This is a genomic window from Agrilactobacillus fermenti, assembly GCF_021030645.1.
In the GTDB taxonomy this organism is placed as follows: domain Bacteria; phylum Bacillota; class Bacilli; order Lactobacillales; family Lactobacillaceae; genus Agrilactobacillus; species Agrilactobacillus fermenti.
In genome coordinates, this window is sequence record NZ_JACGCJ010000021.1 from 1 (window position 1) to 54,167 (window position 54,167).

52 protein-coding genes are annotated in these 54,167 nt (G+C 40.2%); 46 read left to right on the forward strand and 6 right to left on the reverse strand.

Translation table 11 applies throughout. The features are described from left to right. Positions 1 to 172: 172 nt before the first annotated feature. Entirely contained in the window at positions 173 to 2,104 is a 1,932-nt protein-coding gene (locus FHQ08_RS08440; RefSeq protein ID WP_269073916.1) for an ABC-F family ATP-binding cassette domain-containing protein, read from the reverse strand. Between the two features lie 213 nt (positions 2,105 to 2,317). Between FHQ08_RS08440 and FHQ08_RS08445 the strand changes: the two genes are divergently transcribed. Further along, a complete protein-coding gene (locus FHQ08_RS08445) occupies positions 2,318 to 2,995 on the forward strand; it encodes a redox-sensing transcriptional repressor Rex (protein ID WP_230913971.1) in 678 nt (225 codons plus the stop codon). A gap of 152 nt (positions 2,996 to 3,147) precedes the next feature. Here the strand turns inward: FHQ08_RS08445 and FHQ08_RS08450 are convergent, their stop codons facing one another. Further along, positions 3,148 to 3,795 carry a CPBP family intramembrane glutamic endopeptidase gene (locus FHQ08_RS08450; RefSeq protein WP_230913972.1) on the reverse strand — a complete coding sequence of 216 codons (648 nt, stop codon included), beginning with the start codon at positions 3,793 to 3,795 and terminating at the stop codon, positions 3,148 to 3,150. A gap of 145 nt (positions 3,796 to 3,940) precedes the next feature. Here FHQ08_RS08450 and groES point away from each other — a divergent pair, with 145 nt between their 5' ends. The 35 genes from groES (at position 3,941) to dltD (ending at position 43,423) form a co-directional block, all read left to right on the forward strand. Beyond that, positions 3,941 to 4,225 carry a co-chaperone GroES gene (groES, locus tag FHQ08_RS08455; RefSeq protein ID WP_230913973.1) on the forward strand — a complete coding sequence of 95 codons (285 nt, stop codon included), beginning with the start codon at positions 3,941 to 3,943 and terminating at the stop codon, positions 4,223 to 4,225. Between the two features lie 34 nt (positions 4,226 to 4,259). Continuing rightward, positions 4,260 to 5,888: a chaperonin GroEL gene (gene groL, locus FHQ08_RS08460; protein ID WP_230913974.1), complete on the forward strand. Its 1,629-nt coding sequence runs from the start codon at positions 4,260 to 4,262 to the stop codon at positions 5,886 to 5,888. A 138-nt stretch (positions 5,889 to 6,026) separates the two neighbouring features. After that, complete coding sequence (locus FHQ08_RS08465; RefSeq protein ID WP_230913975.1) at positions 6,027 to 6,377, forward strand: DUF1827 family protein; 351 nt, start codon at positions 6,027 to 6,029, stop codon at positions 6,375 to 6,377. Between the two features lie 93 nt (positions 6,378 to 6,470). Further along, the gene (locus tag FHQ08_RS08470; protein WP_230913976.1) at positions 6,471 to 8,300 is read left to right on the forward strand and encodes an amino acid permease; all 1,830 of its coding nucleotides are present in this window, start codon (positions 6,471 to 6,473) and stop codon (positions 8,298 to 8,300) included. Between the two features lie 222 nt (positions 8,301 to 8,522). Continuing rightward, positions 8,523 to 9,323 (forward strand): TIGR00282 family metallophosphoesterase, encoded by an 801-nt coding sequence (locus FHQ08_RS08475; protein ID WP_230913977.1) that lies wholly within the window; start codon positions 8,523 to 8,525, stop codon positions 9,321 to 9,323. 3 nt (positions 9,324 to 9,326) lie between these two features. After that, entirely contained in the window at positions 9,327 to 9,719 is a 393-nt protein-coding gene (locus tag FHQ08_RS08480; RefSeq protein WP_230913978.1) for a YlbF family regulator, read from the forward strand. 14 nt (positions 9,720 to 9,733) lie between these two features. Next, positions 9,734 to 12,397: a DNA mismatch repair protein MutS gene (gene mutS, locus FHQ08_RS08485; RefSeq protein ID WP_230913979.1), complete on the forward strand. Its 2,664-nt coding sequence runs from the start codon at positions 9,734 to 9,736 to the stop codon at positions 12,395 to 12,397. A 19-nt stretch (positions 12,398 to 12,416) separates the two neighbouring features. Next, entirely contained in the window at positions 12,417 to 14,435 is a 2,019-nt protein-coding gene (gene mutL / locus FHQ08_RS08490; protein WP_230913980.1) for a DNA mismatch repair endonuclease MutL, read from the forward strand. A 120-nt stretch (positions 14,436 to 14,555) separates the two neighbouring features. Further along, positions 14,556 to 14,900, forward strand: coding sequence for a DMT family transporter (locus FHQ08_RS08495; RefSeq protein ID WP_230913981.1), 345 nt, complete (start codon positions 14,556 to 14,558; stop codon positions 14,898 to 14,900). Beyond that, positions 14,900 to 15,220, forward strand: coding sequence for a DMT family transporter (locus FHQ08_RS08500; RefSeq protein WP_230913982.1), 321 nt, complete (start codon positions 14,900 to 14,902; stop codon positions 15,218 to 15,220). The genes FHQ08_RS08495 and FHQ08_RS08500 overlap by 1 nt, the downstream gene beginning before the upstream one ends. Positions 15,221 to 15,382: 162 nt before the next feature. Further along, on the forward strand, positions 15,383 to 15,988 hold the full coding sequence (gene ruvA / locus FHQ08_RS08505) for a Holliday junction branch migration protein RuvA (protein WP_230913983.1): 606 nt from the start codon (positions 15,383 to 15,385) through the stop codon (positions 15,986 to 15,988). A gap of 13 nt (positions 15,989 to 16,001) precedes the next feature. Then, positions 16,002 to 17,024, forward strand: a complete 1,023-nt coding sequence (ruvB, locus tag FHQ08_RS08510) for a Holliday junction branch migration DNA helicase RuvB (RefSeq protein ID WP_230913984.1) — start codon at positions 16,002 to 16,004, stop codon at positions 17,022 to 17,024. A 26-nt stretch (positions 17,025 to 17,050) separates the two neighbouring features. Continuing rightward, complete coding sequence (gene queA / locus FHQ08_RS08515) at positions 17,051 to 18,082, forward strand: tRNA preQ1(34) S-adenosylmethionine ribosyltransferase-isomerase QueA (RefSeq protein ID WP_230913985.1); 1,032 nt, start codon at positions 17,051 to 17,053, stop codon at positions 18,080 to 18,082. A gap of 108 nt (positions 18,083 to 18,190) precedes the next feature. After that, positions 18,191 to 19,333: a tRNA guanosine(34) transglycosylase Tgt gene (tgt, locus tag FHQ08_RS08520; RefSeq protein ID WP_230913986.1), complete on the forward strand. Its 1,143-nt coding sequence runs from the start codon at positions 18,191 to 18,193 to the stop codon at positions 19,331 to 19,333. Positions 19,334 to 19,398: 65 nt separating this feature from the next. After that, positions 19,399 to 19,827: a preprotein translocase subunit YajC gene (gene yajC / locus FHQ08_RS08525; protein WP_269073918.1), complete on the forward strand. Its 429-nt coding sequence runs from the start codon at positions 19,399 to 19,401 to the stop codon at positions 19,825 to 19,827. Between the two features lie 402 nt (positions 19,828 to 20,229). Further along, entirely contained in the window at positions 20,230 to 22,848 is a 2,619-nt protein-coding gene (gene adhE, locus FHQ08_RS08530) for a bifunctional acetaldehyde-CoA/alcohol dehydrogenase (RefSeq protein WP_230913987.1), read from the forward strand. 287 nt (positions 22,849 to 23,135) lie between these two features. Further along, the gene (gene zwf / locus FHQ08_RS08535) at positions 23,136 to 24,623 is read left to right on the forward strand and encodes a glucose-6-phosphate dehydrogenase (protein WP_230913988.1); all 1,488 of its coding nucleotides are present in this window, start codon (positions 23,136 to 23,138) and stop codon (positions 24,621 to 24,623) included. 136 nt (positions 24,624 to 24,759) lie between these two features. After that, on the forward strand, positions 24,760 to 25,884 hold the full coding sequence (gene dinB, locus FHQ08_RS08540) for a DNA polymerase IV (RefSeq protein ID WP_230913989.1): 1,125 nt from the start codon (positions 24,760 to 24,762) through the stop codon (positions 25,882 to 25,884). Between the two features lie 38 nt (positions 25,885 to 25,922). Continuing rightward, on the forward strand, positions 25,923 to 27,263 hold the full coding sequence (locus FHQ08_RS08545; protein WP_230913990.1) for a DRTGG domain-containing protein: 1,341 nt from the start codon (positions 25,923 to 25,925) through the stop codon (positions 27,261 to 27,263). Position 27,264: 1 nt separating this feature from the next. Next, complete coding sequence (locus tag FHQ08_RS08550; protein ID WP_230913991.1) at positions 27,265 to 28,233, forward strand: DHH family phosphoesterase; 969 nt, start codon at positions 27,265 to 27,267, stop codon at positions 28,231 to 28,233. Further along, the gene (locus tag FHQ08_RS08555; protein ID WP_230913992.1) at positions 28,233 to 29,567 is read left to right on the forward strand and encodes a DEAD/DEAH box helicase; all 1,335 of its coding nucleotides are present in this window, start codon (positions 28,233 to 28,235) and stop codon (positions 29,565 to 29,567) included. Before FHQ08_RS08550 ends, FHQ08_RS08555 begins: the two co-directional genes overlap by 1 nt. Positions 29,568 to 29,569: 2 nt before the next feature. Further along, the gene (locus tag FHQ08_RS08560) at positions 29,570 to 30,490 is read left to right on the forward strand and encodes a hypothetical protein (protein ID WP_230913993.1); all 921 of its coding nucleotides are present in this window, start codon (positions 29,570 to 29,572) and stop codon (positions 30,488 to 30,490) included. A gap of 256 nt (positions 30,491 to 30,746) precedes the next feature. Then, positions 30,747 to 33,392, forward strand: coding sequence for an alanine--tRNA ligase (gene alaS, locus FHQ08_RS08565; RefSeq protein ID WP_230913994.1), 2,646 nt, complete (start codon positions 30,747 to 30,749; stop codon positions 33,390 to 33,392). Positions 33,393 to 33,485: 93 nt separating this feature from the next. Next, positions 33,486 to 33,743, forward strand: coding sequence for an IreB family regulatory phosphoprotein (locus FHQ08_RS08570; RefSeq protein WP_230913995.1), 258 nt, complete (start codon positions 33,486 to 33,488; stop codon positions 33,741 to 33,743). After that, the gene (gene ruvX / locus FHQ08_RS08575) at positions 33,740 to 34,177 is read left to right on the forward strand and encodes a Holliday junction resolvase RuvX (protein ID WP_230913996.1); all 438 of its coding nucleotides are present in this window, start codon (positions 33,740 to 33,742) and stop codon (positions 34,175 to 34,177) included. Before FHQ08_RS08570 ends, ruvX begins: the two co-directional genes overlap by 4 nt. 43 nt (positions 34,178 to 34,220) lie before the next feature. Continuing rightward, positions 34,221 to 34,544, forward strand: coding sequence for a DUF1292 domain-containing protein (locus FHQ08_RS08580; RefSeq protein WP_269073919.1), 324 nt, complete (start codon positions 34,221 to 34,223; stop codon positions 34,542 to 34,544). A 107-nt stretch (positions 34,545 to 34,651) separates the two neighbouring features. Beyond that, a complete protein-coding gene (locus tag FHQ08_RS08585) occupies positions 34,652 to 34,897 on the forward strand; it encodes a cell division protein ZapA (RefSeq protein WP_230913997.1) in 246 nt (81 codons plus the stop codon). A 28-nt stretch (positions 34,898 to 34,925) separates the two neighbouring features. Further along, a complete protein-coding gene (locus tag FHQ08_RS08590; RefSeq protein WP_230913998.1) occupies positions 34,926 to 35,468 on the forward strand; it encodes a CvpA family protein in 543 nt (180 codons plus the stop codon). Between the two features lie 277 nt (positions 35,469 to 35,745). Beyond that, positions 35,746 to 38,106 (forward strand): endonuclease MutS2, encoded by a 2,361-nt coding sequence (locus FHQ08_RS08595; RefSeq protein ID WP_230913999.1) that lies wholly within the window; start codon positions 35,746 to 35,748, stop codon positions 38,104 to 38,106. Between the two features lie 83 nt (positions 38,107 to 38,189). Then, positions 38,190 to 38,501: a thioredoxin gene (gene trxA / locus FHQ08_RS08600; protein ID WP_230914000.1), complete on the forward strand. Its 312-nt coding sequence runs from the start codon at positions 38,190 to 38,192 to the stop codon at positions 38,499 to 38,501. Positions 38,502 to 38,918: 417 nt separating this feature from the next. Continuing rightward, complete coding sequence (locus tag FHQ08_RS08605; RefSeq protein WP_230914001.1) at positions 38,919 to 39,068, forward strand: teichoic acid D-Ala incorporation-associated protein DltX; 150 nt, start codon at positions 38,919 to 38,921, stop codon at positions 39,066 to 39,068. 17 nt (positions 39,069 to 39,085) lie between these two features. Further along, the gene (dltA, locus tag FHQ08_RS08610) at positions 39,086 to 40,618 is read left to right on the forward strand and encodes a D-alanine--poly(phosphoribitol) ligase subunit DltA (protein ID WP_230914002.1); all 1,533 of its coding nucleotides are present in this window, start codon (positions 39,086 to 39,088) and stop codon (positions 40,616 to 40,618) included. After that, complete coding sequence (gene dltB / locus FHQ08_RS08615) at positions 40,615 to 41,838, forward strand: D-alanyl-lipoteichoic acid biosynthesis protein DltB (RefSeq protein WP_230914003.1); 1,224 nt, start codon at positions 40,615 to 40,617, stop codon at positions 41,836 to 41,838. Before dltA ends, dltB begins: the two co-directional genes overlap by 4 nt. A 44-nt stretch (positions 41,839 to 41,882) precedes the next feature. Further along, complete coding sequence (gene dltC, locus FHQ08_RS08620) at positions 41,883 to 42,122, forward strand: D-alanine--poly(phosphoribitol) ligase subunit 2 (RefSeq protein ID WP_269073920.1); 240 nt, start codon at positions 41,883 to 41,885, stop codon at positions 42,120 to 42,122. Next, positions 42,119 to 43,423, forward strand: coding sequence for a D-alanyl-lipoteichoic acid biosynthesis protein DltD (gene dltD / locus FHQ08_RS08625; protein WP_230914004.1), 1,305 nt, complete (start codon positions 42,119 to 42,121; stop codon positions 43,421 to 43,423). The genes dltC and dltD overlap by 4 nt, the downstream gene beginning before the upstream one ends. 157 nt (positions 43,424 to 43,580) lie before the next feature. Here the strand turns inward: dltD and FHQ08_RS08630 are convergent, their stop codons facing one another. Continuing rightward, a complete protein-coding gene (locus FHQ08_RS08630; protein WP_230914005.1) occupies positions 43,581 to 44,066 on the reverse strand; it encodes a DUF2507 domain-containing protein in 486 nt (161 codons plus the stop codon). Positions 44,067 to 44,212: 146 nt separating this feature from the next. Here FHQ08_RS08630 and racE point away from each other — a divergent pair, with 146 nt between their 5' ends. From racE to FHQ08_RS08645, 3 genes are read left to right on the forward strand one after another with little or no spacing between them, the layout of a single operon-like run. After that, positions 44,213 to 45,049, forward strand: coding sequence for a glutamate racemase (gene racE / locus FHQ08_RS08635; RefSeq protein WP_269073921.1), 837 nt, complete (start codon positions 44,213 to 44,215; stop codon positions 45,047 to 45,049). A 1-nt stretch (position 45,050) separates the two neighbouring features. Then, a complete protein-coding gene (locus FHQ08_RS08640; protein ID WP_230914006.1) occupies positions 45,051 to 45,668 on the forward strand; it encodes an XTP/dITP diphosphatase in 618 nt (205 codons plus the stop codon). Between the two features lie 28 nt (positions 45,669 to 45,696). Continuing rightward, on the forward strand, positions 45,697 to 46,215 hold the full coding sequence (locus FHQ08_RS08645) for a YfcE family phosphodiesterase (protein ID WP_230914007.1): 519 nt from the start codon (positions 45,697 to 45,699) through the stop codon (positions 46,213 to 46,215). Here the strand turns inward: FHQ08_RS08645 and FHQ08_RS08650 are convergent, their stop codons facing one another. Continuing rightward, positions 46,216 to 46,947, reverse strand: coding sequence for an MIP/aquaporin family protein (locus tag FHQ08_RS08650; protein WP_230914008.1), 732 nt, complete (start codon positions 46,945 to 46,947; stop codon positions 46,216 to 46,218). A 210-nt stretch (positions 46,948 to 47,157) separates the two neighbouring features. Here FHQ08_RS08650 and cbpB point away from each other — a divergent pair, with 210 nt between their 5' ends. The 4 genes from cbpB to FHQ08_RS08670 are packed head-to-tail and all read left to right on the forward strand — an operon-like array spanning position 47,158 to position 49,954. Continuing rightward, positions 47,158 to 47,628, forward strand: coding sequence for a cyclic-di-AMP-binding protein CbpB (gene cbpB / locus FHQ08_RS08655; RefSeq protein ID WP_230914009.1), 471 nt, complete (start codon positions 47,158 to 47,160; stop codon positions 47,626 to 47,628). Between the two features lie 24 nt (positions 47,629 to 47,652). After that, a complete protein-coding gene (gene dapD, locus FHQ08_RS08660; RefSeq protein WP_230914010.1) occupies positions 47,653 to 48,360 on the forward strand; it encodes a 2,3,4,5-tetrahydropyridine-2,6-dicarboxylate N-acetyltransferase in 708 nt (235 codons plus the stop codon). Between the two features lie 18 nt (positions 48,361 to 48,378). Further along, positions 48,379 to 49,527, forward strand: coding sequence for an N-acetyldiaminopimelate deacetylase (locus FHQ08_RS08665; protein ID WP_407929198.1), 1,149 nt, complete (start codon positions 48,379 to 48,381; stop codon positions 49,525 to 49,527). Position 49,528: 1 nt separating this feature from the next. Continuing rightward, a complete protein-coding gene (locus FHQ08_RS08670) occupies positions 49,529 to 49,954 on the forward strand; it encodes a bis(5'-nucleosyl)-tetraphosphatase (protein ID WP_230914012.1) in 426 nt (141 codons plus the stop codon). Positions 49,955 to 50,038: 84 nt separating this feature from the next. On the opposite strand, the gene FHQ08_RS08675 is transcribed toward FHQ08_RS08670, so the two are convergent. Together FHQ08_RS08675 and FHQ08_RS08680 are read right to left on the reverse strand one after the other, a co-directional pair. Continuing rightward, entirely contained in the window at positions 50,039 to 50,935 is an 897-nt protein-coding gene (locus tag FHQ08_RS08675; RefSeq protein ID WP_230914013.1) for a DUF368 domain-containing protein, read from the reverse strand. Positions 50,936 to 50,951: 16 nt separating this feature from the next. Further along, on the reverse strand, positions 50,952 to 51,875 hold the full coding sequence (locus FHQ08_RS08680; RefSeq protein ID WP_230914014.1) for a mechanosensitive ion channel family protein: 924 nt from the start codon (positions 51,873 to 51,875) through the stop codon (positions 50,952 to 50,954). A 148-nt stretch (positions 51,876 to 52,023) separates the two neighbouring features. Between FHQ08_RS08680 and FHQ08_RS08685 the strand changes: the two genes are divergently transcribed. From FHQ08_RS08685 to FHQ08_RS08695, 3 genes are all read left to right on the forward strand, one after another. Further along, positions 52,024 to 52,446 (forward strand): DUF948 domain-containing protein, encoded by a 423-nt coding sequence (locus FHQ08_RS08685; protein WP_230914015.1) that lies wholly within the window; start codon positions 52,024 to 52,026, stop codon positions 52,444 to 52,446. 19 nt (positions 52,447 to 52,465) lie between these two features. After that, complete coding sequence (locus FHQ08_RS08690; protein WP_230914016.1) at positions 52,466 to 53,014, forward strand: YtxH domain-containing protein; 549 nt, start codon at positions 52,466 to 52,468, stop codon at positions 53,012 to 53,014. Positions 53,015 to 53,352: 338 nt separating this feature from the next. After that, the gene (locus FHQ08_RS08695; protein WP_230914017.1) at positions 53,353 to 53,748 is read left to right on the forward strand and encodes a hypothetical protein; all 396 of its coding nucleotides are present in this window, start codon (positions 53,353 to 53,355) and stop codon (positions 53,746 to 53,748) included. Positions 53,749 to 54,167: the final 419 nt, after the last annotated feature.

Sequence of the window (54,167 nt, forward strand, 5' to 3'; positions counted from 1 at the left end):
TTTACCAAAAGAATAGGACGGGCTCGAAGCCCCAATGAGTGAACGGTATTTTTATAATTGATCAAAAAAGATCTGTTGACCGAAGTAAGAATATACTTCATCAACAGATCTAATCTTAGTATGTTTTTGCTTGCGAACAATTAATTTTAACCGTGTTCCAAAAGTGGATCAGTTAGTCTTGACCACCATCTTCCAGAAGCATGCTTTTTTCAGTCCAAGCTTCTTCTAAAGGGGCTAGTTTCTGTTCAATGGCATCCAGTTGTTCTTGAAGTGCCTGCATTTTAGAATAGCTGGTTGCGATTTCTGGAGCTGCCATCTGCGTTTGAATATCTTGACTTTGAGCAGTTAAATCATCAATTTGGGTTTCAAGTGTGGCCACTTCGCGTTCTAATTTGCGGCGCGCGCGTTGTTCAGTTTTGCTTTCCTTGTAAGCCGTTTGCGCTTGAGTGTTTCCTGAGGTGTCGGTTGGGGTTGTTGGGTTATCCTCGGCTTTCATGGCTTCAATTTCGGCTTTTTTCTCTAGGTAGTAATCATAGTTGCCTAAATAAAGGGTGCTGCCTTCGGGTGTGATCTCGGTGATTTCGGTAGCTAAGCGGTTGATAAAGTAGCGATCATGTGAAACAAATAGCACGGTCCCATTAAAGTTTTCTAGTGCTTGTTGCAGAACTTCTTTGCTATCGATATCTAAGTGGTTTGTCGGTTCGTCCATGATCAGGAAGTTATCATGTTCTAGCGCTAATTTTGTTAATAATAGCCGGGCTTTTTCACCACCGGATAGCTGGGCTACAACTTTAGCCACATCATCGCCGGTAAATAAAAAACTGCCGAGTATTGTACGAATGTCTTTTTCTGGCATTGTTGGGTGTTCATCCCAGATTTCATCAAGGACGGTTTTACTAGGATGCAGATTGCGCTGTTCCTGGTCGTAATAGCCAATAGAGACGCCGGTACCTAATTGGATCTCACCTTTGATCAAAGGAATTTGGCCAATAATACTCCGTAGTAAAGTAGATTTACCAACACCATTGGTACCAATGATGGCGTGAATGTGACGCCGATCCACTGATAAATTAACAGGTTCAGCCATGATTTTGTCTGGCTCATAGCCAATCGCTGCATTTTTGACGCGCAGAACGTCGTTACCGCTCTTAGTCTCAGCCTCAAAGCGAAAATGAATCGTTTGATCGTCGTTAGTTGGTTTTTGAATACGATCTAATTTTTCTAATTGTTTGCGGCGGCTTTGGGCTTGTTTAGTTGTAGACGCACGGACAATATTCTTATCCACAAAATCTTGCATTTTCTTAATTTCAGCTTGTTGCTTTTCATAGGCTTTCCATTCTAATTCTAGATGCTTTTGCTTTTCCACTAAAAATTTGGAGTAATTACCTTTGTAATGGTCCAAACGATCACTATGTATTTCATAAACATCGTGTACCACGTGGTCTAAAAAGTAACGGTCGTGAGAAACTACCAAAAGAGCACCGGGATAGCCAGATAAATAATTTTCCAGCCAAGTCAAGGTTTCAATATCTAGGTGGTTGGTAGGCTCGTCAAGAATTAATAAGTCGCGTTTCTCCAATAACAATTTGGCCAGCGCTAAACGTGATTTTTCACCACCAGATAATGTATTGATTGGCTTGGATTGTACTGATTCAGGAAACTGAAACCCGTGCAGGACACCACGAATTTCAGCTTGATAACCGTACCCATTTTGTTCAGTAAACCGGTGTTGTAAGTTATCATATTGTTTTAGCAATTCTGTATTATGGGCATCATTGGCCATTTGTGTTTCTAGGTCATGCATTTGTTGTTCCATCTTTTGTAAGGGTGCAAAGACGGTTAACATTTCTTCATAAATTGTTTTGTCTGAATCTAAACCCGTATCTTGTGCTAAATAGCCCATAGTCATATCTTTGGGCGTTGTTACTTGACCCTCGTCGGGGGCATTTATACCTGCAAGAATTTTAAGTAGAGTTGATTTACCGGCACCATTAGGTCCAACTAAAGCGGTCCGATCACCAGTTTGAATTTCTAAAGAGAGATTTTTAAAGATATAATCGCCGGAAAATTCCCGGGCAACTTTTTGTGCTTGTAATAATATCAAAATGAGGCACCTTTCTATAAAAAATGGACTTAAAAAAAATAAGTATGAAAACGGATAGGCATAGGCGTTAGCCTTGACTTTTCACAATTAAATAGTTTGTTCGGCGGATAATTTGTTTGATTTTTACTATTAAATCAAGTAATATACATACGAGTTGATTACTTGTTCAGGATGTAATTTCACAATCTATGAAAACTTGAAAGGGGACACATAATGGCAGAAATTAAAATTCCCAAGGCAACTGCCAAAAGATTGCCACTTTACTATCGCTATCTGAACTTTTTAAACGATGCTGACAAGAAAAAAGTTTCATCTACCGAATTATCTGAGGCCGTAAAAGTTGATTCTGCGACAATCAGACGTGACTTCTCATATTTCGGGGCATTAGGCAAACGCGGTTACGGGTACGACGTTAATGACTTATTGAATTTTTTCAAAAAGATTTTAAACCAAGATCGGCTAACAAACGTCGCGCTGGTCGGAGTCGGCAATTTAGGCCATGCCTTATTAAACTATAACTTTAGACAAACGAATAGCATCCGTATTAGTGCAGCTTTTGACAATAATGAAGCAATTACAGGTACCATTCAAAGTGGTGTCCCAATTTATCCAATGGTTGAATTGGTTGAACAATTAAAGGATCAGCAGATCGATATTGCTATTTTAACTGTCCCTAATCCAGCTGCTCAAGATGTGACAAACCAACTAGTTGAAGCCGGTGTTCGCGGTATTTTGAATTTTACGCCGTTACGACTTTCGGTGCCTGATCATGTCCGTGTACAAAACGTGGATCTGGCTAATGAACTGCAAACCTTGATTTACTTCTTAGATCACTACGAAAAAGGTGACAAGCCCGGTGGTGAAGATGTTACTTTAAAATTTGATAATTAGCCAATACAGAACATGAGAAGTCTGAAACAAAAGCAACATTTTGTTTTTGGACTTTTTTTGTACCCAAAATTTTAGCGCTCGCAAATGATTGACCGGCTTTTATACAGCCTAAGAATCTATCGTTAATTAACTTTTACGGCTGATATCAACGATCAATGCCAGCTTTGAACACTAAAGATGAATACAAGACTATTCATCAACATATGAGCCAACATTGTTGTCCAGATCCTACCCGTATAATTATATAAGAAGCAGAAGAAAAGACCAATAGTACTATAAAGTAAAATGTGACCATCTTGGTGGGCAAAGGCAAAAACCAATGATGATATAATTGCGGCACCAATTTTACCGGTGAAAGGTACCAAACGGCCAAAAATTGTTTTGCGGTAAACAAGCTCCTCAATGATTGGTAAAAATAAAAGCACGCTGATGACGTAGTAAGGATACGTTGTCATCGTTGCTAATAAAGTCGCGGTATTTTGTGAAGCAGTGGGGATGTGAAAAAGTAGTCTTTCCAAAGTGCTAGCGCCTAGTTGTAAAAAGATGGCTAGTACGCCGCCTATCAGGCCCCAGATAATGACTTTAGGTTTGGTGGTAAAGGGGTTTGCATTTTCAATCACATTGTTAGGTGCAATTTTGGTATTGAGCCATAGTAACAACAACATGCCTAGTAGGTACCATAATGTCATTACTAGAAAATACCCATTTTTAGCTGGGAGGAACTTTAGAAAAAAAGAGGGCATGATCATTAAGATCAAATAAAGTAATAAGGTTAAAGCAGTGGTATTTCGAGCTTTCAAAATAAATACTCCTTTGTTTTTTCAAAAATATGTTTAAAAAACTTGCAATAAGCAGCGAACATGTATATTATATTTCTTGTGGTTAGCACTTGTCCATCGAGAGTGCTAAATCTTAAATATAACTGATTTATTGGAGGGATTTTTTGTGTTAAAACCATTAGGTGACCGTGTGATCGTTAAAGTTCAAGAACAAGAAGAAGAAACTGTCGGTGGCATCGTTTTAGCGAATAATGCCAAAGAAAAACCACAAACTGGTGAAATTGTTGCCGTCAGTGAAGGTACTTTAGCAGAAGACGGAAAACGTGTCCCTTTGTCTGTTAAAAATGGACAAGTTGTCATGTTCGACAAATATGCCGGATCTGAAGTTAAATATGAAGGCGAAGATTATCTTGTATTACATGAAAAAGATATCATGGCCGTTGTTGAATAACTAAAAAAATAAAATAACTGAGGTGGTAGTAAAAATGGCAAAAGATATTAAGTTTTCTGAAGACGCACGTTCTGCAATGCTACGTGGTGTTGATAAATTAGCTGATACCGTTAAAACAACATTAGGCCCTAAAGGTCGCAATGTCGTTCTTGAAAAATCTTATGGTGCTCCTGAAATTACCAATGATGGGGTTACAATTGCAAAAGATATTGAATTAGAAGATCATTATGAAAACATGGGTGCTAAATTAGTTTCTGAAGTTGCTTCCAAGACTAACGATATCGCAGGTGATGGTACAACAACAGCAACGGTTTTAACACAAGCAATCGTTCGTGAAGGTTTGAAGAATGTCACTGCCGGTGCTAACCCAGTTGGTATCCGTTCTGGGATTGAAAAAGCAACTAAAGCTGCCGTTGAAGCTTTACGTAAAAACTCGCATAAAGTTGAAACTAAAGATCAGATTGCCCAAGTTGCTTCTGTTTCTTCCAGCAATGAAGAAGTCGGTAAATTAATTGCTGATGCTATGGAAAAAGTTGGTCATGATGGCGTCATCACGATTGAAGAATCTAAAGGTATTGATACCGAATTAAACGTTGTTGAAGGTATGCAATTCGATCGTGGTTACTTGTCACAATATATGGTTACTGATAATGACAAGATGGAAGCTGATTTAGATAATCCTTACATTTTGATCACAGATAAAAAGATTTCTAACATCCAAGAAATTTTACCATTATTGCAAGAAATCGTTCAACAAGGTAAGTCATTATTGATCATTGCCGATGATGTTGAAGGGGAAGCTTTACCAACTTTAGTTTTGAACAAGATCCGTGGGACATTCAATGTTGTTGCAGTTAAGGCACCTGGTTTTGGTGACCGCCGTAAAGCTCAACTTGAAGATATCGCTATTTTAACTGGTGGGACTGTGATCACTTCAGATCTTGGTTTAGATTTGAAAGATACAACGATTGATCAATTAGGGACTGCTGGTAAGGTAACAGTTACTAAAGATGATACCACAATTGTTGAAGGTGCTGGTTCTAAGAACGACATCCAAGAACGTGTGGACATGATCAAGAAACAAATTGCTGAAACAACTTCTGATTTTGATCGTGAAAAATTACAAGAACGCTTGGCTAAGTTAGCTGGCGGTGTTGCTGTCATCAATGTTGGTGCTGCAACTGAAACTGAATTAAAAGAACGTAAATATCGGATCGAAGATGCCTTAAATGCCACACGCGCAGCCGTTGAAGAAGGTTACGTCGCTGGTGGTGGTACAGCATTGATGAACGCTATTCCAGCTGTTGCTGCATTGTCTGATGAAGGTGACGTTCAAACCGGGATCAATATTGTTTTACGGGCATTAGAAGAACCAGTACGTCAAATCGCCTACAATGCTGGTAAAGAAGGCTCTGTCATTGTTGAACATCTTAAAGATGAAAAACCAGAAATTGGTTATAATGCGGCCACTGACAAGTGGGACAATATGATCGATGCTGGGATCATTGACCCAACTAAAGTGACACGTTCAGCCTTACAAAACGCTGCTTCCGTTGCTTCATTGATCTTGACAACCGAAGCTGTTGTTAGTGATATTCCTGAAAAGAACCCTGCACCAGCTGCACCAGCTGATCCAACTGGCGGCATGGGCGGCATGATGTAAGCTAATTAAATCTTAGTGGTTTTAAAAAAATTGAATTTTTAATTAAATGAGCAGTATCAAACCAGACAAATTATTTGGTTTGATACTGTTTTTTATATATAATTATTATATAAACTATTAGAAAATGGAGTGATGACCATGCATTTGATTGAAACCCCAGTCCGTTTAAACGCCAGCTTGCATAAAATGATTCCACGCACGATCAATTATCTTTACGGCAAAACAGCGATTAAATTTTTCAAGACTTATACGTTAGATGCTGTTCATATTTATTATATTGATGCTTTTAGTGAAGTCGACGTGATCATGATGGCTGATAAACGTAAAATCAAATCTGAAGAAATTGATTTTACAATTGATAAGCTTTTTCCAGAAGTTTCTCGAACTGAATTAACGGTCGATCCAGCAGCCAAAGCCAAGGTTGAAGCTCGAGCAAAACGTAAATTACAGTATCATGATGTCGTGATCATTCAGCAAAAACGTAAATAATCCGAATTTTGCATAGCTTTTCTTTTTTGAATGTTGTAGACTACAATAGATTCGTATAATGAAAAAAATTGAAACAACTTAAGGGGAAAGAATATGCAACAACTTAAGCGGATATTCATTGGACGTCCGTTAAAGTCCTCAGAAGAAGGCGGACAAAAACTCGGAAAATTAAAAGCACTAGCCATGCTCAGTTCAGATGCACTGTCCTCAGTCGCATATGGGACTGAGCAAATTGTTTTAGTGCTAGCACAGTTGTCTATTGCTGCGATTTGGTACTCCATTCCAATCGCTATTTTTGTGCTGGTATTATTACTGTCACTGACTTTATCCTATCGGCAGATCATTCACGCTTATCCTGGCGGTGGCGGTGCCTATAAAGTTTCGAGTGATAATTTAGGGCGTAATGCTGGCTTAGCTGCTGGCGGGTCCTTATTGATCGATTACATGCTGACGGTTTCTGTTAGTGTGTCTGCCGGTGCGGAGGCAATCACATCGGCAATTCCAGGGTTATATGGTCATCAAGTCGCAATTTCTTTAGTGATCATTATTATATTGATGCTTATGAATCTACGGGGCATGCGCGAATCGGCTTCATTTTTGATGGTGCCCGTTTATTTATTCGTTGCTGTCATCACATTAATGATCATTGTGGGGCTCTATAAGATTTTTACAGGCGCAATTCCGTTTAAAGCCGCACAACATATTGGTGGCGTGGTACCAGGTATTTCAATGGCCTTGATTTTCCGCGCCTTTAGTTCCGGATCTTCGTCGCTGACTGGTGTTGAGGCTATTAGTAATGCAGTGCCGTTCTTCAAAAAACCGCGGGCAAAACATGCAGCTGAGACATTGGCAATTATGGCTTTGATTTTAGGGGCTTTCTTTGCTGGAATCACTTACTTGAACTATTATTATGGGATCGTGCCGCAGGAGAAAGTAACCGTGCTTTCTCAGGTCGCTAGTACTACATTTGGTCATGGATTCCTATTTTATATTGTCCAGTTTGCAACAGCATTCATTTTGGCAGTTGCTGCTAACACTGGTTTTTCAGCCTTCCCAGTCCTAGCTTACAATTTAGCAAAAGATAAGTTTTTACCGCATAACTATATGGATCGTGGCGATCGGTTAGGCTATTCTAATGGTATTTTGACATTAGCAATCGGGTCTGGTGTGTTGATCGTTCTCTTCAATGGTGTCACGGCTAACCTGATTCCATTATATGCCGTGGGCGTGTTCATTCCGTTCACACTTTCCCAGACAGGGATGATCGTAAAATGGTGGCGGCAACGGCCTAAAGGGTGGCTTGGCAAATCTGCTGCTAATTTCACTGGAGCCTTGATTTCATTTGCAATCCTGCTGATTTTATTCATCTATCGAATTCGTGATATTTGGCTGTTTTTCGTGATCATGCCTTTATTAGTCGCACTCTTTTACAAAATTCATGGGCATTATGCCCAAGTTGCTGAGCAGTTGCGGCTAGAGGCGACTGATGCTGAGCTACACCATTATGATGGTGCCACGATTATCGTTTTGATCAGTAATGTCACCCAAGTAACGAAAGCAGCTTTAAGTTATGCAGAGTCATTAGGTGATTACGTGATCGCTGTCCACGTTTCCATGGATGAAAATCCTGAGAAGGAAAAAGAGATTCAAGCACAATTCAAGAAAGATTTTCCTGAGGTACGTTTCGTGGACGTACACTCTAACTATCGTTCCATTGCTAAGCCATTAGTGCGCTTTACCTCAGTGATTAGTCGTAATGCTTTACGGCGAAACTATTCTACGACTGTACTGATCCCTCAATTTGTGCCTAAAAAGCACTGGCAGCAAGCTTTGCATAATCAAACAGCCTTACGTTTGCGCCAAGCTTTTGCAAATAAGGAAAACATTGTGGTTGCCAACTATACGTACCATTTAGCTAAATAAGCGTATGAGACACGTTACAACCAAATACGTTCGTCATTAACCTGTAATTGTATAGTTAATTTAAAACCAGAAGCCCCTAGAGATTAGCCTAATGTGTTAATTTCTGGGGGTCTTTAAGTGGCGGCGATATTGTTTTAAGATAGTTCAAAATTACTAGTATGCTGTTATTTTGACGTAAATATTGGTAAAATGACACTAAGTTTAAAAAGGGAGCGTTGTTGATTGCGTATTTTATTTGTTGGGGACGTGGTTGGGCAATTAGGATTAACGTTAGTTCAAAAGTATATGCCTGCATTAAAGCATCAGTTAAAACCCCAAGTTACGATTATCAATGGTGAAAATATTGCTGATGGCAAAGGTATCACTGAAAGGTTATACAAAGCTTTATTACTGGCTGGGGCTGATGTGGTTACTTTGGGCAACCATGCATTTCGTAAGCGCGAGACTGTCGATTTTATCGGCGGTACTTCCAAGTTGATTCGCCCAGCAAACTTTCCACCACAAGTACCTGGTGCCGGCTATACCATGATCAATGTGAATGGTGTTAAGTTAGCGGTAGTTAATTTGCAGGGCCGCGTTTTTTTAGATAATATTGATGATCCCTTTCAAAAAATAGATGCTTTATTAACAAAAATTAAAACCGAAACGAATCTTTGTTTTGTAGATTTTCATGGTGAAGCCACTAGTGAAAAATTGGCTTTTACCCATTATGTAGATGGCCGTGTGACCGCGGTGGTCGGAACTCACACACATGTTCAAACCAATGATGCCCGTATTTTGGCAAAGGGGACGGCTTATTTGTCGGATGTAGGTATGGTTGGCAGTTACAATGGTATTTTAGGCGTTAAGCCAGAACCAGTCTTACATTCTTTTTTGACCAACTTGCCATCACGGTTTGAACCAATTGAAAGTGGTCCTGGTCAATTAGGTGCTTGTTATATAGATTTAGATGCGACTAGTGGTAAAGCTAAGAAAATCCAGGCGATTCGGATCGACCCAGATCATCCTTTAGTGGAGATGTAAGCTGTGGCAGATCAACAACTCGATCAACAATTAGCAGCGTTGCCAGCTGATATTCGGCAAGCATTGACGGCTGTTACTGAAGCGATAGCAGCTGTCCCAACGATTCAAACGTACCAACAGATCGAAGCGCAAGTTAAACACAATCGGCCGCTACAAAAGCAGCAGCAGCAATTAGAACGGGCACAAAAAGAAATCGTGGCCTATCAGCGCATTCAAAAAAACAAGGCTGCTTTGGCGGCTAAAACCAAAGCCGATCATTTAGAAAAAGCAATTGAAACTGATCCGCTGACCATTGCATACCGCCAGAGTTTATATGAAGCCAATGAGCTTTTAGAATATATGACGCATTATTTTCAAGCACAATTAGACAAAATTTTGGCAGATAAAGATCAATAGATAAGGAGATTTTTATGCCACAGAAGACACAAGATACGCCAATGATGAAGCAATACCAGGCCATCAAGGATCAATATCCTGATGCCTTTTTATTCTACCGAATCGGTGATTTTTATGAATTGTTTTATGATGACGCCATCAAAGGCTCGCAATTATTAGAATTAACACTCACTGCTAGAAATAAGAGCGCAGATGATCCAATTCCAATGTGTGGTGTGCCACATCATGCCGCGCAGAACTATGTGGATATTTTGGTGGATAAAGGCTATAAAGTTGCGATTTGTGAACAAATGGAAGATCCGCGTAAAGCAGTTGGTATGGTTAAACGGGCGGTGATTCAACTGGTCACACCAGGTACTGTCATGGAGGATAAGCCTGGACAAGCAAAGGAAAATAATTATTTAACTGCCCTTTATGTGGATCAACAGCAGTTTGGTTTTGCCTATGCCGATTTAGCGACTGGTGAAATTTTTGTCACTCAATTTAGTGAGTTTGAAGCCGTTACCAGTGAAATGTTAAGTTTGCAGACCAAAGAAGTTGTGGTACCCGAGGATTTACCGCAGCAGTACCGCCAGCAATTGGATCGGCTGGATATTTTAGTTTCTGTCCAAGCTGATCAAAAACCGACGGCAGAAGTTAGCTTTGTCAGCCAAGGCATTGATGAACCGATTACCCGAGCGGTGCTCAAGACTTTGGTGCTTTATTTAGTATCGACGCAAAAGCGTGCCCTAGCACACTTACAGATCGCAGTCCAATATGAAGCCGATCAATTTTTACGGATGGATCATCAAGTTAAAGAAACTTTAGAATTAACCCGATCAATGCGAACAGGTGAACGTCAAGGAACTTTATTATGGCTATTAGATAAAACTAAGACTGCGATGGGTGGCCGTTTATTAAAGCAGTGGCTGGATCGGCCATTGATTACGCGTCGAGAAATCGAAGCCAGACAGACCCGGGTGGCCGATTTTATGGCTCATTTTTTTGAACGCAGCACCTTACAAGAAGCTTTGACGAAAGTTTATGATTTGGAGCGGTTAGCCGGGCGGGTTGCTTTTGGCAGTGTTAATGGTCGTGACTTGCTGCAACTGAAAGGCTCTTTAGCACAAGTGCCAGTTATTAAAAATGTTTTACAGCAGATGGATACGAAAAGCTTACGCGCACTATTGCCAAAATTGGATGAAGTCCCTGAAGTTTATGATTTGATTGATCGAGCAATCATGGACGATGCACCAATCTCTGTAACAGATGGTGGCGTCATCAAAGCCGGCTATAATGAACAGTTAGATCAATATCGGGATGCGATGAATAACAGCAAACAATGGATTTTGAATCTAGAAGCTCAGGAACGTAAAACAACGGGCATTCATAATCTGAAAATTGGATTCAACAAGGTTTTTGGCTACTATATTGAAGTAACTAACAGCAACCTTAAATTGGTACCTAAAGATCGCTTTGAACGCAAACAAACCTTGACCAATGCTGAGCGCTACATTACGCCGGAGTTAAAAGAAAAAGAGCAATTGATCTTAGAGGCTCAAGAAAAATCAACTGCTTTGGAATATGAACTGTTTACGGAAATCCGCGAGAAAATCAAGCAGCAGATTCAAAGGCTGCAGCACTTGGCAGCAATTATCTCTGAAATTGATGTTTTGCAGGGCTTTTCGGTAATTGCCGAAGAGCAGCACTATATCCAGCCGAAATTTGTCAGCCATCAAAAGGGCATTCATATTGAAAATGGCCGTCACCCCGTGGTCGAAAAAGTGTTGGGGCCCCAACAGTATATTGCCAATGACGTAACCATGGATCAAACGACAGATGTGTTATTGATCACGGGTCCCAACATGTCAGGTAAAAGCACTTATATGCGTCAATTGGCTTTAACCGTGGTCATGGCTCAAATTGGTTCTTTTGTACCGGCCGATACTTGTGAGTTACCGATATTTGATCAAATCTTTACCCGTATAGGTGCTGGTGATGATTTAATTTCAGGTAAAAGTACGTTTATGGTGGAAATGATCGAAGCCAATTATGCCCTGGCTCATGCCAGCAATCGCAGTTTAGTTTTATTTGATGAACTGGGCCGAGGAACTGCAACTTATGATGGTATGGCTTTAGCCCAGGCCATTATTGAGTATATCCATGATCATATCCACGCTAAAACACTTTTTTCCACTCATTATCATGAACTAACACAGCTCAGTGATACATTAGCCAAACTAAAAAACATCCATGTTGGCGCGACTGAGGAAAATGGCAAGTTGATTTTTATGCATAAAGTTTTGCCTGGCCCAGCCGATAAATCTTACGGAATTCATGTCGCTAAGTTAGCCGGTCTACCGGATAGCTTATTGAAACGTGCCGATGGCATTTTACAGCACTTGGAAGCTGGTTCTAAGGCAAATACACCTAGTAAGCCAGCTGCTACGCCAAAGATCAAAACACCAAACTCAACGAGTCAAACACCACGGGAACAACCGGCAGCAATTCAAGAAACACAGCAGCCATTACCTGAAGTTGAGCCAGATGGGCAATTATCTTTATTTAAAGAACCAGAGGTTGTAGACTCTAAAGCAGAGAAAGTACTGCGCGCTATTCATGAATTGGATCTTATGAGCCAGACGCCGATGGATACAATGAACTTGATTTATAAATGGCAGCGACAATTAAAAAAATAATAACTAAGGAGGGTGTTAGATGCCAGATATTCATGAATTACCGGAGCAGCTTAGCAATCAAATTGCTGCTGGGGAAGTGGTGGAGCGCCCTGCCTCAGTTGTCAAAGAGCTCGTTGAGAATGCCATCGATGCGGGTGCCGATCAGATCGATATTAGTGTTACAGATGCTGGTTTAAGTCGTATTTTTATTAGTGACAATGGTGGGGGTATCAAAAAAGATCAAGTTGAATTGGCTTTTTTACCACATACGACTAGTAAAATTTCAAGTCGAGATGATTTATTTCGGGTTCACTCCTTAGGGTTTCGTGGGGAAGCTTTAGCGAGCATTGCGGCCGTTTCACGGACGACCATGTTGACGGCAACGCAACCAGGATTGGGCACCTTGATTAAGCTCGAAGGTGGTAAGATTCTGTCGGAAATAACGCAGACCTCTCGTCAAGGCACTTCTGTTGAAGTGCGTGATCTATTCTTCAATACGCCGGCACGTTTAAAATATGTCAAGTCAGTCAACACAGAACTATCACATATTGCTGACATTTTAAATCGGCTCGCATTGGCAAATCCAGCAATTGCTTTTACATTTTCCAGTAATCAAAATATTTTATTGAAAACCAGCGGGTCCGGCCAGCTCCTGCGCACGATCACTGAGATTTATAGTGTTGGTGTCGGTCGGCAAATGTTGGCGATTGAAAATCATGATTTGGATTTTAAAATAACTGGCTTTGTATCTCTACCCAAGCTAACACGAGCCAGCCGTAATTATGTTTCTTTATTCATCAATGGCCGTTATGTGAAAAATTATGCGTTAAATAAGGCAATTATTGCTGGCTACGGCAGTAAATTAATGGTTGGTCGTTACCCATTAGCAATTTTGAATTTGCAAATGGATCCTTTTTTGGTAGATGTGAATGTGCATCCCACGAAACAAGAAGTTCGTTTAAGCAAAGAAGATGAACTCGGAACATTGATCACGCAGAGTATTGCTGATAAAATGCGGGCACAAAATTTGATTCCTGATGCCATTAGTAATTTGCAAGGTCAACAACAGACGCATAAACAGAAATCAGAACAACTGGCCGTTGATTTGGATGCGACTTCGGCCGCTTATTTGAAACCGCAAGGACATGCTCAGACAAGTGCGAATGCGCCTTCAGCTGTCCAGTCTGCTAAAGCTGATACAATTCAGGAACAGCCCGCTCAATTGGCAATGCAATCAGATACCCAGCCAGTCCAGTCGCAAAATGCGGCCTCAGCTAGTTCGGCTTACTCAGTATCAACAGGTGTCATATTTAAAGAGCCACAACGCTTAGCCGCTTGGGATCAGCGTTATCAAACAGAAACACCACCGGCAATTTTTGATACATCAAGTACAGCAGATTCCGGTACTGCCGCTGAGGACCAGTTACAAACAGCAGGTACGCCCACCGAACCGCGGTTTCCTGATCTGGCTTATATCGGTCAAATCCATGGGACTTATTTAATTGCTGAGAGTGAAGATGGATTTTATTTAGTAGATCAGCATGCGGCTCAAGAACGGGTCAATTATGAAAAGTATCGGCAAGCGATTGGTGAGGTGAGTCAGGACCAACAAAATTTATTAGTACCGATCGTGCTGAACTATCCTAGTGCCGATTATTTGGCTATTAGTAATCGGCTCGACTTATTGGCCAAGGTCGGTATACATTTGGAGCCATTTGGTCAGAATAGCTTTGTGGTGCATACACATCCCACTTGGTTTAAAAAAGGTCAAGAGGAAGAGACACTCAAAGAAATGATCGACTATGTTTTGGCTGATAAGCATATGACGGTAGCTAAGTTTCGGGAAAAGACGGCTATTATGATGAGCTGTAAGCGCGCCATCAAGGCCAATCATCATCTCGATACATTACAAGCTAAAGCACTACTACAGCATTTACGCCAGGCTGAGAATCCATTTAATTGTCCCCATGGTCGACCGGTGTTAGTCCATTTTACGGACAAGGATATGGCCAAAATGTTTAAACGAATTCAAGATGCACATACAAGTTTTGGTTTATAACAGAAATGTGCTAAACTTAAAACAATTAGATATTGTTAAGTGGAGAATTTCGGCTCTTAGGATGTAGCCATGCATTCTAAGGGCTTTTTGTTTGGATTTTAATAATGGAGGTTGAGTTAATTGAGTTATTTTAAGTTGATATTGGCTGGCTTGCTTGAAATCGGCTGGGCTTATACAATGACCCTTTCACACGGTTTCACGCGCTTGTGGCCGACATTAATCACCATTGTGATTCTGTTTGTCAGTTTTTACCTGTTAGAGTCAGTGATCAATGAATTTGGGGTTGGTGTGTCTTATGCTGTTTTTACGGGAATTGGTACAGCTGGAACTTCAATTGTTGGAATGTTGTTTTTACATGAATCGCACCAACCCTTGAAAATTGTCGCTCTGGTGATTTTATTGATTGGTATTATTGGCTTGAAACTAGCTGATGATCTTCCAACTAAAAAGGCTGGTGATCAATAATGGACTGGTTTTTATTAATTATTGCTGGATTTTGTGAATTGGGTTTTATTGCCTTTGTTAGTAAAGCACAAAGCAGCGGGAAACGTTGGTATAGTTTGATTGCCATGGCTTTTGTACTTGTGAGTATCACGATTTTAAGTATTGTGACCAAGACGGTACCCTTGGGGATCGCCTATGCCGTGTGGACAGGGATCGGCGCAATTAGTTCGGTAGCTTATGGCGTTCTCGTTTTGAAAGAATCTTTTAACTGGCTAAAGGGGCTGTTCGTTTTGATGATCATTGCTGGTGTTGTCGGGCTGCGCTTATTCGGTGAAGGCTGAAGCATAAAATCAGGTATCATGGCCAAGCCGCTATTTGTTTGGCTCTGATTCGTGTGCAGTCGCTGCCTGTTTTTTAGCTTGTTTTCTATTTTCGAAAAATACTAAAAAATATGATACAATCAAGAACGCAAACATTTGTACCCCACCAAGGAGTTTAAAATCATGTTTGAATATTTAAAGGGTTTGCTCGTGCAAATCGAAGCAAGTTATGTTGTCCTTGATGTCAATGGGATTGGCTACAAAATATTAGTAGCAAATCCTTTTGCCTATACAGAGGCCCAAACAACTAAAATTTATATCCATCAAACCATTACTGAAAGTGCACAAATCTTATATGGTTTTGTCGATCAAGCTGAGAAACAGCTTTTTGAGTTATTGATTGCTGTTACTGGTATTGGCCCCAAAAGTGCCTTGGCGATTTTAGCTGCCAGTAATCACGATGGTTTGATCAAAGCGATCCGTACAGAAGATATTAAGTTTTTGACTAAGTTTCCTGGGGTCGGTAAAAAAACAGCCCAACAAATCGTGATCGATTTAAAAGATAAAGTAACAAAACTTGGTCAAAGGGATATTTTTGCAACCGAAAGTTCTGTGGTTACGAAGACCAAACCTCAAGAAGCATCTTCCTTACAAGATGCTTTAGCGGCTTTAAGTGCTTTAGGTTTTTCAAATCGTGAAGTTCAAAAGATCGTACCAACATTAGAACAATTTTCAGCAGATTCAACAGATGCATACCTGAGAGAGGGTTTGCGATTGTTAACGAAGTAAAGGAGCGTTTAAGATGTCAGAAGCATTTGATCAAGATCGTCTGGTCGCTCAAACCGCCGATGATGATCAAGAAACGATTATCGAAAAATCGCTCAGGCCTAGAACCATTCAAGAGTATATTGGTCAAGAAAAAATTAAAAATGAGCTGCGCGTTTATATCGAAGCTGCAAAAAAACGCGAAGAAGCTTTGGACCATGTCCTCCTATATGGCCCTCCTGGTCTGGGTAAAACGACCTTGGCTTTTGTGATTGGTCACGAAATGGGGGTCCATGTGCGGACAACTAGTGGGCCAGCAATTGAAAAATCTGGTGATTTGGTCGCTTTATTAGCTGAACTAAAAGCAGGGGATATTCTTTTCATTGATGAGATTCATCGCCTGCCTAAAGCTGTTGAAGAAGTGCTTTATTCGGCTATGGAAGATTTTTACATCGATATTGTGGTTGGTGAAGGTCCGGCGGCGCACCCGGTCCATTTTCCATTGCCGCCTTTTACTTTGATTGGTGCAACCACCAGAGCAGGTTTACTGTCGGCACCTTTGCGCGATCGGTTTGGCATCGTCGCCCATATGAGTTATTATACAGTGGCTGAACTTAAGACAATCGTCCAGCGGACAGCAGATATTTTTAATATAAAAATCACAGCTGATGGTGCTATTGAAGTCGGCCGTCGCTCTCGCGGCACACCGCGAGTCGCCAATCGCTTATTAAAGCGAATCCGTGATTTTGCTCAGGTAGCGGGACAACATTGCGTTGATGCCAGTACGGCTGATGATGCCTTGAATCAATTGGAAGTCGATAATGACGGCTTAGACCAAGTGGATCGTAAAATTTTGACAATGATCATCAAATTTTATAACGGTGGCCCGGTTGGTTTAAAGACTATAGCGGCCAATGTTGGCGAAGAGGTTCAAACAATTGAAGAGATGTACGAACCTTATTTGATGCAAAGTGGCTTTTTAAAACGGACACCTCGGGGACGAATGGCAACTGCTAAGAGTTACCAACATCTAGGACTTCAACAGCCTGAAGCTAAATAATTAATTAGAAAGCGGCGTATTATTATATGTTAACAACTGAAGATTTTGATTATGATTTACCTCAAGAATTAATTGCTCAAACACCTTTAAAGGAACGGGATGCTTCAAGGATGCTCGTTTTGGATCACCAAACTGGAAAAATGGAAGATAAGCATTTCTACGATATTTTGGATGAATTAAATCCTGGTGATGCGGTGGTAATGAACGATACTCGTGTGATGCCTGCCCGCTTGTATGGTATTAAGCCAGATACAAAGGGGCATATGGAAGTATTACTGCTACATAATACCGAGGGCGACAACTGGGAAACTTTGATGAAACCAGCGCGCCATGCCAAAGTTGGGACTGTTATTGAATTTGGTGATGGTTTATTGAAGGCAACCGTTACAAAAGAATTAGAACATGGTGGTCGAATGGTTAAATTTGACTACGATGGGATTTTTATGGAGATTTTGGATAAGCTAGGGGAAACACCACTACCGCCGTATATTAAAGCTAAGCTGGATGATCCAGAAATGTATCAAACCGTTTATGCCAAAGAGAGCGGTTCTGCTGCAGCGCCAACCGCTGGCTTACATTGGACAAAAGAGTTGCTAAAAAAGACCCAAGATAAAGGTATCAAGCTGGTTTACTTAACATTACACGTTGGTCTGGGGACATTTAGACCGGTTTCGGTTGATAATATTGAAGATCATAAAATGCATTCAGAATTTTACCGTTTGAGTGAAGCAGCTGCTAAAACTTTGAATGATGTTCGCGCTAATGGCGGCCGTATCATTGCTACCGGTACAACATCAATTCGGACACTAGAAACAATTGGTACAAAATTTGATGGTCAAATCAAAGCAGATAGTGGCTGGACAGATATTTTCATTAAGCCAGGGTATCAATGGAAAGTTGTGGATGCGTTTATTACAAATTTCCATTTACCTAAATCGACTTTGGTGATGTTAGTTGCTTCATTTACAGGTCGAGAATTAATTTTAAAAGCCTATCAGCATGCAATCGATGAACGTTATCGTTTCTTCAGTTTTGGCGATGCGATGTTTATTAAATAAAGCTTGTTTGAGACAGATGAGTTAAATTTATGTTAGTTTTATGCTAGACTCAAACTATTGTCGTTTAAAGCCGCAAAGGCGATCGTTTAGATTTTAGGAGTTGTTGATATGACCGCAGCGATCCAATATCGCTTGATCAAACAAGAAAAACATACTGGTGCTCGTTTGGGTGAGATCATTACCCCACACGGTACTTTTCCTACCCCTATGTTTATGCCGGTAGGGACATTAGCTTCTGTGAAAAGCATGGCCCCAGAAGAATTGAAAGAGATGGGTGCCAACATCATTCTCTCAAATACGTATCATTTATGGTTGCGTCCGGGTGAAGAAATCGTCAAAAAAGCGGGCGGTTTACATCAATTCATGAATTGGGATCGCGGCGTTTTAACTGATTCTGGGGGTTTTCAAGTTTTTTCTTTAGCTGAAAATCGTAATATCACTGAAAAGGGTGTTACCTTTAAGAACCATTTAAATGGGGCGAAGATGTTTTTATCACCCGAAAAAGCCCTGCAAATCGAAAATGATTTGGGTGCTGATATTATCATGAGTTTGGATGAGTGTCCGCCATTCTTTGAAAGTTACGAATATGTCCGTGACTCAGTAGCGCGAACTAGTCGTTGGGCTGAACGTGGGTTGAAAGCACATCGTGATCCTGAAAAGCAAGGTCTTTTTGGTATTGTTCAAGGTGCCGGTTTTCAGGATCTTCGAACTCAAAGTGCCAAAGATCTCGTAAGTCTGGATTTTCCGGGTTATGCGATTGGTGGCTTATCAGTCGGCGAATCTAAGTCAGAAATGAATCGTGTTTTAGATTTTACAACGCCATTATTACCCGAACAAAAACCACGCTACTTAATGGGTGTGGGTTCAGCGGATGCACTAATTGATGGCGTGATTCGGGGGATTGATATGTTTGATTGTGTCTTACCAACTCGGATTGGGCGTAATGGTACGGCAATGACCTCTCAAGGACGGGTTGTTGTTAAAAACGCTAAGTATGCTGAAGATTTTACACCGTTAGATCCAAATTGTGATTGTTATACTTGTCGTAACTATACCCGTGCCTATATTCGGCACTTGATCAAATCTGATGAGATTTTTGGATTACATTTAACAAGTTATCATAACTTGTATTTCTTGTTACATTTGATGCAACAAGTTCGGCAGGCAATTATGGATGATAATCTATTAGAGTTTCGCCAAGATTTCTTTGAAGCCTATGGTTTTAATAAAGAAAAAGCAAAGAATTTCTAGGTTAGTGGTCATTAAGTTCATTTTTTGCTAGAATTGATATATTAAATAAAACGAGGTGTCTTTAATTGAATTTATTTGCAGCCGCAGGTGGCGGTAACTGGTCCTTCATTCTGATCATTATTGTGATGGGGGTTGTCATGTACTTTAGTATGATTCGACCACAAAAGAAACAACAACAAAAACGTCAAGAAATGTTTAGTCAGATGAAAAAGGGCGATCGAATCGTAACGATTGGTGGTCTACATGGTGTGATCGATTCAGTTGATACCGCCGCAAAAACCGTCGTGATCGATAGTGATGGTATTTATTTAACTTTTAATATTTCGGCAATCCGTGATGTACAGGCAAATACAGCTGTTCCGACAGGTACAACGAGTGCACCTGCAGCCACTGCAGAGACAAAAAATGCTGCACCGGCATCAACAGCTACTGAAACAAAAACGACTACCGATACCACTGATACAAATACGACAGAAGACAAAAAGTCAGAATAATCTTTTTGTAGTTGTGGGCCAAAGTAATAAAGTGTGGGTAGAACTTTTTAAAAGAAGTATAAACTGAAGAGAGAGTGAGACAAAAGGCGCCCAGCGCCTGAGTACCAACAAGAATTACGAAAAATAGTGGACTTGCCATTTGAGTCATTCGTCGTTGGGTGAGGGCGTTGCCTTTTGTAACGCGTTTAAGATATAATTGTTCGTGAAATAAGAGGGGCCGTAGACAAAACATTAATTTTGTCCCGGCCCCTCTATTTTTTTGCCGAAAATTAGCGAAAAATTGATATATTTTAAAAAGTGTGAAAAAAATCACAAAAAACACTTTACAAGTTTAACGTGAACCTGTATGATAATAATTGTGAAAATGATAACAAATAACCGATAACTTGGAGGTATAATCGAATGCTAAACGTAACAGATACAAAAAAGAAAAACGTTAAAAAGGCTGTTAACGTCGATGAAATGGTCAATAAATTGGTGGCGGATGCACAAGAAGCTTTGCAAGTGATGCACGGATTTGACCAAGAAAAAGTTGATGCAATTGTTCACGAAATGGCGATTGCTGGTTTAAATAAACATATGTATCTGGCAAAACTTGCTGTTGAAGAAACCGGCCGTGGCATTTATGAAGATAAAGCCATTAAAAATATGTATGCAACCGAAGAAATTTGGCATTCGATCAAAGCTGACAAAACGGTTGGTGTTATTGAAAATGATGAAGATAAACAAATTATGAAAATTGCTGAACCTATTGGAGTGATTGCTGGTGTGACACCAGTTACAAATCCAACCTCCACAACCATGTTTAAAGCAATGATTGCTATCAAGACTAGAAACCCAATTATTTTCGCATTTCATCCTAGTGCGCAAAAATGTTCAGCAGCTGCATTAGATATTATTAAAGCAGCTGCGGTCAAAGCTGGTTTACCTGCTGGAGCTTTAAGCTACATTCCAACGCCAAGTATTGATGCAACGAAAACATTAATGAATCATCCTGGTGTTGCAACGGTGTTAGCAACTGGTGGCCCAGGTATGGTTAAATCGGCCTATAGCACTGGCAAGCCAGCTTTAGGTGTTGGTGCTGGTAATGTGCCGGCATTCATTGAAAAAACTGCTAATCTGAAACAAGCTGTTAATGATATCTTATTATCGAAGTCATTTGATAATGGTATGATTTGTGCTTCCGAACAGGCAGCAATCGTTGAAGCACCGATCTATGATCAAGTAAAACAAGAATTTATCAAACAAGGCGCTTACTTAGTCAAACCTAAAGAATTGAAGCAACTTTCTGATACGGTCATTGATCCAGAGAAACACGCCGTGAATCCAAATGTTGTTGGTCATTCTGCTATCGAGATCGCTAAATGGGCCGGTATCAAAGTGCCTAAGGGGACACAAGTACTAGTTGCTGAAATTGACGGCGTTGGTGATGAATATCCACTTTCACGTGAAAAATTATCACCAGTTTTGGCACTGTTAAAGGCAAAAGATGAGCAAGATGGTTTCAGACTAGCTGAAGAAATGCTTGAATTAGGTGGTTTGGGCCATTCAGCTGTGATCCATACGAACGATGATGACTTGATCGTTCAGTTTGGGATTCAAATGAAGGCGTGCCGGATTTTAGTGAATTCACCTTCAAGTGTCGGTGGCATTGGTGATCTTTATAACAATATGATTCCATCGTTGACGTTAGGCTGTGGTTCATATGGACATAATTCTATTTCACACAATGTGGGGACGATCGACTTGTTGAACATTAAGACAGTAGCAAAACGCCGGAATAACTTGCAGTGGGTCAAACTACCACCTAAAATCTATTTTGAAAAAAATGCCATCAATTATTTAGAAAAAATGCAAGATATCAGTCGGGTATTTATTGTAGCTGATCATGATATGGAAAGATTAGGCTATGTCAAAATCGTTGAAGATGCTTTGAAATTACGTAAAAATGAAGTTGAATTTGTATCTTTCTTAGATGTTGAACCGGACCCATCTACCGACACGGTTTATAAAGGCCGTGATATGATGAACGACTTTAAACCAGACACAGTCATTGCACTCGGCGGTGGTTCGGTGATGGATGCGGCTAAAGGTATGTGGATGTTCTATCAAGCGCCTGATTCTTCCTTCTTCAAAGCAAAACAAAAATTCTTGGATATTCGGAAACGGACTTACAAATTTCCTAAATTGGATAATGTAAAATTGATTTGCGTGCCGACGACTTCTGGAACTGGTTCTGAAGTGACACCATTTGCGGTTATCACGGATAGTCAGACGGGCGTCAAATATCCATTAGCTGATTATGCTTTGACACCAGATGTTGCGATCGTAGACAGTCAATTCATTCAAAGTGTGCCAAAAACAGTTGTCGCTGATAGCGGTTTGGACGTTTTATGCCATGCAATTGAAAGTTACGTGTCAGTAATGGCTAGTAACTATACCCGTGGTCTAAGCTTACAAGCCATTAAAATTGTTTTTGAAAACTTAAAAGCAAGTTATAACGGCGATGCTCATGCTCGGGAAAATATGCATGATGCTTCAACTATGGCGGGTATGGCCTTTGCCAATGCACTGTTGGGTATCAATCACTCGATTGCACATAAATTGGGTGGTGCCTTCCACTTACCACATGGACGGATGATTGCAATTACGATGCCACACGTGATTCAATACAATGCTAAGGTGCCTGAGAAACGTGCATTATGGGCAAAATATAGTTACTTCCGTGCTGACAGCGACTATGCGGATATTGCCCGTTATGTTGGTTTGGAAGGTAAAACTAACGCAGAGTTAGTAGACGCCCTTTGTCAAGCAATCGTTGATCTGGCTGAGAGTATTGGCGTTAAGATGTCTTTGAAAGATCAAGGCATCACGAAAGCACAAATTGATAAACAAGCTGATCAATTAGCTGAATTAGCTTATGAGGATAATTGTACGATCACCAATCCAAAAGAACCAATGATTGCTGATATGGCACAAATTATTCGAGATGAATGGGCTGGACCAAAATCTTCTCTCTAGACGTATAAATAGTTAGTTGTAAAATAACTGAATATAAAACTACAAGGTAGCTGGGACAAAACTAACATTTTGTTTTCAGCTACTATTTATTTGCGACCAATTAAATTTTAAACGTGTGCTGAACGCCATTGTTTCATTATCCTTGTTATTTTTATATAACGATAAGAAACTTTATGCAGCAACGACTTGATTTTCCTTTAAAATCAAAGTAATATTTGTGCTTGAATCTAATTATGTACGACTTTAAAATAAATGATAGCTTGTTAGAAATAAGAGGAGGGCTACACTTGGAAAATAACAGTGAAAATCAAGCACTGATTTATATTTTTGGTGGTTCTGGTGATTTAGCACACCGTAAACTTTATCCGGCATTATTTAATTTGTACCGCAAGGATCATATTAAGCACAATTTTGCAGTTATTGGTACAGCACGGCGGGATTGGAGCGATGATTATTACCGTGATACGATTTTAAAATCTCTCACTGAACTACCAGGTTCTTACAATCAAAAGATAGCCTTCACCAAACATTTTTATTATCAATCCCATGATGTGACTGACTCGAACCATTATGTAACTCTACGTCAATTGGGTGATGAACTGGATCAAAAGTATCATACTCAAGGTAATCGAGTTTTTTATATGGCCATGGCGCCCAAGTTTTTTGCGACCATAGCCGATCACATTAAATCAGAGGATTTATTGTCTGACCAAGGTTTCAATCGATTAGTGATCGAAAAACCATTTGGCCGTGATTACGAAAGTGCCAAAAATTTAAATGATGCAATCAGTAAAGCTTTTAAGGAAGAACAAATTTATCGCATTGATCATTATTTAGGTAAAGAAATGGTCTTAGGCTTGTTGCCGATGCGTTTTACCAACCCGATGTTTGAGCAAGTTTGGAATAAACAATTTATCGATAATATTCAAATTACCTTATTTGAAGCTTTAGGCGTCGAAGATCGTGCCGGCTATTATGAAACGGCTGGGGCACTGAGGGATATGGTCCAAAATCATGTGATGCAAATTCTTGCTTTGACGACATTAGAGCGCCCAGATGCCCTAAATGCCGCTGATATCAGAGATAAAAAGCGGTTACTTTTCCAAGCTTTGAAACCCTACACCCCTGAACAAGTTGATGCCAAATTTGTGCGCGGTCAATACGGTGCCAGCGATATTCCAGAGCATGAACCTGCTTATCGGCAAGAGAATAATGTTGATCCTAAATCACCAATTGAAACCTTTGTCGCTGGTGAGATCGATATTGATAATGATCAGTGGTCTGGTGTACCTATTTATATTCGCACAGGTAAACGCACACCAGAAAAGCGCACTCGAATCGATATTGTATTTAAGCCAAGTGCCAACCAAATCTTTGATCAACCTGCGGCAGCTAATATTTTGACTATTGATGTGGAACCTAGTGAAGGGGTAACATTACAATATAACGGTAAAAAAGTTGGTCAAACAACAACACCAGAAAGTTATTTAATGAGTTATCATCATTCTAAAGAGATGCTCAATGAAGTTTTAGATGCTTATGAACGTTTGATTTTAGATGTATTGGTTGGTGACAATACTAACTTCAGCCATTGGCACGAATTAGAGGCTACATGGCAATTTGTAGATGCGATTCGCCAACGCTGGGACAGCCAGGCACCAACTGACTTTCCGAATTATAAGAGTGGGACTGCCGGCCCTCAAGCTGCTGATGAACTATTGGCGAAGACTGGCCGTCACTGGATCTATCAGCCAACAGATAATACAAAGCGCTAAAACAAAACGCTAAAACAAAACACAAAAACTGTATTACAACAAGTTTAAGAGAGTCGATATAATGCCTATTATATCGGCTTTTTATTTGTTATAATAAAATTACCGTCTGTTAGGGTACAACAAATCGGGTGATTGAATGACGAAAGAAATGCTATTCGAATTACCGAATATTAATCATACAAATCGTAAAATTATTCATGTTGATATGGACGCTTTTTATGCATCTATCGAAATGAAACGGCATCCAAAATTGCGTCGGCGGGCACTGATTATTGCCCGAGATCCGCGGCAAACGCATGGTAAAGGCGTCGTGACGACAGCTAATTATGTGGCACGCCAATTTGGGGTTCATTCAGCCATGCCAGCGCAAAAGGCCTGGGAATTAACTAAAGACCAACGGCCCGTTTTTTTGCCACCGGATTTTGCCACTTATCGGGAAGTTTCTGGGCAGGTTCATGATATTTTTCGGGAAGTTACCGATGTGGTCGAACCAGTTGCCCTAGATGAAGCTTATTTGGATGTTACAGAAAATAAGTTAGGCTTTAAACAAGCCATTGAGGCAGCCATTTATATTCAAAGTAAAATCTATAAGCGTTTAGCGTTAACCTGTTCAACGGGTATTTCTTATAATAAATACATTGCTAAGCTCGCTTCGGATTATCGCAAACCGTTTGGCCGTACGGTGGTTTTACCAGAACAAGCAGAGTCTTTTTTAATGCAGTTAAAGATTGAGAAATTTCAAGGCGTTGGGCGTAAGACTTTGCCTAAAATGCAGGCACTGCAAATTTATACCGGTGCTGACTTGCACGCTCAAAGTGAACGTTTTTTGATCGATCGGTTTGGAAAAATGGGTTATATGCTCTATCGCCGTGTGCGTGGTATCGATAATCGACCGGTGCAGGCGGACCGTGCCCGCAAGTCCGTTGGTAAAGAGCGCACCTATAATCCGCCAATATACGATGAATTAAAGATTCAGGCACAATTAAAGTATTTTAGCGGTTTGGTTGCTACAGCTTTAGCTCATAAAAATCTTCAGGGTAAGACCGTTGTTTTAAAAATGCGGGATAAGGACTTTAATACCATCACCAAGCGACAGACGTTAGCGGAATATATTTATCAATCTGCTGATATTTTGACAGCGGCCCAAGAATTATGGGCTACTTACGGTAGTTTGAAACACGGTGTGCGTTTATTGGGGATTACAATGACGAGTTTACTGTCGAAACAGTACGAAAATATCACGTTGCCGTTAATATATTAAAATAATCATTACTATTTTGTGGGATCGAGGTTATCAGTTTGGCCACCAAACATGAGCAAATTTTAGATTATATTGAGTCTGTACCGATCGGGAATAAAATTTCAGTGCGTTCAATTGCCAAAGCCCTGAACGTTAGTGAAGGCACAGCTTACCGGGCAATTAAAACTGCTGAAACCCAAGGATTGGTAACGACCATTGAACGGGTCGGCACGATGCGGATCGAGCAACGTTTGAAGGGTAAAATCGAAAATTTAACTTTCCGTGAGATTCTGAAAGCCATTGATGGTGAAATCTATGGTGGCACGAATGGATTAGATAAATTGTTAGATAAATTCGTTATTGGTGCCATGACGCTTGAAGCAATGGTACGTTATATTACGCCGAAATCATTGATGATTATTGGGAACCGGGAAGATGCTCAGGAATTAGCCCTGCGTAGTGGGGCGGCTGTTTTAATCACTGGTGGTTTTTCGGCAACACAGGCAATTACTAAGCTTGCGGATGAACTTGCTTTGCCAGTGTTAGGGACCACCTATGACACGTTCACGGTTGCAGCAATGATCAATCGAGTGCTGACAGATCAATTGATCAAAAAAGAGATCATTGTGGTGGGTGATATTTTTCAACCACTAGCCAAGACGGATTATTTGTTAAATACACAAACAGTACATGATTACATTGCGCTTACCAAGCATAGCGATCATTCGCGTTTCCCGGTCGTTAATAAACAAATGCGATTATTAGGTGTTGTCTCTGGCAAAGATGTTCTCAACCGTTCAGATAAAACCCCCATCGAAAAAATCATGACCAAAGACCCCATGGTGGTGCGCAAGAATAATAGTGCTGCTTCAGCAGGGCACTTAATGACTTGGAATAGTTTGGAATTGATGCCGGTAGTCGATAATAAGCTGCAGCTTGAAGGGGTCATTTCACGTAAAGATGTCATGGAAACGATGCAAATGGCGCCTAGACAACCTCAAGTGACGGATACTTTTTATGATCAAATGATGGGCAGTTTGCAAGTTTTGAAGAATGAATTGCCCAATGCTGCAACTTTGGCGCCAGAAAGTATGGGGTTTGAGTTTGTCGTAGAACCTCAGCTGGTCAATAGTTTAGGAACCGTCGCGTTTGGTGTTTTATCTGAAGTAGTGGTTGATAGCTGCCAGCGGTTATTGAATGAGCGATTTAAACAAAATGCAATCATTGAACAGATGGATCTTCATTATTTAAAATTGATTCAGCTGGAGAGTCATTTGTTGATTCAACCGCAAATTTTAGATAAAGGCCGTCGGTTTGCAAAGCTAGATGTTTCAGTCTATGCCAACCATGTTTTGTGTGCCAAAGCCATCGTGAACTGTCAGTTATTAGAAAGGAAATAATATGTCAATATTTACGGATATTATTAATCAAATCAAAGCTTTTGAAACGATCATTATTCATCGTCATGAGAATCCTGATCCAGATGCCATTGGCTCGCAAACGGGCTTAGCTTCCATATTAAGAGCAGCTTTTCCCGAAAAAAAGATTTATCAAGTTGGCAGCGAGAATGAAGGCTTAAGTTGGATCGATACGATGCAGACCATTGATGATTCTATGTATCAACAGGCGTTAGTTATTGTTTGTGATACAGCAAATACGCCAAGAATTAGTGACAAACGTTATGATCAAGGTCAGTCTTTGATCAAGATCGATCATCATCCCGATGACGACCATTACGGAGACTTGGTCTATGTTGATGCAGATGCTTCTAGCACTTCTGAGATTATCGTTGAACTGGTACATCAATCTGAGGGATTACTGAAGTTAAATGATGCGGCTGCTCGTAAGTTATATGCCGGTATCGTCGGCGATACTGGACGCTTCTTATATCCATCAACTTCTCCGGAGACATTTAAAATTGCCGCCGAGTTAGTTAGTTATAACTTTGAACACAATAAAGTCAGTCAACATATGAATGAGGTGACTTTACAACAAGCCCGTTTGCAGTCGTATGTTTATGATCATTTACAGTTGAATACACAAGGTGCGGCGTATGCCGTAATTAGCTTAGAGACAATGGCTAAAATGGGTGTCAGCAATGATCAAGCACATGCCGTTGTTTCCACGCCAGGACATCTACGTGAAGCCAAAGCTTGGTTTATCGCAGTGGAACAGCCTGATCATGGCTATCGCATCCATTTACGTTCAAAAGGACCAGTAATTAATGAATTAGCGAAGAAACACCGTGGCGGTGGGCACCCGTTAGCAAGTGGGGCTAAAGCAAGCGACACCCAAGAAATCGAACAAATTTATTCTGAATTAGAACAATTAGTCAGCACCGAACAAATAGAAAATGAGGGACATAACTAATGGCGGCAACCTTTAAACAATTTAATTTTTCGCCTCAGATGATTCAAGCTTTAGACAAAATCGGCTTTACAACACCGACTTCTGTCCAAGAAAAGTTATTACCAGCAGTGCTATCTGGCCGTGATGTTGTTGGACAATCACAAACTGGCAGCGGTAAAACACATACATTTTTAATTCCAATTTTAGAAAAAATTGATGTTAACAGCCAAAAAGTACAAGCAGTGGTCACTGCGCCAAGTCGAGAGTTGGCAACACAATTGTATCAAGCGTTTGAACAATTAGTTGCTACCTATGGCTCTGATATCATGGTGCATAATTATGTTGGCGGGACGGATAAAGCCCGGCAAATTGAGAAACTGCAACATCATCAACCACAAATTGTGATTGGGACACCAGGCCGGATTTTAGATTTGATCACGGCTAACGCTTTGCAAGTTCAAACCGCGAAAACCTTTGTTGTGGATGAAGCTGATATGACTTTAGACCTTGGGTTTTTACCAGATGTGGATAAGATTGCTGGTAAAATGCCTAAGGAACTACAAATATTAGTTTTCTCTGCAACAATCCCCCCCAAGTTGCAACCTTTTTTGCGTAAATACTTACACAATCCATTGTTTGAACAAATCCAGCCAAAAACATTGATTCCTGAAACCATTCATAATTATTTGTATTTTACCCAAGGCCGCGATAAAAATGCGTTATTATATCGTTTGTTAACCATGGGTGAACCCTACTTGGTCTTGATTTTTGCAAATACCAAAGAAAAAGTAGACGAAATTTATGACTTTTTGAAGCATAATGGTTTAAATGTGGCCAAAGTGCATGGCGGCATTCAAGCCCGCGAACGTAAGCGGGTGATGAAAGCCGTGGTTAATTTGCAATATCAATACGTGGTGGCTACTGATCTAGCTGCCCGGGGAATTGATATTCCTGGCGTTTCTCATGTGGTAAATTATGAGTTGCCATCTGACTTAGAGTTTTTCATTCACCGCGTGGGTCGAACAGGGCGTAATGGCATGTCTGGCGTTGCCTATACTTTATATGGTCCCGATGAAACACGTGGTGTGGATGCCTTAGAAAAAATGGGCATCTCATTCGAATCTGTCCGTTTAAAAGATGGTGTGTTAGTGCCAGCAAAAGATCGACACCAACGGGAGAATCGGCATGCTAAAGGTAATGAATTAGAGCCTTCATTAAAAGGGTATGTCAAAAAAGCCAAACGTAAACGCAAACCGGGTTATAAACGCAAAATCAAAGCAGCTATTCAAGAAGACGCGCGTCAAAAGCGGAAAATTGAGCAACGACGCCTAAAACGTAAGAAAAGGAAGGGTTAATGATGGCAATTGAGCCAGCGGCATTAATGATCGAACATTGGCACAAATTGACTGCAAAACAGCAGCAGTATCAATTTGAACAATTACTACGTTATTTTGTGAGTCCACTGTTGCCAATTGCTAAGATCGAATCTGAAGCACATGAGTTTCATGGATATCATTTTCAAACATGGCACGCTTTTATTTCTGGCATTGATTTTGTGCTGATTCCTGGGGTCAAACAGATTCAAGTTGGTCTGGATCAAGCCCAATTGACGCAAGTACGTGCAAAATTTAAACGGCAGTTGTCTGAAATAACATTACAACCATTAAGTGCTCAAACCGTTCAAGTGCCGCCGATGCTGGTCGCCCAAGAACCAATTTTGTTCGATCTAGAGCCAAGGGGCGTTTATGTGATTGCTGATGCGCAATATTATGGTGATCCTTTTTACCAGAAACGCCGGGCTCAAGATATTACGCAGGTACAGCGGGTAATTCATGAACGGACAAGTTTGAATCCCTTCACGAACCAACTGCCCTCAGACTTAGAGACGGCAGTGGGACGTGTTGAATTGGCAACATCTCAAGATTATTATCGTTTCAGTTTGACCCGTAATATGGCAGACTTTTCAACGTTACAGCAAACGTTGACTCGTCAAGGGATGACTTTATTGGACCGGGCAGCTTATGCTTATTTGCGCAGTTACCACAATCAAGTCCTTGTACCTGAATTAGGATCAGCTAATTATTTTGGCCTTGTATTTCCTGAAAAACAGCAAGGTGAAATATTACAAGATGAAACGGTGGTTGGTGGACTGACACGATCACCTGAACTACAAACATTAGCAGCATCTTGGAACTTTGAATATACACCAGCACTAGCTAAGCTGGACAAGCAACAATTATATTATCGGCCTGTGATCAACATTGAATTCAATAATTGACTTTACAGAAAACACTGCTTATAATTAAAAAGGCAAACGGGACATGTCGTTAAGTAGGCTCACTACAGAAACAAATCGATGCTGAGAAGATTTGGTCAGCCGCTTTAGCGATGCTACCCATAGAATAGATAACAAGTAAAATAAGATAATTAAGTGGCTAACGAAACATCGTTGCAATCAAGGTGGTACCGCGTGTAGGCGTCCTTGAATCGCAAGATGTTTTTTTATTTCTTAATTTCACGTTGGAGGTATTTGTATGAAAAAATTATCAAGTGCTGAAGTTCGACGAATGTTTTTGGACTTCTTTAAAAGTAAGGGGCATGATGTTGAACCTAGTGCCTCTTTGATTCCTGAAGATGATCCAACTTTGTTATGGATCAACTCGGGTGTGGCAACATTAAAAAAATATTTTGATGGGTCTGTCATTCCTAAAAATCCGCGGATCACAAATGCTCAAAAAAGTATTCGGACAAATGATATTGAAAATGTTGGTAAAACAGCACGCCATCACACCTTCTTTGAAATGCTGGGTAATTTCTCTGTTGGGGATTACTTTAAAGATAAGGCAATTCCATGGGCTTGGGAGTTGTTAACTAGCCCAGAGTGGTTTGATTTTGATGAAGACCGCCTTTATGTGACTGTCTATCCTAAAGATACAGAAGCTTATCGTATTTGGCATGAAGTGGTGGGGCTGCCAGAAGACCATATCATTAAAATTGAAGATAACTTTTGGGATATTGGTGAAGGTCCTAGTGGTCCCGATTCCGAGATCTTTTATGACCGCGGTGAAGCCTTCAACAACTTAGCACCCGACGATCCGGAGAACTATCCTGGTGGTGAAAATGAACGCTACCTTGAAATTTGGAATATTGTCTTCTCTGAGTTCAATCATTTACCCGATGGCCGTTATGTCGAACAACCACATAAAAACATTGATACGGGTATGGGTCTAGAGCGAATGGTATCGGTTATTCAAAATGCGCCGACCAACTTCGAAACCGACCTATTTTTACCTTTGATTCATCAAACAGAAACATTGAGTGATCATAAGCAATATGATCAAAACAAAGCCGACGATACTTCCTTCAAAATCATTGCCGACCATGCACGTGCCGTTACCTTTGCGATCGGTGACGGCGCCTTACCTTCCAATGAAGGGCGGGGTTATGTTTTACGGCGTCTGATTCGACGGGCGGCTTTAAATGGTCAAAAATTGGGCATTAATCGTGCTTTTTTATATGAACTTGTGCCAACTGTCGGTAAAATCATGGACAGTTACTATCCCGATGTTTTGGCCCAAAAAGATTTTATTGCTAAAGTTATTAAATCTGAGGAAGAACGTTTCCAAGAAACCTTAAAAGATGGCTTAGATTTACTAAATAATTTAATTGCTAGTCTCAAAGCAAGCGGTGAAAAACAGCTGAGTGGTGCGGATGCCTTTAAATTATTTGATACTTATGGTTTTCCGCTTGATTTAACGGTGGAGTATGCCAAAGATGAAGGCTTAGCCGTAGATGTTGCTGAATTTGATCGGCAAATGGAAGCCCAAAAACAGCGGGCACGTAATGCGCGTTCTGATGAACAGTCCATGGGATCGCAGAATAAACTGTTAATGGATATCAAAGATCCAAGTGAATTTACGGGTTATGTGGAACTGATCGATAATCAAAGCGTATTGAAAGAAATCATTATTGATGACGCGTTACAAGATGAAGCACCGATTGGTAAAGCAGAAATGATTTTTGATGAAACACCATTTTATGCTGAAATGGGTGGTCAAGTTGCAGACATTGGGGTCATTAAAAATAGTCAGGGTGAAACAGTTGCCAAAGTGACGGACGTACAGCATGCACCAAATGGACAGCCGCTGCACTTTGTGGATGTGTTACAACCAATGGCTAAGGGCAGTGTTTATAGCTTACAAGTCGATGCACAATTTCGGCGACGGGTGCGCCGCAACCATACGGCAACTCATTTATTAGACCAAGCGTTACGCGATGTTTTAGGCGCACATACACACCAAGCAGGATCATTAGTTGAGCCGGATTATTTGCGGTTTGACTTCACCAACTTTGGGCAAGTCACACCAGAACAATTACAGCAAATTGAAAAAATCGTTAACGAAAAAATTTGGGCTGAGATACCAGTTGAATCAGTCGAAACAACGATGGATGAAGCTAAAAAAATGGGTGCTGTGGCTTTATTTACTGAAAAATATGGGGATATCGTACGAGTCGTTAATATTGGCAATTGGTCGATTGAACTATGTGGTGGCACTCATGTAGCCAACACTGCTGAAATTGGCCTGTTCAAGATTAAAACGGAATCAGCTGTTGGCGCAGGTGTTCGGCGTATTGAAGCGGTCACTGCTGGAGATGCTTTTGCTTATTTAAATCAGCAACACGATTTGTTGGCTCAAACAGCGCAACAATTAAAAGTGGCTAAGACAACGGATGTTTTGTCTAAAGTAGATCAATTACAGACAGAATTGCGGCAATTAACCAAGAGCAATGAAAGTCTTAAAGCAAAATTTGCGCAACAGCAAATGGGCCATATTTTTGATGATGTGCAAAAAGCTGGTAATTACACTATTATTACGGGTCAGGTACAAGTGGATGGTATGAATGCTTTGCGGCAGTTAGCCGATCAATGGAAACAAAAACAAGCTTCTAATGTTTTAGTTTTGACGACAGCTAATGAAGGCAAGGTTAGTTTGATCGTTGCGGTCGACCCTGAAACGGTCAAAGCTGGCATCAAAGCTGGAGATATGGTCAAAGCAATTGCACCAGCTGTTGGCGGCGGTGGCGGTGGCCGACCAGATATGGCTCAAGCCGGCGGTAAAAAGCCTGAAGGGATGCAAGCAGCCTTGAAAACAGCTGTTGAATGGTTAACTAATAAATAGGCTTGAATTGGGTTACAAATGAGATTTAATTGTGATTTATAGCCAAATCAGTTACAATTAGCAGTAATGAGCAAGAACGTGGGGGTAGTTAACATGAGTTCGTTAGACAAAACCATGCATTTTAATTTTGGCGAAAATGATTCCAAAAATGTCAAAGAAACTTTAGAGTCCGTGTATCAATCACTTGAGGAAAAAGGCTATAATCCAATTAATCAAATTGTGGGGTATCTCTTGTCTGGGGATCCAGCTTATATTCCACGGCATAATGATGCGCGGAATTTAATTCGCAAACATGAGCGTGATGAGATTATTGAAGAACTCGTACGCAATTACCTTGAGAAAAATAAATGAGTCGCTTAATGGGTTTAGATGTTGGTTCACGCACAGTGGGTGTGGCCGTTTCTGATTTACTGGGCTGGACGGCACAGGGCGTTGAGATCATTAAAATCAATGAAGATCAGGCAGAATTTGGCCTAGATCGTTTAGCGGCGCTAGTGGATCAATATGAAATTGCTGGTTTTGTTTTGGGATTACCCAAAAATATGAATAACACCCTAGGACCAAGAGCAGAGAAGTCTCAGGCATACGGTCAAATGTTGGTGGATCGTTTCGGCTTACCAATAGATTTTATTGATGAGCGATTAACGACCGTTCAAGCAGAACGGATGCTTGTAGAAGAAGCAGATACGTCACGGAAAAAAAGAAAACAAGTGATCGATAAACTGGCCGCAGTGATGATCTTGCAAAATTATTTGGATGCTAAAGGTAAATTAACGACATTATAATTTTTTGATTGACGCAAATACGCCACCAAAATGGAGGACAACAATGTCTGAAAAAGATGAAAATAAGAATTATGCTGCTGATATGACAGACCAACAGATCACCCTCGTTGATGATCAAGGTAATGAAGAACTTTACCAAGTGCTTTTTACCTTTGATTCAGAGGACTATGACAAGTCTTATATTTTGTTATATCCAGCAAGCGCCAGTGAAGATGAAGAAGTAGAAATCCAAGCTTTTTCATTTAAACCAGATGCTAATGGCGATGCAAGTCAGGGTGATTTATACCCTATTGAAGATGATGCCGAGTGGCAGATGGTTGAAGAAGTGTTAAATACGTTTTTAGCCGATGATGGCACGGATTATTAACTTTACAAATAATTCATTTAAGTAAGGTTTCTAAAGTAGATTTGTTTTTTTTCATGATTTAATTTAAAATAGTTTCATTAATTTGTTGGAGTCAAAGGAGAATCCTCATGGCCGAGGAAAAAAGGCGTTATAAGGCAGTGATCAATGGTAAGACATATGTGATCATTGGACCTGGAAGTGAAGCACATATGGCAGCGGTGACTGAAATGCTAAATCAGCAGTTGCAAGATATTCAAAAATTATCATCTAATATTTCTACTGAGGATGCGGCAATTTTATTAGCATTTAATGCCATCTCCGATCAAATTAAGTATAAAGAAGAAATAGATGATGATTCAGAAAATCATGAATAAATGAATCTTTAGTTGGTGAAGGAAAAGTATGTTAAGCTTATTAATTGTTTTGGTTATCGCTTACGGGATGTATATTGGTGCCCGCCGCGGGTTGCTTTTGCAAGCTGTTTATACTTTTAGCTATCTCATATTTGTTGGGATCGCTTATTTGGTATATCGTAACTTAGGCAAAGGCTTAACTTTATTAGTACCCTATCCTTCAGCAACTTCTAACAGTCATTTTGCATTTTTTGATGCTAGCTTAGGACTCAAGCTTGATACTGCTTTTTATGCCGGCTTTGGCTTTTGTCTCATTATCTTTATTGGCTGGTTGATCATGAAATTCGCTGGCATTTTTTTACAATCTTTAACCTTTTATCCAATTGACTATACGACTAGTATTTTAGGTGCAATGGTTTTAGCTTTCTTTACAAATTATATCGGCGTATTTTTATTGCTTTACTTATTAGCATTAATTCCAATTGATGGGTTACAGCATGCTCTGGGGACTTCTTGGGCAGCTGTTTCGATTGTACGTTACTCACCCCTGTTAACGAACTTAGCCACGCACTGGTGGATCGTTGCGGTTTGATTTGTACAGATAAAAGCTTAATATGGCTTTAAGATATGAGCGCGTGAGCCAAATGACGTTCAATAACCGAGCACTAACAAGAATCACGATAAATGGGTGGACCTTTCCATTGGAGTGTGTCGTCGTTAAATGAGGATATATCTTTTGAAACTCGTTTAAACAATAAATAGTCGTAATTAACAGGTGGCTGAAAACAAAACGTTGGTTTTGTCTCGGCCATTTTTGCTGCATATGTATCAATTTAGCTTGACCTTGGCAGATAAAGAGGAAGTGTAAGATGAACTCCAAAGTACTAGATACCTTAGAATTTAAAACGATTACCGAAAAATTACAACAATATGCTGTGACAGAAATTGCACAAAAACAGATACAACAACTGCAACCAAGTAATGATGTGCGTCTTGTCGCTGCAAACTTGGAAGAAACTGATGATGGTGCTACAATTTATCGTTTGCAAGGTGGCATTCCAGTGGCAACATTACAGGATATTGAACCACAGTTAAAACGTTTGCGGATCGGCGCGATGTTAAATGGTGCTGAATTGGCAGAAATCAGCCGTTTATTGCGAACAACAGCAGCCATTCACCGTTTCTTTTCAGATTTACAGGCACAAGAGGTTACATTGACGCATGTCTATGATATTGCGGCTGAGTTGACCCTATTGCCAGAGCTTTCACAACGGTTGCGACGTTCTGTGGATGAGACCGGGCATATTCAAGATGAAGCTTCTTCAGCTTTGAAGGGGATTCGAAGTGGTATCAAACAATTATCAGATCAAATTCGCAGTAAAATGGATAGTTATACACGTGGCAGTCAAAGCAAGTACTTGAGTGAACCAGTTGTTACTATTCGCGACGATCGTTATGTGATTCCCGTGCGTTCGGAATATCGAGGTCAATTTGGCGGTGTGATCCACGACCAGAGTGCTAGTGGGCAAACAGTTTATATAGAACCTCAAAGCGTGATGGAGCTGAATAATCGGCTGCGTCAACTACAGATGCAAGAAGCCCAAGAAGTCCAACGTATTTTAGCAGAATTGTCTGAAGCACTCGTGCCTTACCTGCGTGAGTTAGGTGAGAATTCGACCATTTTGGGGCACTTAGATTTAATCAATGCCAAAGCCCGCTTTGCCCACGATATGCATGCTACCCGTCCCTGGATCAGTGAAAATAATGAAGTCAATCTAAAACACGCGCGCCACCCATTGATCGATCCTCAGAAGGTGGTACCGAATGATATTTATATTGGTAAGGATTTTCAATGTATTGTCGTAACCGGTCCTAATACGGGGGGAAAAACGATTACGTTGAAAACACTGGGACTGTTGCAGTTAATGGCGCAATCAGGGTTATTTATTCCAGCCGGTGAAGAGAGCGAAGTTGGCGTTTTTTCAGATATTTTCGCTGATATTGGTGATGAGCAGTCGATTGAACAAAATCTAAGTACGTTTTCATCTCATATGGAAAATATCATTGATATTTTGAATCAAGTAGATGATCACGGTTTAGTCTTACTAGATGAATTAGGCGCCGGTACTGATCCACAAGAAGGGGCTTCTTTAGCAATTGCAATTTTAGATCATTTGGGACAAATTGGGAGTTATGTCGTGGCGTCGACCCACTATCCTGAACTAAAGGTTTATGGTTATGAGCGGCCACAGACAATCAATGCCAGTATGGAATTTGATGTCGCCACGTTAAAGCCTACTTATCGATTAATGATCGGCATGCCAGGCCGCAGTAATGCTTTTGATATTTCGGCACGCTTAGGTATGCCAACAAGTATTGTTTCAAGTGCCAAACAGCTACTCAATAGCGAGAGCCAAGACCTAAACAATATGATTTCTGATTTGGAAAATCAACGCAAGGCTGCAGAGACCGAATATTTAGACCTACGTCATCAATTAAAAGAAGCTCGAACACTTCACGACGAATTGGAAAAAGCCTATGAAGATTTCTTTACTGAACGCCAAAATCAGGAGAATCTTGCAAAAGAAAAAGCAAATCAAATTGTTGAAAAGGCACAAAAACAGGCTGATAAAATCATTGCTGATTTGCGGCAAATGCAACTTAATGGACAACAACCCGTTAAAGAAAATCAATTGATCGAAGCAAGCACACAGTTAAAAAATCTAAAACAGGAACCAACTTTGGCAAAGAATAAGGTCTTACGGCGTGAGAAAAAACGCCAAGCCCTAAAACCTGGTGATGAAGTCAAGGTTTTGTCTTATGGGACTCAAGGAACATTGCTGGAAAAAGTTGGGAATCATCAGTGGCAGGTTCAACTGGGCATTTTAAAAATGACGATTGATGCCAACGATTTGGAAAAAGTCAAAGCACCAAAACAACAAGCACCGCAACGACAATTTGCAACTGTTGCCAGTTCAGGCAGTCATGTCTCAACGCAATTAGATTTGCGCGGTGAGCGTTATGAAGCAGCAATGAGCCGCTTAGATCAATATATTGATTCGGCCTTATTAGCTGGGTATCAACAGGTTACAATTGTTCACGGCAAAGGTACCGGTGCGATCCGGCAGGGCGTTCAAGAATATTTGAAGAAAAACCGGCGCGTCAAAAAATTTGCTTATGCACCGGCGTCTGCTGGTGGTAATGGGGCAACGATTGCCACGTTACAATAAATACTCATTTTTTGTAAGCAAAAAGATTGCATTAACGTTACTATCTGTTAAAATATTAAAGAGAAAGATGGAGGTGTTGTTTAATGGTTCAAGAAATAACAGATAAGAATTTCGAATCAGAGACTAAAGATGGTGTTGTTCTAACCGATTTTTGGGCAACTTGGTGTGGTCCTTGTCGGATGCAATCGCCTGTTGTTGAGAAGTTAGCTGAAGAAAATGACGATGTTAAGTTCACCAAAATGGATGTCGATGCAAATCCAGAAACACCTCAACAATTTGGCATCATGGCAATCCCAACTTTGATCATTAAAAAAGATGGTCAGGTTGTTGAAAAATTAGTTGGCTATCAATCAAAAGAGCAATTGGAAGCCACATTAAGTAAATATACCGCTTAATAAGTTTGAGCTAGTGGCTGGGACAAGACTAACGTTTTGTTTTCGGCCACTATTTGTTTGCAAATAATTAAATTTTAAACGGGTGCCAAAAGTCAACACCTTTTGTCTCATTCTCTTGTGATGAGGGGTAAGCCTTAATAAATCTACCATTAGTTTGGTAGTCTGTTGGGGCTTTTTTTGTTTTCAGAAAAATAGCGGATAAAAATTTATTTTTTTCATATATGAGCGCCCTTGTGCGTAATTTATGTTACCATAGTTGAGATAAAGCTTATGTTTAAGATTAATTCTTGTTCAATATGTGAACTTACAGTTTTGTTAGTTCAGCGTAAGCCTTAAGTATTGGTGAATTCAATTGAAATGATTATAATTTATATATGTCGATTGAATATCTAGGTATATACAAAAGGGGGGATTGATATGAGTGAGAAGTGGCATGCATTTTGGCAGAATAGTACCGCCAAGTTTTGGCTGCGTTCTGCACTCTATTTTGTGATCCTGTTGATATTGATTTATCTGTATAGTTACAGTGGCATAAACAATAGTGGATTCATTTATAATGAATTTTAATATGGGAGGATAATTCCTTGAAAGTTACGAATATTATTGAAGCTGTTGATCATAACGCTTTGACTGATCCGACTAAGATCAGCTATGTTGACGGTGAACAAACCTATACTTATGGTCAGCTCAAAGCGGCTTCAGATCGAGTTGCCGCATTTTTGCAACAACAAACGCTACCTGCAAAGGCACCAGTTGTCGTTTACGGTGGTCAAACCTTTGCAGTAATTGCAACTTTTTTAGGTGCAGTTAAAGCAGGCCATGCGTATATTCCAGTGGATACACATTCTCCTAAAGAACGTCTGATTCAAATCAATGAAGTTGCTAAACCAGGCGCTATTATTGAATTAGCGCCGTTACCGATTGATTTAGAAACACCAATTTTTAGCCAAAAAACGATGACGCAAGTCATGACTGATTCTGCTAGTTCAACGACTTATGACGCGACGCAAAGTGTTCAAGGTGATGACAATTTTTATATTATCTTTACTTCCGGGACTACTGGTGTCCCTAAGGGTGTTCAAATCAGTCATCAAAATCTGTTAAGTTATGTGAATTGGAATTTAAGTGATTTTGACCTTTATAAGGGTATTCGCACCCTTTCACAAGCGCCCTATTCTTTTGATCTATCTGTGATGGACCTGTATCCAACACTCGCTTTAGCAGGTACCTTAGTTGCATTACCCAAAGAGATCACGGATAATTTTAAAGATTTATTTGCAACTCTGCCTAAATTGAAAGTAAATGAATGGGTTTCAACGCCATCTTTTGTAGAAATCTGCTTACTGGAACCTACTTTTGATCAAGTACATTATCCTGATTTAGATCACTTTTTATTCTGTGGTGAAGAATTAACTCAAAAAACGGCCCATGAACTCTTGCAACGCTTCCCCCAAGCAGAGATTTATAATACTTATGGACCAACAGAAGCCACTGTTGCGGTGACTGGCGTCAAGATCACACCTGAAATTACAGCTAAATATGATCGTTTGCCAATTGGTAAAGCAAAATCAGATACTTTAATTTACGCTATTGATGAGCAAGGTCAGAAAGTGCCAACTGACACCAACGGTGAATTGATTATTTCTGGCCCTAGTGTTTCTAAGGGATATTTGAATAATCCCGAAAAAACCGCCAAGGCCTTTTTCAAATTAGATGGCCAGCAGGCATATCGTTCAGGCGATTTAGGCTTTATTGATACAGACGGTATGATTTTTTATCGCGGTCGCACAGATTTTCAGATTAAAATGCATGGTTATCGGATCGAATTGGAAGATGTGGATCAAAACTTAATGCAAGTACAATATGTCAAACAAGCGAGCACGGTACCGCGCTATAATAATCTGCATAAAGTCACGCAAATCGTTGCGTATGTGGTGCCAAAACCAAATCAATTTGAGTCTGAAGCTGATTTGATTAAAGCTATTAAGGCTGAATTAAGCCAAAATGTTATGGAATACATGGTGCCTCAACGGATTATTTTTAAAGACAGCTTACCATTGACAGCGAATGGGAAGGTTGACCGCAAAACCCTGATTGCTGAGGTCAATCCTTCATGATCAATTTACAACCTTATGAAAATCCCATGTACTTTGGCTACTTACTCATTGGTTTAATACCGGTTATCATTGGGATGCTATTTGAAAAAAGATTTCGTTGGTATGAAACTATCTTTTCGCTGTTCTTTCTCATATTGATATTTGATGGGCCCAAAGTTGCGCAAGGTATTGCTTTGATCGGGTATACGATCTTTGAATTATGTGTGGCTTTTGCGTATTTTCATTATCGGACTAATGACCATTCTAAGAATAAGACTTGGGTTTTCTATTTGGCGGTAATCTTAGCCATTGTGCCATTAGTCATCGTCAAATTTACGCCGCTATTTGATCCACAGCATCCTTCGATCTTTGGGTTTTTGGGTATTAGTTATTTAACATTTAAAGTTGTCGGTATCGTCATGGAGACTCGGGACGGATCGATCAAGTCACTGAGTATCATGAAATTCTTACAATTTCTGTTATTCTTTCCAACGATTTCCTCTGGACCAATTGACCGCTATCGGCGCTTCATCAAAGATTATGATCGCGTGCCTACGCGAGCACAGTATTTAACCCTATTGGACAAGGGTGTCCACAACATCATGTTGGGTTTCTTATACAAATTTGTTTTAGGCTATTTATTTGGGACGATGCTGTTACCAAATTTCGAACACTTGGCGATGCTGAGCCGAAATAATTTCTTAGGTATTTCTTGGCCACTCGTTGGGGTTATGTATGCTTATAGTTTGTATTTATTCTTTGATTTTGCAGGTTACTCATTATTTGCAGTGGGTGTCAGTTATATTATGGGTATCGAGACGCCGATCAACTTTAATAAGCCGTTCTTGTCATGGAATATTAAAGAGTTCTGGAACAGATGGCATATGACTTTGTCTTTCTGGTTCCGAGACTACATCTATATGCGCTTTGTTTTCTTTATGATGAAACATAAGATTCTGAAAAGTCGGATCGCGATGGCCAATTTAGGCTATTTAGTATTGTTCTTAGTCATGGGTATCTGGCACGGGGAAACTTGGTACTATATTGTTTATGGTTTATTCCATGCCACAGTGATGATTTTGACGGATGCTTGGCTGCGACTTAAAAAGCGACATAAGAATTGGTTCCCATCTAATAAATTTACCCATGTGATGGCGGTCATTATGACGGCTAATATGGTTTGTTTTAGTTTTCTGATATTCTCAGGCTTTTTAGATCGTCTGTGGTTTATCGGGCGCTAATCAAAGTTTGAATTTAAAAAACAACATTTTGAGGAGAGATTAAGATGGATAATGTTCGTGAGACAGTATTAAATATTTTGACTGATTTAACAGGTTCTGATGAAGTGAAAACAAACCCAGATATGGATTTATTTGAGAGCGGTTTGTTGGATTCAATGGGGACAGTGCAATTATTATTGGAATTACAATCTCAATTAGGGGTAGATGCGCCTGTTTCCGAATTTGACCGGACCGAATGGGCAACACCAAATAAAATTGTTGCTAAAGTGGAAAGTATGCAATGAAAATGGGTAAGAAGCTTTGGCAAATTTTTGGCCCACTAGTGGTTGCTGCAGTTGCCATCGTTATTTTATTTTTACTCCCAAGTAATTATCATCAGGCTTCTAAAACAACGATTGACAAGGCAGCTAGTTCACTCTCCGCAAATGTTTTGAAAGGGGACGGCCTAAAGGACCAAGCTTTTAAATCAGGTAAATTTGTGCCGTTTATTGGTTCTTCAGAGTTATCCCGAATGGATCCGTTTCATCCATCGGTTTTGGCAGAAAAATATCATCGTGGCTATCAACCATTTTTATTAGGTGCACCTGGGACTCAGTCATTGACGCATTATTTCTCATTACAAGCAATGGCTGGTGTTCAGCATAAAAAAGCTGTAGTGATTATTTCACCTCAGTGGTTCGTTCCTCGGGGTACGCGACCAAATATGTTTGGTTTCTATTATTCGCCGTTGCAAGCGGTCAATTTTTTAGAGACTGCTAAAGATACAACAATGGATCGTTATGCAGCACGTCGTTTATTGCAAATGCCATCTGGTAAGTCTGATGGTATTGTCCATGCCTCTTTATTGCAAGTTGCAGCTGGGTTGCCCCTGACCAGTTTTCAAAAATTTTATTTAAAGGATATCAAGGGTAATGCCTTAAATACACAAGATGATTTGTTTAGTCGCTGGTTCATTCGTGACCGGCGGCAGCAAATTCAAAACGGCTTAGAGCGGCTGCCTTCCGATTATAGTTTTTCAGAATTGGATGATTTAGCTGGTGAGTTAGGCAAAGGTGAGACCACCTCCAATGACTTCCAAATCAAAAATTCTTTTTATAATCATCAACTTAAAAATTTACAAGGTAAACTGAAAGATTCACAAACGCATTTTAATTATGAGTTTGGGCCGGAGTATTCTGATTTTCAATTATTGTTAAGTCAATTTGCCAAGGATAAGATGGATGTTCTATTCGTTATCCCACCAGTCAATCAACGGTGGGCGGACTATACTGGTCTTCCAGAGCAGACTCTACAAGCTTTCGATCGCAAGATTACTTATCAGTTAAGGTCTCAAGGCTTTAATCATATCAAGGACATGACTGATGATGGCAGTGAAGATTATTTTATGCAAGATACGATTCATCTAGGCTGGCGTGGTTGGTTAGAGATGGATAAAAGCGTTCAGCCGTTTTTGACGACACTTAAAGCAAAAAATGTTTCTTATCAAATCAACAATCATTTTTATACCAAGCGTTGGCAAGAAACACATGCCAATGATGTGCCTGATCTACGCGGTACAAGCGATCAAAATGATGATCAAGAATAATTTAGTATACATCTAGAATTAAATTATTGGTAAAATAATAGAGGCTGGAAACAAAACGTTAGTTTTGTACCGGCCTCTATGTTTTTTGCCAATAAACATTGCCTTAAAAGAATCGCAAGTCATTGCAATCAAAATTAAGTGTGCTAGAATTTTAGTTTCAATCAACCATTTTTTCGGACTGATCTTGAGTTGTATCAAAATCGGCGGGATCTTTAGGGTCACTTTGAATCGTAATGTGAACCAGACTGTGTTTATGATCGACTTCACAAATACCTTCAACAATGACACCCAATTCTTGCTGCAACTGTTGGGCTAAAAAGCCGGTTTCTAAGTGGAAATCAGCGGCATCATTCATGGCCAAGCGTTCAATAACAGGATCGCCTTGGAGATCAAAATAATATTGGTTTTGTTTTTGCTTCGTTAGGGTCAGGGCACCAAAGCCAAACATGACAAAATAGTTTTGAATGGTCTCAATATCAGGTAGGGCAACTTCGCGTGCCAGTTGTTTGCCAGCCCAATAGCTAATTTCTTTGGTATTAGTTGTTAACAAGTCGGGGATGAGTAGATCTCTAAGTAAGCTGATACCAGCAAAGCTGCTGCCAGTAGAAATATTTTCAAATTTGGATCGCAATGCATCGGACATGAACGTTCCTCCTGATTTGGTTATAAGTGTATTATACTTTTGCCTGGCTTGATATGCTAGGTTCTAAGCGATAAACTTGAATTTTTTCTGCAAAAAGCCCATCATTATTGATGGCTTATCATAATATAGATGCTAAGGAGTTCATTATGAATAAACAACCCATTGGATTCTTAGATTCAGGCGTCGGTGGCCTGACCGTCGTTAAAGAAGCGATGCGCCAGTTACCTCATGAAAAAATTATTTTCATTGGTGACCAAGCACGAATTCCTTACGGACCCAGACCACAACAACAAGTCATTGAATTTACGAAAGAATTAACACAATTTTTATTAAAAAAACAAATCAAAATGCTAGTCATTGCTTGTAATACAGCAACGGCTGAGGCACTCAGTACGATCAAACCCCAGTTAGATATCCCCGTGGTTGGTGTGATTTTACCAGGTAGCCGAGCAGCTATCAAAGCGACGAAAGACCAACACATCGGTATCATTGGTACGGAAGGTACGGTCAAGTCAGGGGCTTATGCACGGGTGATCCAATCCAAGAATAAACATATTCAAGTGTTCAGTATCGCAGCACCTAAGTTCGTGCCGCTTGTAGAAAGCAATGAGTATCGTTCTGTTTTGGCTAAGAAGGTTGTTGCTGAAACGTTAGAACCGTTTAAACAGCATCCTGTGGACACATTGGTGATGGGTTGTACCCATTACCCACTACTGCGACCATTGATCCAAAATGTGATGGGGCCAAGGGTAAAGCTAATTGATCCAGGCGCAGAGACAGCTAGTGAAGTTTCCACGTTGCTGGATTACTTTGATATTGCCAACGATGATCAAGAATATCAACCAGTACATGAGTTTTATACTACCGGTTCTACGAAAATGTTCGCCGAAATTGCGGGTGATTGGTTAAATATGCCTGATATTAAACCACAACATGTTGCTTTGCAGGCGATCAAACTAAACCAAGTTGGAGTTGAATCATAAAATGTCTAAATTGCCAAAAGTCGTTGTCATTGCAACCAAAAATATGGGAAAAGCTCGAGAGTTTGCGGCTTTGTTCGCTGAAGACGGGATCGAAACAAAGTCATTGTTAGACTTTGAACGGGTACCAGAGATTAACGAAAATGGGACAACATTTGAAGCAAATGCGCGTATTAAGGCCGACACAGTTAGCGCGTTTTTGGATCTACCGGTTTTAGCCGACGATTCAGGGCTGAGCGTTGACTATTTGTACGGTCAGCCTGGTGTGCATTCAGCGCGTTATGCCGGTGATCATAATGATGCGGCTAACAATGCAAGATTGCTGGCGGAAATGGCTGGGGTGCCCCCTGAGAAACGGACAGCCGCTTTTCACTCAGTTTTGGTATTTGCTAAACCTGACCAACCAGCTCAAGATTTAGTTGTATCTGGTACGATTGCTGGCCGTATTGCCAGTTTCCCTCGGGGAGAAAATGGGTTCGGTTATGATGTGTTATTTGAATTACCAGATTTAAAAAAGACAATGGCTGAAATTTCAGCTAGTGAAAAAAATAAAATTAGTCATCGTGCCAAAGCGATGGCAAAGCTTGAGCAGCAATGGCGCCAATGGTGGCTTGCAAATTAGTGGGTAAAATTGATCAGGAGAGATTAAGATGGAATATTTAGTAGTCAGTGATAATCATGGTGATCAAGATATTTTACAAAAGTTATTGGCTGTTTATGGCACTCGAGTCGACGCCTTTATTCATTGTGGTGATTCCGAATTAGATTTCACAGATGCGTTGGTATCAAAAATGACGATCGTGCGGGGAAATATGGATTTTGGTGACCGCTTTCCATTAACAATGATTTTAAAAAATAATGTCGATAAAATATTTGTTGCTCATGGGCATCGTTTGAGCGTTAATTTTGGTCTGGACCAGCTCTATTTGGCGGCTCTAAAGGTACAAGCAAATATAGCTTTTTATGGGCACACGCATCAATTGGGCTGCACTATGTCTAATGGTGTATTTATCTTAAATCCCGGCTCCATTAGTCAACCCCGAGGGGAATATGCAGCCCTTGGCGGTACTTTTGCTCTGGTTCATTCTGACGAAAAAAAAATAGTTGCCGACTATTATGATCGACAACTAAAACAGGTTAAAACTTTGCATTTTGAATTTAAAAAATAATTAATGTAAGAATAATAGCTTATATAATGCAATAGCTAGGATTCCGGCAAAAATTGGGGCAGCTACGGGTACCCAAGCGTAATCCCATTGAGAAGAACCTTTGTGTTTCAAAGGTAGCAGGCTGTGTAAAATTCGCGGTCCCAAATCTCGAGCTGGATTTAGTGCCGGTCCAGTTGGGCCGCCTAGTGAAGCGACTAAAGTCATGACCAAGAAGCCTAATGCCAAATGAGCGGTTCCTAAGTTATCTTTGAAAAATGGGGCCTTGGTAATACCTAAAGCTGAGAAAAAGAGAACGAATGAACCGACAAATTCGGAAATGAAGCCGTTAAGTTTGCTTGTTGTGGCATCGATAGTCGCAAATGTCCCCAAAATGTGCTCTGGGTCCTCAGTAATATCATAGTGCGGTTTATAAGTTGCAACAACGACTGCTTGTCCAGCAATAGCACCAAGCATCTGCACCAAGATATAAGGTAGAGCTTCTGCCCATGGGAAAAGGCCGCTAGCAGCTAAACCGATCGTAAAGGCTGGGTTAATATGATTTCCTGAAATACTACCAAATAGTAAGGCGGGAATCATCACGCCGCAGCCGTAACCGATGGCAATAATCATCCAACCCGAACTATTACCTTTAGTCCCCTTTAAGTCAACATTTGCGACCGATCCGTTACCAAGCATGACCATGAAGGCCGTTCCAATAAATTCCGCAGCTAGGCGCGTGCCCAGAGTGAACATATATTTTCCTCCTTAAATGAAATGAACCTTAGAATCTTACCAAAAAAAATGGCATTAGTAAATAGTACTAATAGGTGAATAATTTTTACATGTTTATGATATTTTCTAGTGCCATAGGTGAGGTTTCTTTTTTTATTCACACAAAATTACTAAATTTACTTATTTTTATTGCTATACTTTTAATAAATATCGTTAGCTAAGGAGTTTTTTATGATATCAAAACAAATTAGTACGTTTTTAATGCAAAACAAACGGCACTTTCTGATTCCCGCGAGTCAAGTCGCTACAGTACAGGTAGATAATTCATTGACCCATGCCTTTATGGTTTTGAGCAAACTTGGCTATAGCCGTATTCCTGTTGTGCGTGACGATGCTAAATTTGCTGGTGAGTTATCTATGCCAATGATAACTGAACAAATGCTGAAATTAGATGAGATTGATACCAGTTGTTTGGATCAAATGACTGTTGCCGATGTAATGGATGAAACTGTTAATACGGTTAACAATCCGTATGATTTGGAAGAAATTATGCACTTATTAGTAGATGACAACTTTTTGCCAGTGGTTTCAGAGGCTCAAGATTTTGTCGGCATTATTACCAGACGCGAAATGATGAAAAGTTTAAATTTTTTAGCGCATAACTTTGATAAAAGTCAACTTTTATTAGATAATGAGAAATAATTAATTTTATAAGGAGTTGGATTTATGGCACAGAACGCACAAGAAATTATTGATTATATTGGCAACGCGAAAAAGAAAACACCAGTTAAAGTATACATAAAGGGCAATCTAACAGATCTGTCAGTACCAGATACCATTGAAGCTTATCTAGAAACTAAAACCGGTGTCTTGTTTGGAGATTGGTCTGTTGTGCAAGCTTTCTTAAAAGAGCATACTCAAGCAGTTACGCAGTATCGCATTGAAAATGATGCGCGTAACTCGGCCGTACCAATGGCAGACTTGAAACAATATAATGCGCGGATCGAACCTGGAGCAATCATTCGGGATCAAGTAACTATTGGTGCTAATGCGGTCATTATGATGGGTGCCATTATTAATATTGGTGCTGAAATTGGTGAAGATACAATGATCGATATGGGGGCTGTTTTAGGTGGCCGCGCAACTGTTGGCAAGCATGCCCATATTGGCGCTGGCGCAGTGTTGGCTGGTGTGATCGAACCACCTTCGGCTCAACCCGTAATTATTGAAGATGATGTGTTAGTCGGCGCCAATGCCGTGGTTATCGAAGGGGTTCATGTGGGTAAAGGTGCGGTAGTTGCTGCTGGCGCAATCGTAACCGAAGATGTTCCTGCTAATACGGTCGTAGCCGGCGTACCCGCAAAAGTGATCAAGCAAATCGATGCTAAGACGCGTAGCAAAACGGAACTACAAGATGCTTTACGTCATATTTGATCATACTTTTAGGAGGCTATCAAGTTGTTAACAGAAGCACAGTTGATCACAATTCGACGACAATTGCATCAAATTCCAGAAATTGGTTTAGAAGAACATGAGACCCATGCGTTTTTACTGCAACAGATCCAGCAGTTACCACAAGATTTTTTAACGATCAAAACTTATGACACAGCTATTTTAGTGCATGTTCAAGGTAAAATTGGGCAACGAACGATCGGTTATCGCACAGATATCGACGGGCTGCCAGTAACAGAAGCAACTGGTTTACCTTATGCCTCTAAGCACCCTGGCAAGATGCATGCTTGTGGTCATGATATTCATATGACTGTGGCACTGGGATTACTGTCTAGTTTTGCCGCGCAGCAGCCGGAAAATAACTTTGTGTTCATCTTTCAGCCAGCTGAAGAGAATGCCAGCGGTGGCAAAAGGCTATACGAGAGTGGTGCCTTAAATGAATGGCTGCCAGATGAAATTTATGGTCTTCATGATAATCCACAGTTACCCACGGGAGCAATTGGCTGTCGTATGGGCACCTTATTTGCCGGGACTTGTGAGATTCATATCACTTTAACGGGAAAATCCGGACATGCGGCTTATCCACATTTGGCTAATGATATGGTTGTTGTTGGGGCCGAACTCGTGACTCAGCTGCAGACGATCGTTAGCCGTAACGTGGACCCAATTGAAGGAGCAGTAGTGACTTTAGGTCACTTCAATGCGGGGACGACCATGAATGTTATTGCTGGTACGGCGCAGATCGATGGCACGATTCGCGCCTTGACCCAAAAAATGAATCGTCATGTCCAAGAACGGGTGCGCCAAATTGTACATGGTCTTGAGGTTATGTATCAATGCCAAGCCGATTTAAAGTTGGAACAAGGGGGCTATTTACCGGTTGAAAATAATCCTGAATTGACAGCCAATTTTATCGACTTCATGAAGCAAGCACCAGATGTGACTTTTATTGAGACCCAGCCAGCTATGACGGGAGAGGATTTTGGCTTTTTATTGTCTAAAATTCCTGGAACGATGTTTTGGTTAGGTGTTGATAGTCCTTATGCCTTGCATTCAGATCATATGGCACCCCATGAAGCAGCAATTCAAATCGGCTTAAATGCGATCGAACCATTTTTGCGTTATCGCGATGGGCAGGTTACTCAATAAAATGAAACAGGAAGTCGCAACGGGTGCTGTGATTTATTCCGAGGATCGTCAAGGCACACGGCAGTATTTATTAGTTAAAAGTAAAGATCGTAATTTTTGGGGCTTTGCCAAGGGGCACGTTGAAGCTGGTGAAAGCTATGAAGCGGCCGCCATTCGTGAAATCAAAGAAGAGACAGGGCTTGATGTGCAAGTCAATACAGATTTCGCTGAGAAAATCACATATCCTCTAGCTAACGGCGCTGAGAAAGTCTCAATTTTTTATATTAGTCACGTAGCGCAGTTACCAAAGACACATAAACAATTGTCAGAAATTAGTGACATTCAGTGGTTATCTTATGAACTAGCCTATCAGACTTTAACTTATGATAATTTAAAAGCTGTATTGGCAAAAGCTGAAGCTTATTTGAATCAAACAAATCATAATTAGGACATGAAAATGTGCGTTAAAAAAAATCGATTGATGCTTGTCATAATAAGACTGCATCAGTCGATTTTTTGATTCTATTTAAAATCATGAGTTATTGTCAGGTTTATCTAGAAAAATAGTTGCAAGAACACCGATGATGATCATAATACCGATCCATAAATAGGTACTCAAGGTTAATTTTACGGGTAAGGCTGGTTGAATGCCACTTTGCCACAAAGTGGCACTAGCGGCAATGACGACACCTAAAACACCATAGTAGACTTGGCCTTCAAAATGCGCTAGTAAGTAATGCATTAATTTAGCGACAAGCACTGTCCCAATTAGTGCGCCGATCATGAAAGGTAAGATCAAAGCAACTGATTTCAGATCTTGTTGAGCTGCTAGGAAATCCCCATTCAAAGTATGTTTTAAAACATCAGTACTTTTACCCACTGCATGGTAAATCGTGCCATATTGGCCAATGACCATCAGCATAATCGAACCAGAAATACCGGGAATCAACATAAGCGCGACGGCAAAACCACCAGCAAAGATCATTTGGCCAAAGTCCTGGATGCTGCTTAAAACTGGGATTTGGATATAGCTTTCGCTATGACCACTACCCAGCAAAGTCAAGCCCATGATCAGAATAAATCCCAGCAGGGGCAATGATAAAAGCCACCAGCGAAAGATGACGAGCCGCATTTTTTTCCAAATAAATGGCAGAATACCTAAAACCAAACCCAAGAAAAAGGCATAGGCTGGAATCGGAAAGCGCTGAGAAAGCCAAAGGACGACTTTTGTAGATACGATGACGCCAATAACAGCACCAATACCGATGGGGGTTAAAAATTTAAGCTGTTGTTTGGGTGCTTTACGAAAATTATTGATAGCTTTGATCAAGGGCTCGTATAAGCCAACGATCACGGCAAAAATACTACCAGATAAACCTGGAATCACTAACGCAATCCCAATCAAAAAACCTTTAATGATATTAATCAATTAGTTGTCTCCTTAATTAAGCTTTGGGGGCAAGAAAATTTAAATCTAGAGGCGTTTGAGGTAGATCAATTTGATTAGCCTTAAAGGCAGCGAGATAAGCCGCTAAAAATTCACGCTGAACTGTTAGTTCATCACCATTTATGGTATACATTTGTACCTGGTAGGCAAGTTCACCGTGGCCCAGGTCATTAACGCCTAGTAAGTCTGGGCCTTGACGAATGGTATCAAAGCGAGGTACGAGTTTTTGATTCACTTGTTCGATGATTTTTTTCAACTGGGAAATATCCGTTTGTGGGTAAATTCGAATATTAAGTAAAACTTGACGGTTGCCGCGGGATTTATTGCTAACGATCGTTATATTACGATTAGGGATAAAATTAAGTGTCCCATCGAAACTTTTGACCTGTGTGGTGCGCAGACCAATGGCATGGATCGTACCGGTGATCGTGCCAATTTTGACCACATCACCCACATCAAACTGCTGTTCTACCAGGATAAAAAGGCCGGTAACTAAATCATTGACGAAGCCTTGAGCACCTAGGCCGATTGCTAAACTTAAAATACCAGCACCAGCGATCAGTGTGCCTACGGGAACGCCTAAAGTTGATAAGATGGCATAAACATAGAAGAAAATTAACAAATAGGTGTAGAGGTTATTGATCAGTGAACGAATCGTGCCGACACGATTGACTGAGAATTTTTCATTTTTGGCATAACGGTCAAAAACATGCTTAATGATGCGTTTGCCCACTTTGTTTAGAATAAAAAATAACACGGTTAAAGCAATGATCGTCAAGGTGGCGACAATGACTTTAGAAACAATTTGGTCCCAATCAATACCCGCCCATAATCGTTGAAAAACATTGGTATTTTTTTTAATTGTCTGCAGTGAATTTTCTGTGATTGAGTTTTGAGCCGCTAAAATAAGTTTGATCGACATAGTTTCTTTCTCCATTAATTAGTTTCTAATAGTTAGTGTATCATGAACAACTAACGGTACAAAATAATTACTTGAAGCTGTTAATTGAAGCCGCTGACAAATAATGATATGCTAAAACTAACAATTGGAATTGCGGAGGTAAGAAATCGTGAGTGGTAGTGAAATTGCAGCATTGATCGCAGCTATTGCGTTTTTGATTCTAGTCGTTTTTATCGTGATGTTATTGTTGCGGTTGACAAAAGTCGTGGCTGAATTGAAAGATAGTGTTAAATTGGTCAATCAGACAGTAACGATTGTTAATGATAAGTCGGAAGTTTTGATGACCCAAGTCGAAAGCTTATTAGATAAGAGCAATACACTTTTAGATGACGTGAACGGTAAGGTCAAAGAGCTCGACCCCGTATTTGTTGCAGCCGGGGATCTAGGGACGAGTATTTCTGATTTAAATGCTTCTTCCAGAAATCTTGCAACTAAAGTGACTCATGCCACCGCAACGACCGGTAAAGTCGGTTTGTTTGCTAAGAGTGTTGGCGCCGTCAATCGCATGCGATTACGTCGTAAACAAAAATAAAAATTGGAGGTAGACGTTTATGAGTGAAAAAAAAGGGCATTTTTTTGCAGGCTTATTAATTGGTAGTGCTGCTGCTTTTGGGGCGACGCTGTTTTTAGCGCCTAAGACTGGGGCCGAAACTCAGGCTAAACTAAAACAATTACTTGGCCATACAAAGTCTAAGAGCAAAGATTTTTATGGCTATGCCAGTGATGCGGCTGAAGATCTGAAAGATAATTCCAGCGAAAAAGTCAGCCAATTATTGTCAAAGACCAATCATAAAATTTCGGATTTGGACCTAAAAGATAAGAAGGCTAATGCTAAAGCAACTTTTGATTCTGCAACCGCTAGTTTGCGGGACCAATTTGGCAAAGCTAAAGCACAGATGGGTCATGATAAAAGCGATAAAGCAAATTACGATGATATTGTGATCGATGCGACCAATTCAGCGGCTGATACGATTGATACAGCTAATGAAGCAGCTCAATCAGCTTTTGAAGAAGCTAAAGGTGCCGCTGAACAAACAGCAAGTGCTGCAAAGCAACAAGTTGAAACTGTTAAAGACAAGGCAACCAGTACAGATCAATAATTTTTGGGCTGGCATTAAATCGTCAAATTAAGAAACGCCTAAGTTAGATCAGCGGCGTAAATTACAACAAAAAAGTTAGACAGTTAATAGAATTTTAAGTGATGGTTTGATTTCGATATTTGATCGGGGTCAAACCTTTTTGTTTCCTGTCGTTAGAACTAGTGGTGTACCATAAGACATGAAGTAGAAAACTATCTGTTAAGTTGATGTTGGTACGCGATCAAATTATCTATTTAATTGAATTTGCAAAATTTAAGTTGACGCTGCGATCGGGCAGGAAAATCTCAGAAGTACTTGGCTCAAATTTGGACGCCTCTTTTGGTTAAGGAGGACTAGTTATGAAATTTAGAAAATTAACCGATGAACGCTTAATTCAAAAACGTCTGTCTAATACGCGCATCCTTTTTAATTTACAAACTGCCCTCATCATTTTTACAATTATTATTGAGACGATTAATAAGGGGGTTTCATCACTCCCTAACAATCCATTAGTATTCATATTTACAGTAACTACTGTTGCGATGGCCTTTCAGGAAATGTTTATCTCTCGGGATGTTTATAAAAACACCCCCATATATCAACTTGGACTTGGACTTCTAATTAATTTGGCAATTATTGGCTTGATTTTATTTACGTTTAACGGTCTTTCTGCGTTAGCATATGTATTAATTCTAGTGCTGACATCCATTGTTACTTTTGCAATTGCAGTTGGTATTTTTAAGGCCCGTAAATAATTTTTAGGAAAGGCGGTAAGCAGCCATGAAATTCGTGTGTGATAACTGTGGTCGCAAAATCGAGGTTTGGGAAAAAGCTTTTTTCTTTTTTGAACTACCTGAGAGGTCTTTTACAGAGATACAAGCATTTCTGCATCGGAACGCAAAGTGTTATTGCCAGCAATGCATTAATATTATCAATAGAAATAATTAGTTTATAATGTTAATGCTGATTTTGGGCAATACGTGCATTTGGATTTCAAAAATCTATTTTTTCATAAAAAAGAGACTTGCTAATAACGATAACAAGTCTCTTTTTTAGTGCGCCCGGCATGGGCGCTAACTTGGTGGTGAAAGTCCACTATAGACCGTAGTAGTCGGAACTATTAGTTGAGGACAAGGGTGTCCACCGTGAGGTGGAATCTGAAGGAAGTCTAAAG

What these genes read in the sequence shown, in the direction of transcription:
- FHQ08_RS08445 (WP_230913971.1), top strand. Translation starts at nt 2,318, where the DNA reads ATGGCAGAAATTAAAATTCCCAAGGCAACTGCCAAAAGATTGCCACTT.
- groL (WP_230913974.1), top strand. Translation starts at nt 4,260, where the DNA reads ATGGCAAAAGATATTAAGTTTTCTGAAGACGCACGTTCTGCAATGCTA.
- FHQ08_RS08465 (WP_230913975.1), top strand. Translation starts at nt 6,027, where the DNA reads ATGCATTTGATTGAAACCCCAGTCCGTTTAAACGCCAGCTTGCATAAA.
- FHQ08_RS08470 (WP_230913976.1), top strand. Translation starts at nt 6,471, where the DNA reads ATGCAACAACTTAAGCGGATATTCATTGGACGTCCGTTAAAGTCCTCA.
- mutS (WP_230913979.1), top strand. Translation starts at nt 9,734, where the DNA reads ATGCCACAGAAGACACAAGATACGCCAATGATGAAGCAATACCAGGCC.
- mutL (WP_230913980.1), top strand. Translation starts at nt 12,417, where the DNA reads ATGCCAGATATTCATGAATTACCGGAGCAGCTTAGCAATCAAATTGCT.
- FHQ08_RS08500 (WP_230913982.1), top strand. Translation starts at nt 14,900, where the DNA reads ATGGACTGGTTTTTATTAATTATTGCTGGATTTTGTGAATTGGGTTTT.
- ruvA (WP_230913983.1), top strand. Translation starts at nt 15,383, where the DNA reads ATGTTTGAATATTTAAAGGGTTTGCTCGTGCAAATCGAAGCAAGTTAT.
- ruvB (WP_230913984.1), top strand. Translation starts at nt 16,002, where the DNA reads ATGTCAGAAGCATTTGATCAAGATCGTCTGGTCGCTCAAACCGCCGAT.
- queA (WP_230913985.1), top strand. Translation starts at nt 17,051, where the DNA reads ATGTTAACAACTGAAGATTTTGATTATGATTTACCTCAAGAATTAATT.
- tgt (WP_230913986.1), top strand. Translation starts at nt 18,191, where the DNA reads ATGACCGCAGCGATCCAATATCGCTTGATCAAACAAGAAAAACATACT.
- adhE (WP_230913987.1), top strand. Translation starts at nt 20,230, where the DNA reads ATGCTAAACGTAACAGATACAAAAAAGAAAAACGTTAAAAAGGCTGTT.
- dinB (WP_230913989.1), top strand. Translation starts at nt 24,760, where the DNA reads ATGACGAAAGAAATGCTATTCGAATTACCGAATATTAATCATACAAAT.
- FHQ08_RS08550 (WP_230913991.1), top strand. Translation starts at nt 27,265, where the DNA reads ATGTCAATATTTACGGATATTATTAATCAAATCAAAGCTTTTGAAACG.
- FHQ08_RS08555 (WP_230913992.1), top strand. Translation starts at nt 28,233, where the DNA reads ATGGCGGCAACCTTTAAACAATTTAATTTTTCGCCTCAGATGATTCAA.
- FHQ08_RS08560 (WP_230913993.1), top strand. Translation starts at nt 29,570, where the DNA reads ATGGCAATTGAGCCAGCGGCATTAATGATCGAACATTGGCACAAATTG.
- alaS (WP_230913994.1), top strand. Translation starts at nt 30,747, where the DNA reads ATGAAAAAATTATCAAGTGCTGAAGTTCGACGAATGTTTTTGGACTTC.
- FHQ08_RS08570 (WP_230913995.1), top strand. Translation starts at nt 33,486, where the DNA reads ATGAGTTCGTTAGACAAAACCATGCATTTTAATTTTGGCGAAAATGAT.
- ruvX (WP_230913996.1), top strand. Translation starts at nt 33,740, where the DNA reads ATGAGTCGCTTAATGGGTTTAGATGTTGGTTCACGCACAGTGGGTGTG.
- FHQ08_RS08580 (WP_269073919.1), top strand. Translation starts at nt 34,221, where the DNA reads ATGTCTGAAAAAGATGAAAATAAGAATTATGCTGCTGATATGACAGAC.
- FHQ08_RS08585 (WP_230913997.1), top strand. Translation starts at nt 34,652, where the DNA reads ATGGCCGAGGAAAAAAGGCGTTATAAGGCAGTGATCAATGGTAAGACA.
- FHQ08_RS08590 (WP_230913998.1), top strand. Translation starts at nt 34,926, where the DNA reads ATGTTAAGCTTATTAATTGTTTTGGTTATCGCTTACGGGATGTATATT.
- FHQ08_RS08595 (WP_230913999.1), top strand. Translation starts at nt 35,746, where the DNA reads ATGAACTCCAAAGTACTAGATACCTTAGAATTTAAAACGATTACCGAA.
- trxA (WP_230914000.1), top strand. Translation starts at nt 38,190, where the DNA reads ATGGTTCAAGAAATAACAGATAAGAATTTCGAATCAGAGACTAAAGAT.
- FHQ08_RS08605 (WP_230914001.1), top strand. Translation starts at nt 38,919, where the DNA reads ATGAGTGAGAAGTGGCATGCATTTTGGCAGAATAGTACCGCCAAGTTT.
- dltB (WP_230914003.1), top strand. Translation starts at nt 40,615, where the DNA reads ATGATCAATTTACAACCTTATGAAAATCCCATGTACTTTGGCTACTTA.
- dltC (WP_269073920.1), top strand. Translation starts at nt 41,883, where the DNA reads ATGGATAATGTTCGTGAGACAGTATTAAATATTTTGACTGATTTAACA.
- dltD (WP_230914004.1), top strand. Translation starts at nt 42,119, where the DNA reads ATGAAAATGGGTAAGAAGCTTTGGCAAATTTTTGGCCCACTAGTGGTT.
- FHQ08_RS08630 (WP_230914005.1), bottom strand. Translation starts at nt 44,066, where the DNA reads ATGTCCGATGCATTGCGATCCAAATTTGAAAATATTTCTACTGGCAGC.
- racE (WP_269073921.1), top strand. Translation starts at nt 44,213, where the DNA reads ATGAATAAACAACCCATTGGATTCTTAGATTCAGGCGTCGGTGGCCTG.
- FHQ08_RS08640 (WP_230914006.1), top strand. Translation starts at nt 45,051, where the DNA reads ATGTCTAAATTGCCAAAAGTCGTTGTCATTGCAACCAAAAATATGGGA.
- FHQ08_RS08645 (WP_230914007.1), top strand. Translation starts at nt 45,697, where the DNA reads ATGGAATATTTAGTAGTCAGTGATAATCATGGTGATCAAGATATTTTA.
- FHQ08_RS08650 (WP_230914008.1), bottom strand. Translation starts at nt 46,947, where the DNA reads ATGTTCACTCTGGGCACGCGCCTAGCTGCGGAATTTATTGGAACGGCC.
- cbpB (WP_230914009.1), top strand. Translation starts at nt 47,158, where the DNA reads ATGATATCAAAACAAATTAGTACGTTTTTAATGCAAAACAAACGGCAC.
- dapD (WP_230914010.1), top strand. Translation starts at nt 47,653, where the DNA reads ATGGCACAGAACGCACAAGAAATTATTGATTATATTGGCAACGCGAAA.
- FHQ08_RS08670 (WP_230914012.1), top strand. Translation starts at nt 49,529, where the DNA reads ATGAAACAGGAAGTCGCAACGGGTGCTGTGATTTATTCCGAGGATCGT.
- FHQ08_RS08680 (WP_230914014.1), bottom strand. Translation starts at nt 51,875, where the DNA reads ATGTCGATCAAACTTATTTTAGCGGCTCAAAACTCAATCACAGAAAAT.
- FHQ08_RS08690 (WP_230914016.1), top strand. Translation starts at nt 52,466, where the DNA reads ATGAGTGAAAAAAAAGGGCATTTTTTTGCAGGCTTATTAATTGGTAGT.
- FHQ08_RS08695 (WP_230914017.1), top strand. Translation starts at nt 53,353, where the DNA reads ATGAAATTTAGAAAATTAACCGATGAACGCTTAATTCAAAAACGTCTG.